Source organism: Pararhizobium sp. LjRoot238, assembly GCF_964252955.1.
In the GTDB taxonomy this organism is placed as follows: domain Bacteria; phylum Pseudomonadota; class Alphaproteobacteria; order Rhizobiales; family Rhizobiaceae; genus Pararhizobium.
Map to the genome: position 1 here is coordinate 1222501 of NZ_CAXUPP020000001.1, position 56616 is coordinate 1279116.

Below are 56616 nucleotides of genomic sequence, written 5' to 3' on the forward strand. Positions count from 1 at the left end.
ATCCGCCCGCCATTTCTTCAAGAAACTTCAGAGCGAGTTCGTCGGTCGCCAGCAGCGCCGCCGCCCTCGTTGGTGAGCGGTTTATAGTCCCAGCCCTCTTTCGAAGTCAACAGCACAATTTCAAAAAAATCACTTTTCTCATAAGTGCCTGTAATTACACAGATATTTCGCATGCTCAGCAAAAACACCCCCATTCCAACCAAAATCTACCGAATCCATCAGTTCAAATCTTGTCCATTCGGTCAAAAATCGGGAACACAGAATTTAACGGCGGATTTGGGTCATGCCTCACCCGCACAACGTCAAAAAATCCCGTCCTTTTCTCTGCCGGAAAACTCCTGCTAATCTCCCCTCACTTTGTATCACGGGAGATGGATATGTTGGTTCTGAATGAGGCCGAAACGCGCGCGGCACTGCCCTGGGGCGATCTGATCGAAGCGCTCAGAACAATGTTCCGGGACGGCTGCGAAATGCCGGTGCGGCATCACCATGATGTCGCGGTTCCCGGCGAGGATGCCGCAACCCTGCTTCTCATGCCCGCATGGCAACCCGGCAGCTATATCGGCGTGAAGATGGTTTCGGTGTTCCCGGGCAATAGCGGCCGCAATTTACCGGCGATCCACGGCAGCTACCTGCTCTCATCCGGAAAAACCGGCGAGTTGCTGGCGATCATCGACGGCGCCGAACTGACGGCGCGTCGCACCGCGGCGGCGTCGGCGCTTGCCGCCGATTATCTTGCGGCCAAGGACGCGCGCCGCATGCTGATGGTCGGCGCCGGGCGGCTGTCGTTGAACCTGATCGAGGCGCATGCGTCCGTCCGGCCCCTTTCCGAGGTGACGATCTGGGCACGGGACACGCGCAAGGCCGAGGCGACGTTGGCACAGCTTGACCTTCCCGGCGTCACCGTCTCGGTGTCCACCGATCTCGAGGCGGCTGCCCATCAGGCCGACATCATCTCCTGCGCCACCCTGTCATCCGAACCCCTCATTCGCGGCGACTGGCTGAAGGATGGCGCGCATCTCGACCTGGTCGGGGCGTTCAAGCCGAGCATGCGCGAATCCGACGACCGGGCGGTCGAGCGCGCCACTCTGTTCGTCGATACCCGCGATGGCGCCCTTTCCGAAGGCGGCGACCTGGTCCAGCCGCTGCGCGCCGGCATCATTGCGGCGGGCTCGGTCAGGGCGGATCTGGCAGAACTGACGGGAGGAAGGCATCCGGGACGCACTCAAGCCGGCGAGATCACCCTGTTCAAGTCCGTGGGTGCTGCACTCGAAGACCTTGCAGGCGCCATTCTCGCCTTCGAGCGTTCACGTCAGATCTGATTGCCGTCACCGGATCGTGATGGAGGTTGAAACCAGCCGACGTTGACGGATCACGGCCTTGGCTTACGCTTGGGCTGCGTACAACGGGGGTAATCGGGCATGATCATTTCGACGCGGCGGATGTTTACGGCAATGGTGCTGGCAGCACCGCTCGTTCTGTCGAACATCGGCATGGCAGGCGCGACCGACGCGGCAAACTGGGCACGTGTGCTCGACGAGGCGCGGGGGCAAACCGTGTACTTCAATGCCTGGGGCGGATCGGACAACATCAACGCCTATATCAGATGGGCGGGCGATCAGATGCTGTCGCGCTTCGGTGTCACCGTGGTGCAGGTCAAGCTCGACGATACGGCCAAGGCGGTCTCGACCGTGCTTGCGGAAAAATCCGCCGGGCGCAACCAGCATGGTTCAGTCGATCTGATCTGGATCAATGGCGAGAATTTTGCCGCGATGAAGCGCCAGAACCTTCTGTTCAGTCCGGACTGGGCAACCAAGCTGCCGAATTGGCGTTTGGTCGACATCGAGACCAAGCCGACGATAACAAACGATTTCACCATTCCGACCGAAGGGCTGGAAAGCCCCTGGGGCGCGGCGAAACTGGTGTTCTTTTATGACAGCGCCCGCACCGCGAAAGAAGATTTGCCCGATTCGGCGGCCGGTCTTCTGTCCTGGGCGAGGGCCTATCCGGGACGCTTCTCCTACCCGCAGCCGCCGGATTTCATCGGTTCGTCTTTCTTAAAGCAGGTGCTGAGTGAACTGATCGCCGACAAGGCCAAGCTGCAGAAGCCAACTGACGATGCGACCTTCACAGAGGATGTGGCGCCACTCTTTGCCTATCTCGACCAATTGCATCCGCTGCTCTGGCGCAAGGGCAAGGCCTTTCCGCAGAACTATCCGGACATGAAGCAGAAGCTGGCCGACGGCGAACTCGACATCATCTTCGCCTTCAACCCGGCGGAGGCATCGGCCGGGATCGCAGCCGGTGAATTGCCCGGCACGGTGCGCTCCTTCGTGTTTTCCGGCGGAACGCTCAGCAACACCCATTTCGTCGCTATTCCCTACAATGCCAATGCCAAGGCCGGCGCGCTGGTGCTTGCCAATTTCTTGCTGTCGCCGGAAGCGCAGGCACGCAAGCAGGATCCGAAAATCTGGGGCGATCCGACGGTTCTGGCATTGAGCAAGCTTTCCGAAGCGGACAGGGCAGCGTTCGCAGCACTTGCGCTCGGCATTGCGACCCTTCCGCCCGATCAACTCGGCCCTGCGCTGCCCGAACCGCATCCCGATTGGATGACACGGATCGAGGCGGAATGGATCAAGCGCTATGGGGCAGCAAACTGAGGGACGCCAAAACCGGTCGCGATATCAGGGGACTGAAATGAAGCGCCGCTTCATCCTGCCGAGCGTGATCCTTGCCATCGTCGGTTTGCCGGTTCTGGCCGGGCTCGCCGGCACGATCGGCCCGGCCTTCGGCTATCTGCCGGCGCTTGGCGGTGACGATCTCACCCTTGATCATATCGCCGCGCTCGCAACGCAGCCGCATCTCACGCGTTCCGCGCTGATCAGCCTGGCGACGGGGCTCGTCACGACGGGCATCTCTCTCGGGCTGGTCATGCTGTTTACGGCCGCCTATGCGGGAACGCCGATGTTCTCGCGGATCCAGCATCTGCTGTCACCGCTGCTTTCCGTTCCGCACGCAGCCGCCGCCTTCGGGCTTGCCTTTCTCGTCGCGCCTTCGGGGCTGGCGACGCGCCTCGTCTCGCCGGCACTGACGGGCTATGCCAGCCCGCCCGATTGGCTGGTGCCGCACGATCCGCTGGGATTGACGATGATGGCGGGGCTCGTCGCCAAGGAGATGCCGTTTCTCTTTCTCGTGGCATTGGCCGCCTTGCCGCAAGTGCCGTTGCGGGAGGCCCGGCACCTGTCGGCCAGTCTTGGCTACGGGCGCATCCGCGGTTTTCTCGTCAGCACCTGGCCGCTTGTCTACCGGCAAATCCGCCTGCCCGTTTTCGCCGTGCTTGCCTTTGCGAGTTCCGTCGTCGATGTGGCGATGATCCTCGGGCCCGATCTGCCGGCGCCCTTGCCGGTGCGCATTGCCGAATGGATGGCCGATAGCGATCTGCAGATGCGGTTTCTCGCCTCGGCCGGAGCGCTGCTCCAATTCGGGCTAACCCTGACGGCCATGGCACTCTGGCTCACCGTCGAGAAACTGGGCTCCCTTGTTCTGCGCCGTATGTCCGGATCCGGCGCTCGCCATGCCGATGACCAGGTGATCCGCGCGATCGCCTGCGCCGCCATGATGGTCTCGGCGGCGATGATCCTTCTTGGGCTTGCGGCACTGTTCGTCTGGTCGGTCGCCGGTCTCTGGCCATTTCCCGCGCTGCTGCCGCACTCCCTGACCCTGAAACCCTGGATGCGGGCCTTGCCGGAGGCCGCGGGGCCGATCATCACGACGATCGCCCTTGCCGGCAGTTCGTCCGCGCTTGCCCTGCTTTTGGCGATCGGCCTGTTATGGCGGGAGGATTTTCGCCCGGGGGGACTCCTGCAGCCGCTGCTTTACCTTCCGCTGCTCGTGCCACAACTGTGCTTCGTCTTCGGCCTGCAGATATTGGGCCTCATGCTCGGGTTCGGGTCCTCCTTCGCGCTCCTGCTGCTCGTTCATCTGATCTTCGTGCTGCCCTATGTCGTGCTCTCCCTGTCGCAGCCGTGGCAGGCTTTCGACCGGCGTTACGAAAGGGTGGCCGCCGGGCTTGGAAAGACGCCGCTCACCATCCTGCTTCGCATTCGCCTGCCGATGCTGACGCGGGCCTGCCTCACAGCCTTTGCGGTCGGCTTTGCGGTTTCCGCCGGGCTTTACCTGCCGACGCTTTTGATCGGCGCCGGGCGAATCGTGACCATCACCACCGAGGCGGTCGCCCTGTCCTCGGGTGGGGACCGGCGCATCATCGGGGTTTACGCATTGTTGCAGACCATCGTTCCCTTTGTCGGATTTCTCATTGCATCGCTGGTGCCGCACTTGCTATTCCGCGACCGGCGCGCGATGAGGATTTGAATGAAACCCGACGGCAAGACAGACGGCCTCTATCTCGATGAGATTTCCATCAGTCTGGCTGGCCGGACGCTGCTGCGCATATCGGCGACTGTCCGCCCCGGCGATATCCTGACCGTCATGGGGCCGTCCGGCTCCGGAAAATCCGCCCTGCTTGCCTATCTCGGCGGCTTTCTCGATCCGGTCTTCACCGGCAGCGGCCGCGTCCTCATCGACGGTCGCGACTTGACCGGCATTCCCGCGGAGAAACGTCAGGCCGGCATGCTTTTCCAGGATCCGCTTCTGTTTCCGCACCTGTCCGTCGGCGGCAATCTTCTCTTCGGCCTGACGGCGTCAATCCGAAAGCGTCCGCAGCGCCAGCGTATGGCGGAGCAGGCGTTAGCCGACGTGGAGCTCGGCGGCTTCTTCGACCGGGATCCCGCCACGCTGTCCGGCGGACAGAAGGCACGGGTGGCACTCCAACGTGTGATGCTATCTGCGCCGCGCTTCCTGTTGCTCGACGAGCCTTTTTCGAAACTCGATACTAGCCTTCGCGAACAGACGCGCGCCCTGATTTTTTCCAGGGCAAAATCGGCGGGACTGCCGATCATTCTCGTTACCCATGACCGCACGGATGCGGAAGCGGCTGGAGGACAGGTTGTCACCATCGGCGAGGAGACCGGTCGATGAGCGTGACGAGCACCCTGCCGGACTTGCCGGTAAAGGCTATGCTTCCGAAACTTGGGCAGGCTTTGGCGCAAGCGCCCTCGCTCGTGTTGTCCGCCCCGCCGGGTGCCGGCAAGACGACATTGGTGCCACTCTTCCTGCTGGAGCAATCCTGGCGCGGCGATGGCCGGATCATTCTGCTCGAGCCGCGGCGCCTTGCGGCCCGCGCCGCCGCCGGCCGCATGGCAAGCCTGCTTGGCGAGACGGTGGGCGAGACGGTGGGCTACCGTATGCGGCTCGACAGCCGGGTATCGGCCAAGACCCGCATCGAAGTGGTAACCGAGGGCGTCTTTGCCCGCATGCTGCTCGACGATCCGGAACTGCCCAATGTTTCGGCCGTGCTGTTCGACGAATTTCATGAGCGCTCGCTGGACGCCGATTTCGGGCTGGCGCTGGCGCTCGACGTGCAGCAGGCGCTGCGCGACGACCTGAAGCTGATCGTCATGTCGGCGACGCTGGACGTCGAGCGTGTTGCCGGGCTTCTCGGCGGCGCCCCCGTCATCGAAAGCCAGGGGCGCAGCTTTCCGGTGGATGTGCGCTATCAGGAACGACCGTCCACCGAACGGGTCGAAGATGCCGTGACGCGAACGATCATCGAAACCCACCGCCAGGAAACGGGTTCCATCCTTGCCTTTCTGCCGGGGCAGGCGGAAATCACCCGCACGGCCGAGCGGCTGGAAGGTCGGTTCGACGCGACCACCGTTGTCACGCCGCTCTTTGGCAATCTCAGCCAGAAGGAGCAGGACGCGGCGATCCGCCCGGCACCTGCGGGCACGCGCAAGATCGTGCTGGCCACCTCGATCGCCGAAACGTCCATCACCATCGACGGGGTTCGTATCGTCATCGACAGCGGGCTTCAGCGGCTGCCCGCCTTCGAGGCCTCCACCGGCATCACCCGACTGGAGACTGTCCGCGTCTCTCGCGCCTCCGCCGACCAGCGAGCGGGCCGCGCCGGACGCACGGAGCCGGGCATTGCCATCCGTCTCTGGCATCAGGGCCAGACAGCAGCGCTTCCGGCCTTCACGCCGCCGCAAATTCTCGCGAGCGACCTGTCCGGTCTCGTGCTTGATCTTGCCCATTGGGGCGTGACCGATCCAGCTGGGCTCGCCTTTCTCGACCCGCCGCCGGTAACGACATGGCAGGAGGCGAAAGCGCTGCTCATCCAACTTGGCGCGCTCGATGCCAATGGTGCGCTGACGGCGCGCGGGAAGCAGATCCGCCAGCTGGCCCTGCCGCCGCGTCTGGCCGCCATGGCCGTTTCGGCGGCAGAGGAGGGACAGGCGTATGAAGCATGTCTTCTGGCCGTTCTCCTGACCGAGCAAGGATTAGGTGGAAATGGTGTCGATCTCGAAGACCGGCTGCGTCGTTTCAAGTCCGAGCGCGGCGATCGTGCTGATGCCTCGCGCGGCCTTGCCCGGCGAATGGCAAAGGGTTTGAGTGCCGGCAAGGAGGCGAACGATGCGGTGCAGCCGGGTATCCTGCTGATGCACGCCTTTCCGGACCGGATCGCCTTGCAGCGCGGAGGGCGCGGACGTTTCGTCATGGCCAATGGCCGCGGCGCGGAACTGCCGGAAACCGAGCGACTGGCCGGCGCTTCGATGCTGGTCATTGCCGACCTCACCGGGCGTGCCGGCGGTCAACGCATTCTTGCCGCCGCCGAAATTTCCCGCGCCGATGTCGAAGCCCATATGCCGGACGCGATGATTCGCGAGGACCAGACGTTCTTCGACAAGCCAAGCCGGCAGGTCCGGGCAAGGCGGGTGACGCGCCTCGGCGCCATCGTTTTCGAGGAGACGCCGCTTCCGCGACCGCGGGGCGAACCAGCCGCTCGTGCGCTCGCCGAAGGCCTGCGCCAACTCGGTCTGGCGGTTTTGCCATTCTCCAGGGAAGCTGCGCAATTGCGCGACCGGAATTGTTTTCTTTACCGCACCATCGGTGATCCCTGGCCGGATATGTCGGACGACAGCCTGCTGGCGCGGCTGGAGGATTGGTTCGTGCCCTTTCAGGGTGAGACGCGGGGCATCGACGACATCAGCGCCGCCAGCCTTTCCGAAGGGTTGCAGTCGCTGGTGCCGCACGAGATTGCCCGCGATTTGACACGCCTCGCGCCGACCCATTTCGAAGCGCCGACCGGACAGCGCCATCCGATCCGTTACGACGGCGACGAACCGGTTCTGTCCATCCGCGTGCAGGAGCTCTTCGGATTGAAGGCTCATCCGTCGATCGGTGGCGGACGGCTGCCATTGCTTCTGGAATTGATCTCGCCCGGTCACAAGCCAATGCAGACCACGCGGGATCTGCCGGGATTCTGGGCCGGGTCCTGGAAGGATGTTCGCGCCGATATGCGCGGCCGCTATCCGAAACACCCCTGGCCGGAGGATCCGGCAAACGCGCTGCCGACGACACGGGCAAAACCACGTGGTACATGAAGCGCAGTGACCTTGACGACAGGAAACCGGATGACCGTGGCAGTAATCGAAGGCGATGAACCGACCACAAGCCGCGTGCTACGGCTGCAGACGATCGTTCGCCTGCGCTGGCTGGCGGTCGGCGGGCAATCGATCGCAGTGATCATCACCGCCTTCTGGCTGCAATTCCCTTTGCCGCTGATTGCCTGCTCCTCGCTCATCGCCTTTCTTGCCTGGGTGAACGCCTATCTGACGATCCGCTACCCGCCGACGCACCGGCTGCAGCCGCCTGCGGCCTTTGCCCTGCTCGGCATCGACCTGGCACAACTGACAGCGCTTCTCTTCATCACCGGCGGCCTTGCCAACCCCTTTGCGCCGCTCGTTTGCGTGCCGGTCATCATCTCGTCTGCCTCGCAACCCAAGTGGCACAGCGTCGCCCTGGCGGTCCTCGCCATTCTTGGAATCACCGCGCTGGCATTCACGCCCTTTCCGCTGCCGTGGTATCCGGGCGTCGTGCTTCTGGTGCCGACGATCCTGACGGCGGGCTTCTGGTTCGCCATCGTCTCGACCACGGCCTTTGCGGCTTTCTACACTTACCGCGTCTCGCTGGAGGCAAGCGAACTTTCCGAGGCGCTGACAGCAACGGAACTGGTCCTGCAGCGGGAAAAACATCTATCGCAGCTCGACGGGCTGGCAGCCGCAGCAGCGCACGAACTCGGAACACCACTTGCTACCATCAGCGTCGTCGCCAAGGAGATGGAACGTGAGCTCGGCGACGACCCCCGTTTTGGCGAGGATGTGCAACTGTTGCGCAGCCAGAGCGAACGCTGCCGCGATATCCTGCGGCGGTTGACGACCCTGTCTTCCGAAAACGAAGCACATATGCGGCATCTGCCGCTGTCGTCGCTGATCGAGGAGGTGATGGCGCCGCACCGCGAATTCGGCATCCAGATCAGCCTTGTCGAAAAAGGCGACCGCGCCAGCGAGCCCGTCGGCAACCGCAATGCCGGCATTCTCTATGGCCTCGGCAACCTCCTGGAAAACGCGGTCGACTACGCCAAAAAGGAAGTGACGGTGACTGTCGCGCATACACAGGAAATCGTCTCGGTCACCATCGAGGACGATGGCGACGGTTATGCGCCCGACATTCTGAGCCGGATCGGTGAGCCCTATGTGACCAAGCGCCAGAAGGATGACAGCGCCGGCGGGCTGGGTCTCGGGCTGTTCATCGCCAAGACGCTGCTGGAGCGCTCGGGCGCCAAACTGACCTTCGAAAACGGTGGCCCGGAAAAGCCGGGCGCGCGCGTTAGCGTCGAATGGCCGCGCATGCTGATGGACACAAAACTGTCAAAATGACTTTACGGCGTTTTGAACCGGGAATATGCGAACTTACATGGAGCGCAGGAAAAATGAGACTTGTGCCAAGGATTGCGACATGACGGAAAGAACCACCGAACAGGCAGCCGCCGCCGGTGACGGCAAGCTGGATGCCTCGCTGATCGGAGCCGACACTTCCCTGCTGATCGTCGATGACGACGCCCCCTTCCTGCGCCGCCTTGCTCGCGCCATGGAGACGCGCGGCTTTTCTGTCGATATCGCCGAATCCGTTGCCGAAGGCATCGCCAAGGCGAAGACCCGCCCGCCGAAACACGCGGTCGTCGATCTGCGTTTGGGCGACGGCAGTGGGCTGGACGTGATCGAAGCGATCCGCGCCCGGCGCGACGACACCCGCATCATCATGCTGACCGGCTATGGCAACATCGCCACCGCGGTCAACGCCGTGAAGCTCGGCGCCGTCGACTATCTCGCCAAGCCGGCCGATGCCGACGACATCTTCGCCGCCCTGGTGCAGAAGTCCGGCGAACGCGCCGAGCCGCCGGAGAACCCGATGTCGGCGGACCGCGTCCGCTGGGAACATATCCAGCGCGTCTATGAAATGTGCGAGCGCAACGTCTCCGAAACGGCCCGCCGGCTCAACATGCACCGCCGTACTTTGCAGCGCATCCTGGCGAAACGTGCGCCCAAATAAGGCGTGTTTGTCTTAGCTTTCGCTGTCGAGAGAACCGGGAACGTTTTCCCGCATATTCGGGCTGGTGTCGCCTGCGCGATCCGCCGACCATTCGGCCAGCATCAGCCGCTGAGCCGCAACGCGCGCGAAATTGAGGGATACCGACTTTCGCGTCGGGGCCGCGAGCCTGTGTTCCGGCGCATCGCGGATCATCTCCGCATCATAACCGTCCGACAGCAAAAGCCCGCACTCCTCCGGAAAGATATCGAGCGGCACGCCGCTGTGAGTCGCGAAGTAAAGCCGGTCCGAGTGCATGCGATAGTCCGGCCACTTCCGATCGACACGAAAATCCTCGATCGACGTCTTGATCTCGATAATCCAGATGTCGCCCTTCGGCGATATGGAGATCAGATCCGCCCGCCTGCCGCTCGCAAGCGTCAGTTCCGGCAACACCGCATGGCGCATTTCATGCAAGAATCGTTGCACGCCGCGGCGCACCATGAGCGCGCGCTGCGACTGCCGCCCGTCGATCAAAGGACTATCGTTGTGGATAGAGAGAATCGCCATGCATTAAACTCTGGCACAAGGCCGCTTTTGTTGCAAAAAAACACTCCGTGGGGTTTTTGAAACATCCGGCAGAAATGCTGCACGGCATTCACTTGCAATCGGGATGTTAATCGAAAATAAACCATAATCGCCGATGGTCGAGCCGACCCAGATATTCTTAACTTCATTTTAAGAGACACCCATGCGCTTCCGCAATGCAGTTCTGCTGTGCAGCCTCGCGGCCACCCTCGCTTTGGCCAGTTGCTCCACCGCACCGATCTCTCCCATCGGTGAAAAAGTCGCGACCAACCAGATTTTCTCGAATGGCTACGGTCCGGTCGAGGATCACGGCTACGCTCTGCCGGCGATCCCGATCAACAAGGTCAACGAACGCTTCCACCGTCAGATCGTCGACTATACCACGGCTGAAAGGCCCGGCACGATCATCGTCAACACGCCGAACCGTTTCCTCTATTTCGTGCTGCCCCGCGGCAAGGCCGTTCGCTACGGCATAGGTGTCGGCAAGGCGGGCTTTGCGTGGGAAGGCCGCGCCTATGTCGCCTGGAAGCAGGAATGGCCGACCTGGCATCCGCCGAAGGAAATGGCCGAGCGCAAGCCGGAAGTGGCGCAATATGTCGAGGACGGCATGGGGCCGGGACTACGCAATCCGCTCGGCGCGCGAGCGATGTACCTGTTCAACGACGAAGGCAAGGATACGCTGTTCCGTATTCACGGATCGCCGGAATGGGCATCGATCGGCACCGCCGCCTCTTCGGGCTGTATCCGAATGATCAACCAGGACATCATCGATCTCTACGCCCGCGTCCGCCCGGGCAAGAACACCCGCGTCATCGTCCAGCAGTAACCGCTGGCGCGAACAGCGCAGATGCTTTCAAATCCCCGGCCCGTCCGGGGATTTTTGATTCGGGGGGCTTTACGCGTCCCGGCGAAGCACCATACCGGCATGATAAAGAATGCCATCGACAAAATCCCCATCGGCGGTAAAGCCGGTGTCGTCGATATAGTCGATGTGGTCGCCGGTCATGACGTAACGACCCTGATAGGCGCTTTTCCGCTTGCCCCGCGCCTCGTCGTGGCGGCCGCCCGGCAACAGCTCATGGCGGATGTAGCCGTCGGCTGTGACCCATATACCGACATAGGAATGATTGTCCGTTGTCATGACTATGCCTCCTATCCACCGACGATGCCGTGCACACCGGATGGACAGGAGAATGCACGCGAAGACGCGAGCAGCGGTAGATCGATATTGCGAAGTTTTTGCCTGATCCTGCAAAATGACGAACAGCCAAGCAAATTTGAACTGGAGCTACGCCGCCTGACTTGCCTTCAACTCCAACCGGCGGCGATGCAGGACCGGTTCAGTGTAGCCGTTTGGCTGTTCGCGGCCCTTGAGGACCAGCTCGAGCGCCGCCTGGAAGGCGATGGAACCGTCGAAATTGCCGGCCATCGGCGTGTAAGCCGAATCACCTGCGTTCTGCCCATCAACGACAGACGCCATGCGCTTCATCGTCTCGACGATCTGCGTTTCGGTGACGACGCCGTGATGCAGCCAGTTGGCCATATGCTGGGCGGAAATGCGCAGGGTCGCGCGGTCTTCCATCAAGCCGATATTGTTGATGTCGGGAACCTTGGAGCAGCCGACGCCCTGGTCGATCCAGCGGACGACGTAACCGAGAATGCCCTGCGCATTATTGTCGAGTTCGCGCTGGATTTCCTCCGTCGTCCAGTTCGGCCGCGATGCGACCGGGACAGAGAGGATATCGCCGAGTTTTGCCCGCGCCCGGCTCGTCAAGCCTGCCTGAACAGCGGCGACATCGACCTTGTGATAGTGCGTTGCGTGCAGTGTCGCAGCCGTTGGCGACGGAACCCAGGCCGTGTTGGCACCGGCCTTCGGATGAGCGATCTTCTGCTCCAGCATCGCCGCCATCAGGTCGGGCATCGCCCACATGCCCTTGCCGATCTGGGCATGGCCGGACAGGCCGCATTGCAGCCCGATATCGACATTCCAGTTCTCATAGGCCGCGATCCAGGCCGCCTGCTTCATGTCGCCCTTGCGGATCATCGGGCCGGCTTCCATCGAGGTATGCATCTCGTCGCCGGTGCGATCGAGGAAACCGGTATTGATGAAGACGACGCGCTCCTTCGCTGCGCGAATGCATTCCTTCAGATTGACGGTGGTGCGGCGCTCCTCGTCCATGATGCCCATCTTCATCGTGTCGGGCGCCATGCCGAGCGCCTCTTCGACGCGGCCGAAGATTTCCGAAGCAAAGGCGACTTCTTCCGGACCGTGCATCTTCGGCTTGACGACATACATCGAGCCTTCGCGCGAATTCATCCGGCGGCCGTTCGGGCCGATATCGTAGAGCGCGATCAGACCGGTGATCATCGCATCCATGATCCCTTCCGGAACTTCGTTGCCATCTCGATCGAGAATGGCAGGGTTGCTCATCAGGTGACCGACATTGCGCACCAGCATGAGGGCGCGGCCTTTGAGCGAAATCTCCGATCCATCCGGGGCGGTAAAGCCGAAATCCGGGTTGAGCTTGCGCGTAAACGTCCTAGCCCCCTTGGTGACGTCCTCCTGAAGATCGCCCTTCATCAGGCCGAGCCAGTTGCGATAGACGACGATCTTGTCTTCCGCATCGACGGCGGCGACCGAATCCTCGCAATCCATGATCGCGGTAATGGCCGATTCGAGAATAACGTCCGAGATATGCGCCGGATCATCCTTGCCGGTCGCCGTCGAGGCATCGATAACGATCTCGATGTGCAGGTCATTCTTTTCCAGGAGCAGACGGGACGGTGACGCCGCATCGCCACGATAGCCGGCGAATTGCCCGGCATCGGCGAGTTTCGCAGCACCTGCCGCCGTCGAAATCGACAGGCTTCCGCTCGCGACCGAAAATCCGGTGACATCCTTCCAGCTTCCCCAGGCGAGCGGCGCGCTCGCGTCAAGGAAATCGCGCGACCATGTAATGACCTTCTGCCCGCGGACCGGGTTGTAACCCTTACCCTTTTCCGCACCGCCGTCTTCGCTGATTGCGTCGGTTCCGTAGAGCGCGTCATAGAGCGAGCCCCAGCGGGCATTGGCGGCGTTCAGCGCATAGCGCGCGTTCATGACCGGTACGACGAGCTGCGGCCCCGCGATTATAGCGATTTCCGGATCGACATTGCTGGTGGAAACGGAGAAATCCGGCCCTTCCGGTAGCAGATAGCCGATTTCCTTCAGGAAACTTTCATAGGCGGCCATATCGACGGGCGCACCGTTCTGCCGGTACCAGTTGTCGAGCTTCTCCTGAAGCGCGTCGCGCTTGGCCAGAAGCACGCGATTTTTCGGCGCCAGTTCATGAACGATCTGAGAAAAAGCCGAGTAGAATCGATCGGCGTCGATACCGGTGCCCGGCAATGCCTCGCTGACAAGGAATTCATGCAGGCCCGCATCGATTGCCAACCCATTCTTTTCAATCCGGCCCATCGGCAACTCCCTGAAATAACGCTCAAATCTGAGAGGCCGCAGTCTCTCACGGTTTCATTCCCTGTCAATCCAGCGAAAATGCGAAGAATTATTTCCAGAATGGAACAAATCAGTCTTGCGCGACGCGCGGACGGCCGCTGGCAACCGCCGTGAACCGTGCTTCGATGAGCCTTCGACTGCCCTCGACCTCGGGCGCATCGATATCCTCACGCATCATCATAGCCGGCTCGTCCGCGCCATTCGCCCGCGCCGAGGCCAGCGCCGCCGTTTCCGCCCGCTCCCGCGCGGATGCGAAGGCCTTGCCTTCATCCAGGAAACGGCTGCTCGGGCCCGCACCGTTGACGATGAAGATACCCTCTTCCGGCGTCGTGACAAAGACGGTCACCGAAGCCCGCACCTGGCCTACGACCGCGCCGACCGCATTGGCGACACCCGCTTCTTCCGGAATGCAGGACTCTGCGCGCAGCATTTCGGCGATAGCCGGATAATAGACCGGCGCGGAAGCGCCGAGCCCGACCAGCGGCCGGTCGAGCGAGAGGGAAAAGCCGACAATACCGCGCTCCCGCTTCAGCGCCCGATCGACGGCAAGCGACACGGCCGGGTCGATCGCCGCGCCATCCTCCGCCAGGCAGGAGGACAGAATGACTTCGGCGGACTGACGCGTCAGCCGGGCGACGATCAGTTCCGACAGTTCCTCGGCCGAGGCGGCAATCGGCTTGCCCGACCCGTCCTTGGTGCGCGCGGCAAGTTCCGCGCCCAGCCGCGCGGCCGTCACATTCCATTGCCCCTGGCGTCCGAGAACATGCATGGCGTCCGACGGCGTCAGGCCGCAGATATGCACGAGGCCGCGCGCCACCAACCGGTCCAGCGTCGCCTTCTGCGGGGTGCTCGTCAAAAGATGTTCCAACGACACCGGCACCGCGCCGATCCGCTCGTACAAGGCCTGTTCCTGCGTATGAAGACCGCTCGCCAGATGGTCCGGAAGGCCGGTGCGGACGGCGAAACGGCCGTCATGGCGGCCGACATGGGCCGTGCGCAACTGCCGTTCGAGCACGGAAATCACCGCATCCTCATGCTGGGCAGCCGCGAGGCTCAGAGGCAGGAACCGGCGCGGTCCGAGATCGATCTTCGCCTTGAGGCCGCGATCGTTGATGCGGACCTCCGAATCGCCGCCGAGGCCGAACGTGCGCATGGCGACCGCCTCGACCATGGTGCGGAAGCCACCGACAACGGCACCCTCCGCGTCGAGACGGGGGCGTCCCTGGTCAAGCACTGCGACATCCGTCGTCGTGCCGCCGATATCGGAAACGACGGCATTGTCGAGGCCGGTCAGATGCCGGGCGCCGACAAGGCTTGCGGCAGGGCCGGATAGAATAGTCTCGATCGGCCGCAACCGGGCCTCGGCAGCGGAAATCAAAGCGCCATCGCCACGCACCACCATCATCGGTACGTCGATGCCGCGCTGTTGCAAAAAGCCCTCGCAGGCGCCGACCAGCCGATCGATCATTGAGACCAGGCGAGCATTAAGCAATGTCGTCAGGGCGCGGCGCGGGCCGCCCAACTTGGAGGAGAGCTCGTGGCTGCAGGTGACCGGCAGATGCGAGACTTCGCGGATGCGGTCGCGCACCCGCTGTTCGTGAGCCGGATTCCGCACGGCGAAATAGCCGGCGATCGCGAAGGACGAAACCTCTCTCGAAAGCTGCGGCAGCGCCTCATCCAGCGCCGTCATGTCGAGCAGCGTTTCGCCGCCATGCACATTGTGGCCGCCCGGCAGGAAGATCACCGGATCGGACCCAAGAGCCTCCTGCAATCCGTCGCGCTTCAGGTCGTCCGGACCGAAACCGATCATGACGAGACCGGCGCGGCCGCCCTGGCCCTCGACCAGCGCATTGGTCGCAAGCGTTGTCGACAGCGAAACGAGGCTGATGGCGGAAGCGGGAGCTTTGGCCTGCTCCAGCACCGCCTCGACGGCGCCGGCGATGCCGACGGAGAGGTCGTGACGGGTGGTCAGCGCCTTCGCCTTGGCGACAACCCCTTTGGTCTCGCTGAAAAGAACCGCATCGGTATAGGTTCCGCCGGTGTCGATACCGAGGAGAAGATGATCAGTCAAAGCAACGTCCATTCACGCAGCGCCGGAAACCCGGCTTCAAAGCATATGGACGAGGTGATATGACATCTTTCAGCGAAAGGCCATCGCTTCGCCGACATGGGTATTTCGGCGCAGCGACAACGCGGAAAAAGAGGAGCATCGCATGACCCGTTTCTTACGCATGCTCTTTCTGGCGCTCGCGCTTGCGGGGTGCCCGGCCCTTTCCGGTCCCGTTTTTGCCCAGGATGCAGAGGACGAGGAGCAATACAAGCCGGTCCTTCCCGACGTCTCGATCTACAAGGCGATGCTCGACGCCAACAAGGTGACGGGCTGGATCCAGTTCCGCAATTACGACGACAAGCAGCTGATCTATTTCACCGCGCTGCAGACCATGCATTGCCGGCTTTCGGAAATCCGTTACTCGGTCAATTCGGATGCTCTCGACAAACGCTTCCCGCTCGGCAAATGCAATCCGCAGATCCCGTTCAACCTGCCCGAGGACAATACCAACGAGTATATCTATATCTCGCTGCCAGCCGGAGAGGCGAAAACGCTGACCATCCAGGCTGTCTGGGACGATGGTGCAGGCAGCGAGATCGTCGTCTACAAGCCGTGCGAAGGCGTCGGCGATTCCACCTGCGCGCAGATCAAGGCGATCAAGAAGCCGAAAAAACAGCTGCAGGAGCCGGTCCCGGCCGATTCACCGATCCGCGCCGTGCAATCGGAAACGCCGGGCAAGACATTTACCGAGCCGACACCCTCAACGGCAGCCCGCCCCTAGGCTGCGTCGTCAGCCGTTGCACCGGCCAGGGTTTGGTTTCTGGCGTCATATCGAACCGGAACCGCTTCATCATGACGCCGAGCGCGATCACCGCTTCCTGCAGCGCGAAGGTGGCGCCGATGCAGGTGCGCGGGCCTGCCCCGAAAGGCAGGTACTGGAACCGGTGCAGCTTGTCGCGGTTTTCCGGCAGGAAACGTTCCGGCATGAAGGCGCGCGGTTTTTCCCAATAGAGCAGATGGCGATGCAGCGTCCAGGGCATGATCAGGACCGAAATGCCCTTGGGGATATCCACACGCTCTCCTTCCGGCGAGGTCCATGAATCGGCTTTGATCGCCGCACGATTGATCGAGGGCGCCGGCGGATAGAGCCGCATCCCCTCCTCGAAGGCAGCGCGCACATGCGGCATCAGATCGAGCCAGTCCACCGGTTCGGCACCGCTCGACAGTACGCTATCGATCTCCGCCTCCATATTCTCGCGCACATGCGGAGAATTGGCGACGCAATAGAGCGTCCAGGCAAGCGCTCGTGCCGTCGTTTCGTGCCCCGCGCCGATGAAGGTCAGGATATTGTCGGATATTTCGTCGGTCGAAAGCCCGTCCGGCCGCTCCAGTTGCAGAAGCAGCGTCAGAAAGTCTTGAGGCGCCGATGCCGGATCCGAGCGTATCAGCTGCCGCCGGTGGTCCATGGTTTTCGCGACGATGCCGCGGAACTCCGCCATCACCTTGGCGCCGCCAATGCGAGTGAGCCGCGGCACCCAGGGCGGCGCAAGCAGAAGGTCCATGGGATCGACACGGCCCATGCGATGCAGCAGCCGTTCGACGCTGTCGGCAAAACCCTCGGTTTCGGCCGCGATCTGTCCGGAAAACAGCGTCTCCGAGAGGATCCAGTAGGTCAGTTCGGTCATGTCATTGGCGATATTGACGACCGATCCTGTGGCGGCCGCCTCATCATACTTCGCGACATATTCCTCGGTCTTGGCCAGCATCTGCTTGGCGAAACCTCTGGCATGACGCGGTGTGAAGACCGGCGCCATCGCCCTGCGCGACCGCTTCCACACCTCGCCCTCGGCGGTCAGCAGCCCGTCGCGCAGGATCGGCCGCAGAATGAGGCGTCGAACCTTGGACATTTCGTAGTTCGAGGCATTCTCGACCAGCACATGGCGGATCAGGTCCGGATCGTTGACGATCAGGGTGCGCTGGTTGATGAACTTGGTGTCGATCCAGGGCAGCGTATAGGAGGGCTCGCCCCACAATTCGAGCGGATTTCGCATCACCGTGCGGATAATTTGCAGACGCGACGGCGGCACCGTGCGCGGGATCGGCGCAGGCGGCTCGAAAGGTTCAGGTCTCATATCCATGGATGGCTTTCCGCGCCGCGACACATTGGCGGCTCCAACCGCCAAGCGTCGCATAAAGGTGTGGCGATTTCAGGAAAGTTAAAGCAGCGCTTTCAATTCCGCCAGCTTGTCGTTGACCAGCCAGCCATAATAATTTTCCTCGGGCCACTGCACCTCGCCGCCCTGGTTCCTGGCGGCAAGCGCTGCAGCGCGCTGGTCGGGATTGCCGACATTGTAGAGGGTCGCGGTGATACCGGGATTACCGGAAATATCCATGCCAGCGATCGACTTGTAGGCATCGATCGAATGGCGGATGGAGGCCGCCATATAGGCGAGCGACTGATCGGGATCCATGATCGCCGTGTAGACGCCGGATGCGTCGTTTTCATCCAGCCGGTCATAGCCGGAGACGCGTGAGACCATGTCGGCGAGCATCAGGGCCGTCAGCGGATTGATCTGGCCAAGGCCGAATGTCTGGCCCGCGAAGAACGGCTGGAAGAAGACGGCGCTGAAGCGATTGTTAGGATAGGACGTGCCGCCGACGGTATTGCCACGGAATTGGCTGTCCCACACGCTTTCGCGACAGCTCCAGAGCGCATAGGAGCTCTTCTTGCCCTCGCATTTGGAAAATTCCGGCCGCGACACGAATTCGGCAACACTCTCACCCTCATAGCCGAACCGGAAGCTGTCGCCGGCATAGGCGGCCGCCTTGACGTAATAGGACTGCAGCCGGTCATAGGCATCGACATTATAGGTATGCTCGCCGACGATGGCACCGATCATGTGGATCGGATCGATGCCATAGGCACGCGCCGTCGCCTTGATCTTGCTGATCAGCTTGCCGTCATTGGCAAGAAGATTGCGCACCTTCTCGTATTTCGCATCGAAGGATGTCTTGCCCGCCTTGGTGCGGCGCACGGAAGCGCCGGGAACGTTCGGCTGCTCCTGATACCGGTTGCCCTCGGGCACGACGCGCAGTCCGTCTGCCATGGCGGGGCCGGTGACGAGAATTAAGCCCGTAAGAACAAGCATATGAACGATGGCGCGCACGAGCGGTTTCCTGTGACCTGGCAAGACTGGCTTTGATGCGCGGGGACGCATGCGGCAAAATCGTGTCGGAATCATGCCCGGCACGGAGAAAGGCTTATCGCGGGCCGGCTCAGGAAACAACAAGGGCGCCCATCGGATGACAGAAGCCCTGTTCGGTTTCGCGGCGTACCGCCGTTACAGGATATAGCGCGACAGGTCCGTATTGGCGGCGAGATCGCCGACATGCGTCTTCACATATTGCGCGTCGATCTTCAGTTGCTCGCCGGACTTGTCCGGAGCCGCATAGGAGATTTCATCGAGAACCCGTTCCATCACCGTCTGCAGGCGCCGGGCGCCGATGTTCTCGACGCTCGAATTGAGCTGCACCGCGACATCGGCGAGCGCGTCGATCGCATCGTCTGTAAAGTCCAGGCTGACGCCTTCGGTTTCCAAAAGCGCCTTGTACTGGCGGATCAGGCTGACTTCCGTTTCTGTCAGGATGCGGCGGAAATCCTCCTTGGTCAGCGCCTTCAGTTCAACGCGGATCGGCAGGCGGCCCTGAAGCTCCGGAAGCAGATCGGATGGCTTCGAGACGTGGAAGGCGCCCGAGGCAATGAACAGGATATGGTCGGTCTTCACCGGGCCATACTTGGTCGCCACCGTCGTACCTTCGACGAGCGGCAAGAGGTCACGCTGCACGCCTTCGCGCGAAACACCCGCACCCACACCGCCGTCGCGGGCGGCGATCTTGTCGATCTCGTCGAGGAAGACAATGCCGTCGTTTTCCGCCGAGCGCACCGCTTCGCGCTGGATCTCCTCGTTGTCCAGAAGCTTGTCGGACTCATCGTTGATCAGAATACCGTAGGACTCCTTGACCGTTGTGCGAACCTTCTTGGTGCGCTGGCCCATGGCCTTGCCGAATATTTCCGACAGGTTGAGGACGCCGATATTGGCGCCCGGCATGCCGGGAATCTCGAACCCGCCGGGCGTCGATGTATCGGCAATATCGATGTCGATTTCCTTGTCGTCCAGCTCGTTGGCGCGCAGCTTCTTGCGGAAGCTGTCGCGGGTCGCGGGCGAGGCGGTGGCACCTACCAGTGCATCGAGCACGCGTTCCTCGGCATTCAGATGCGCCTTCGCCTTGACGTCGGCGCGCTTCTTCTCGCGCACGAGGCCGATACCGACCTCGACGAGGTCGCGGACGATCTGCTCGACATCGCGGCCGACATAGCCGACTTCCGTGAACTTCGTGGCTTCGACCTTGATGAAGGGCGCGCCGGCGAGCTTGGCAAGACGGCGGGAAATCTCCGTCTTGCCGACGCCGGTCGGGCCGATCATCAGGATGTTCTTCGGCATCACCTCATCGCGCAGTTCGTCATTGAGCTGCTGGCGGCGCCAGCGGTTGCGCAAGGCGATGGCGACAGCGCGCTTTGCATCGTGCTGGCCGATGATGAACCGGTCGAGCTCCGACACGATTTCGCGGGGTGAAAATGTGGTCATGACATCCTCTCAAATTCTGTCCGGGTCAATTCCATCAGGATTGTTCGCCCAGTGCTTTCGTTCCATTCGCCATAAGGGGTAAAGCCCGCCTTGGCATAAGCCCGAAGGGCCCGTTTATTCTCTGCATCGGGATCGATGATGATCCGTGGCGCGGTGCCGCTGAAAAGCCGGGTCGCAAAGGCCCTGATAACCGCCGGCGCTACGCCCTTGCCGGTCATCTCCGGCGGTCCGACAAAAATGTCGATGCCGGGCGTATCCGGCGTCAGGTCCTTGGCCCAGGGCTCGCTGTCATATTGCGTCGGCAGCCAGGACTGGATGTAGCCAGCGGGCTCGCCATTGACCGAAAAGACGAAACGTTCGACCTTGCCTGCCGCGCTTCCTTCGCGGATCCGTTTCAGCGCGGTATGGGGCTCATCCCACCATCGCCGGACATGTGCTTCAGAAAGCCAGCCGAACAGCATCGGCATATGGCTTTCGTCAACAGCCGTGAAGGCTATGGCCGGATCAGGCTGCATCGAGCTTTTCGATGACGATATTGCCGTTGGTATAGACGCAGATGTCACCGGCGATTTCCATGGCACGGCGGGCGATCTCCTCGGCCGACTTGTCCGAATCCATCAGCGCCCGGGCGGCCGCAAAAGCGTAGTTGCCGCCGGAGCCGATGGCGATCGTGCCATGCTCAGGCTCCAGAACATCGCCTTGGCCGGTGATCGCCAGCGTGATCGACTTGTCGGCGACCAGCATCATCGCTTCGAGATTGCGCAGATATTTGTTGGTGCGCCAGTCCTTGGCGAGCTCGACGGCGGCGCGCATCAACTGGTCCGGATACTGCTCGAGCTTGGCTTCCAGCCGCTCCAGAAGCGTGAAGGCATCGGCGGTGGCGCCGGCGAAACCGGCGATCACGTCGCCCTTGCCGAGGCGGCGGACTTTTCGCGCATTGCCCTTCATCACGGTCTGGCCGAGGCTCACCTGACCATCGCCCGCCATCACCACCTGGCCGCCCTTGCGAACGGTGATGATCGTGGTCGCATGCATGGTTCCGTAGGGATTATGTTCACTCATGAAGATACCTGTTGGGCCCGATCGCTTCGGGCATTGTGCGGGGTTGTCGGCAACTATGTAAGAGCGGTTTTGCCGATTGCAAATAGGCACGCCCGCCGCGGTACGCTCTTGATGCTTCCGGCCCTTTCGCACCCGCTAGAATCATGGCGCCGCTGCTGGATATTTCGCCCACCGCCTGATAAGGAGCGGCTCTATGACAGTTGGGAGAACCTGATGGCAGACCAGCAAGCCAAGCGCACCGGCAGCGTTTCGCGCAAGACCAACGAAACCTCGATCACCGTGTCCGTCAACATCGACGGCACCGGTACATCGCGGATTTCGACCGGCGTCGGCTTCTTCGACCATATGCTTGAGCAGCTCTCCCGCCATTCGCTGATCGACATGGACATCGTCGCCGACGGCGACCGTCATGTCGACGACCACCACACGGTAGAAGACACCGGCATCGCCATCGGCCAGGCCCTCTCCAAGGCGCTCGGCGATCGGCGCGGCATCACCCGCTACGCCTCGCTCGACCTTGCCATGGACGAAACGATGACCCGCGCCGCCGTCGATGTCTCCGGCCGTCCTTTCCTCGTCTGGAACGTCGCCTTCTCCGCGCCGAAGATCGGCACCTTCGACACAGAACTGGTGCGCGAGTTCTTCCAGGCTCTGGCGCAGCATGGCGGCATCACGCTGCATGTGCAGAACATCTACGGCGCCAACAACCATCATATCTCCGAAACCTGCTTCAAGGCCGTTGCCCGCGTGCTTCGCACGGCAACAGAAATCGATCCGCGCCAGGCAGGCCGTGTTCCATCCACCAAGGGAACGCTGGTCTGACCGGCCCAGTTTGAAAGTTGGCTGATATGGCCTCCTATCTGGTTCTGACACCACCCGCCGCCCTCAGAAACGACGAGGATGCGCGGTTCATCGCCGACAAGTTTTCCTGGATCGCCTTCCTCTTTCCGGCCGTCTGGCTGCTCTTCAAGCGGCAGTGGATCGCAGGCATTGCCGTTGCGATCCTGCAGTCGATCGTGACGTTCCTCACCTCGGAGCCGCGCGCCATGCTGGCCGGGCTGCTGATCGAACTGGCGTTGCGCCTGCTCGTGGCGCTCGAAGGCCCTGCCCTTGTCGCCAGCGGACTGGAATCCAGCGGTTGGACGCTGCAGTCGGTCGTTACTGCCGACGATCTGACCGCCGCGGAAATGATCTACGATCACGAGACGGCCACAGACGTGACGGCCTCCGGCGAGGCCGTCTGGCATCCCCCGGCGTTGCCGGCCACGACGGCAAAATCCGGCGGTGGCCGTGCGGCCTTCGGACTTTTTGAGAAATATGGAGAACGCTGATGCGCGTTGCGATCATTGACTACGGATCCGGCAATCTGCGCTCGGCAACAAAAGCCTTCGAGCGTGCCGCCCGAGAAGCCGGCATCGACGCAAAGATCGAGCTGACCGACAAGGCCGACCGCGTGGCCAGCGCCGACCGCATCGTCCTGCCCGGCGTCGGCGCCTATGCCGACTGCCGTCGCGGCCTCGACGCGGTTGACGGCATGCAGGAGGCGCTTGCGGAAGCGGTGGAAAAATCCGCCCGGCCCTTCCTCGGCATCTGCGTCGGTATGCAGCTGATGTCGTCGCGCGGGCTGGAAAAGACGACGACCCAAGGGCTAGGCTGGATCAAGGGCGATGTCGTCGAGATGGTTCCCTCCGATCCCACGCTGAAAATCCCGCAGATCGGCTGGAACACGCTGGAGCTCAAGAAGCAGCATCCGCTATTTTCCGGCATCAGGACCGGCGACGATGGACTGCATGCCTATTTCGTCCATTCCTACCATCTCGCCGTCGAAAATCCCGACGACCTGATCGCCACGACCTCCTATGGCGGCGCGGTGACGGCTTTCGTCGCCCAAGGCAACAAGGCCGGCGCGCAGTTCCATCCGGAAAAGAGCCAAACGCTCGGTCTCGCCCTCATCTCGAATTTCCTGCGCTGGAAGCCCTGACATGATCCTTTTTCCCGCCATCGACCTCAAAGACGGCCAGTGCGTGCGCCTCAAGCTCGGCGACATGGAGCAGGCGACCGTCTACAACCCCGACCCCGGCGCCCAGGCCAAGGCCTTCGAGGACCAAGGCTTCGAATGGCTGCATGTGGTCGATCTCAACGGTGCCTTTGCCGGCGAGACGGTCAACGGTACTGCTGTCGATGCGATCCTGAAAGCTACGAAAAATCCCGTGCAACTCGGCGGTGGCATCCGCACGCTCGATCATATCGAGAACTGGCTATCGCGCGGTCTTGCCCGCGTCATTCTCGGCACGGTTGCCGTGCGCGATCCGGCGCTGGTGATCGAAGCCTGCCGGAAATTCCCGGGCAAGGTCGCGGTCGGCATCGACGCCAAGGGCGGCAAGGTGGCGGTTGAGGGTTGGGCGGAAGCCTCCGAACTCGGCGTCATCGAACTGGCACAGAAATTCGAGGGCGCCGGCGTTTCGGCGATCATCTATACTGATATCGATCGCGACGGCATCCTGACCGGCATAAACTGGGCGTCGACCCTGGAGCTGGCAGACGCCGTGTCCATCCCGGTCATCGCGTCGGGCGGCCTCGCCTCAATGGACGATATCCACCGCATGGTTCAGCCCGACGCGGCAAAACTCGAAGGCGCCATTTCCGGCCGCGCGCTCTACGACGGGCGCATCGACCCGGCCGAGGCGCTGGCGCTCATTCGCAGCGCGAAAGGAAAAGCGGCATGACCCAGAAAGCCCGTGTCATCCCCTGCCTGGACGTCAAGGACATGCCGCGACGCCCGCAGCCGCGAAGCGGCGAGGACGCGCAAACCGAGAAGGAGGCCCGTCCGATGACCCTCAAAGCCCGCGTTATCCCCTGCCTGGACGTCAAGGACGGCCGTGTCGTCAAAGGTGTCAGCTTCGTCGATCTGATCGACGCCGGCGATCCCGTCGAATCGGCCAAGGCCTATGATGCCGCCGGTGCCGACGAGCTCTGCTTCCTCGACATCACCGCCTCCTCCGACAACAGGGACACCATCTTCGATGTCGTCGCCCGCACGGCCGACCATTGCTTCATGCCCCTGACGGTCGGCGGCGGCGTGCGCAGCGTTGCCGATATCCGCAAGCTGCTTTTGGCCGGGGCCGACAAGGTGTCGATCAACTCGGCCGCGGTGAAGAGCCCGGATTTCGTCGCCGAGGCGGCCGACAAGTTCGGCAACCAATGCATCGTCGTCTCGATCGATTCCAAGAAGGTGTCGCAGCCCGGCGAGGAAGACCGCTGGGAAATCTTCACCCATGGCGGTCGCCAGGCGACCGGCATTGACGCCGTCGCCTTTGCCGAAAAGGTGGTAGAGCGTGGTGCCGGTGAACTCCTTCTGACATCCATGGATCGTGACGGTCAAAAGACCGGCTACGATATCGCATTGACCCGTACGATCGCTGACCGGGTGTCGGTTCCGGTTATCGCCTCGGGCGGTGTCGGTAATCTCGATCATCTGGTCGAAGGCATTCGCGACGGTCACGCGACGGCGGTGCTTGCCGCCTCGATCTTCCATTTCGGCACCTATAGCATCGGCGAGGCCAAGCGCTATATGGCGGAGCATGGCATTGCCATGCGGCTCGATTGAGCGACAGGACAGAACAGATGAGCGACTTCACCCTTTCAAGTCTCGAGGCGATCGTCGCTGATCGTGCCAGAGCGTCACCGGAGGAATCCTGGACGGCGAAACTCGTCGCCCATGGTCAGGCGAGGGCAGCCAAGAAACTGGGCGAGGAAGCGGTTGAGACGGTGATCGCCGCGATCAGCAATGATCGCGCCAATCTCGTCGCCGAGAGTGCCGATCTCCTCTATCATCTGATGGTCGTATTGAAAATTGCTGATATTCCGTTGCAGGATGTGATGAGCGAGCTCGAACGGCGCACCAGCCAGTCGGGTCTCCAGGAAAAGGCAAGCCGGTAGACAATTCATGACCATCGCGGCAAAAGACATCGAACCGGCCGACATTCCGGATCATTTCGGCAACAAGGATTATTCGCCCTACCGCTTCTTCTCGGCGGAGGAATGGTCGCGCTTCCGCGCCGACACGCCCTTGACGCTGACAGCCGACGAGGTGCAGCGGTTGCGATCGCTCAACGACCCCGTCGATCTCGATGAAGTTCGGCGCATCTACCTGTCGCTGTCGCGGCTCCTGTCGGCGCATGTCGAATCCTCGCAGATGCTGTTTGCCCAACGCCAGCGCTTCCTCAGCATGTCGGGCGAGGCAAAGACGCCCTTCGTCATCGGCATCGCCGGTTCGGTCGCCGTCGGAAAATCGACGACAGCCCGTATTCTCGCCGAGCTCCTGTCGCGCTGGCCATCGAGCCCGAAGGTCGATCTGGTGACGACCGACGGTTTCCTCTATCCCAATGCTGCGCTGCTGCGGGAAAACATGATGGATCGCAAGGGCTTTCCCGAGAGCTACGATATCGGTGCGCTCCTGCGCTTCCTCTCGGCGATCAAGGCCGGCCAGCCGAACGTCAAGGCGCCGACCTATTCGCACCTGACCTATGACGTGCTGCCCGATCAGTTCCAGATCGTCGACCGCCCGGATATCCTCATCTTCGAGGGCATCAACGTGCTGCAATCGCGCAACCTGCCGGCCGACGGCAAGATCGTGCCGATGGTCTCGGACTTCTTCGATTTCTCGATCTATATCGACGCCGAGGAAAGCCTGATCCACGCTTGGTACGTCAACCGCTTCATGCAGCTGCGCCAGACAGCCTTCCGCAACCCTGATTCCTTTTTCAAGCGCTATTCACAGGTGAGCGAGGAGGAAGCGCTGACGATCGCCGAAGGGCTCTGGCACAACATCAACTTGAAAAACCTTCGCCAGAACATCCTGCCGACGCGGCCGCGCGCCGACCTGATCCTGCAGAAGGGTCCAAACCACCTCACCGAGACGGTGGCGCTGCGCAAACTCTAAGCTCAGACGGCGACACGGCGGAGCGTCAGGTTGATGCGGCCGCCGTTTTTCAGAAGCGTCGAGGTGTTGGGATAGATCTTGTCCACGCCGTGAAAGGCAAGACGCCCCTCCCCGCCGAGCACGACCACATCGCCGCTCGACAGATTGAAAGAGAGCGTCCGGTCGTTGCGCTCGCGCCCGCCCACGCGAAACAGGCAGCTATCCCCGAGTGAAATCGACACGACCGGCGTCTCCAGATCCTGCTCGTCGCGATCCTGATGCAAGCCCATGCGGGCATCCTCGGTATAGAAATTGACAAGACAGGCCTGCGGCTCCTTGGGCGACCCGGAAACGGCGCGCCAGATATCGAGAAGCGCATCCGGCATGGCCGGCCAGGATTTGCCGGTGACGGGGTGCTCTGGCTGGTAGCGATAACCGCGTTCCCTGTCCGTCACCCAGCCGAGCGGGCCGCAATTGGTCATGCGCACGGACATCGGCTTTCCGGTCTTCGGCATCGCCGGCACGAAAAGCGGAGCCTCCGCGACGATGGCGCGAATGCTCTCCACCAGAGCTTCCTGCTTTTCGCGGTCGAGAAAGCCGGGGATATGGCGAATACCCTGGGGAAGAACCCGCATCGAAACACCTATTGCTGCAGCCTAACAGAGTGCAGTGACGGACAAAAACAAGGTCTGCGTGAAAAACCTCATTCGCTTTCAGGACGGCCGCGCATCTTCTTGACTTCGCCGCGCCCGGTCTTTTCCTTCAGGCGGCGCTCGATCGAGCCCTTCGTCGGCCTGGTCTTTCGCCGCGGCGGTGGCGGCGGCTCGGCAGCCTTGAGGATAAGCTCCTTTAACCGTTCGCGCGCATCCTCGCGATTGCGCTCCTGGCTGCGGAAACGGCTCGCCTCGATCATCAGAACGCCGTCCTTTGACACCTTGCGGCCAGCGAGCTTGATGGCATTTTCGCGCACCCGCTCCGGCAGAGCCGGCGAGGCCTTGATTCCGTAGAACAACTGGACGGCCGTCGAGACCTTGTTGACGTTCTGTCCACCCGGACCGCCAGCCAACACGAATTGCTCCGTCAACTCCCAGCCGGCGATGACGATATTGTCGTTGATGTAAAGCGGATCGCTGGCCATGATGGTCTTCCTTCCACCGCTCTATCTCACAGGATGGCGAACTTGAAAACGCATGAACCGCCATGACAAAGAAAACCCGGCCTTCTCAAGCCGGGTTTCACGTGAATCATAGCCTGCGATTTATACTGACTGTCTTCTTTACTCCGCAGCGAGCTTCGCGCCGGGCGCAGCGTCACGGACGCTGCCGTCGACATGGTTTTCGAACTTGGCGAAATTGGCAACGAACATGTCCACCAGCTTGCGGGCCTGCGCGTCATAGGCGGCACCGTCGCTCCAGGTCGAGCGCGGATCGAGAATCTTGCTATCGACGCCGAGAACAGCCACGGGCACGGCGAAACCGAAATTGCTGTCCGTGCGGAACTCCGCCGATGCCAAAGAACCGTCGAGTGCCGCTGCGAGCAGAGCACGCGTTGCCTTGATCGGCATGCGGCTGCCGGTGCCATAGGCGCCGCCGGTCCAGCCGGTGTTGACCAGCCAGCAATTGACGCCGTGTTCGGCAATCAGCGTTTTCAAGAGGTTGCCGTACTCGGACGGATGGCGCGGCATGAAGGGCGCGCCGAAGCAGGTCGAGAAGGTTGCTTCCGGCTCGGTAACCCCCTTTTCCGTTCCGGCCACCTTGGCGGTATAGCCGGAAAGGAAGTGGTACATGGCCTGGTCCGGCGTCATACGGGCGATCGGCGGCATGACGCCGAAGGCGTCGGCCGTCAGCATGATGATCGTGCCGGGATGGCCCGCGGTTCCGGTCTTGCTGGCATTCGGAATGAAGTCGAGCGGATAGGCGCAGCGCGTGTTTTCCGTCAGCGAGCCGTCGTTAAAGTCGGGCAGGCGGCTGTCATCGAGCACGACGTTTTCAAGTACGGTCCCGAACCGGCGCGTCGTCTCGAAAATCTCGGGCTCGGCTTCAGCCGACAGACGGATGGTCTTGGCATAGCAGCCGCCTTCGAAGTTGAAGATACCGTCCTTGCCCCAGCCGTGTTCGTCGTCGCCGATCAGCGTGCGATTCGGATCGGCCGACAGCGTCGTCTTGCCGGTACCCGAAAGGCCGAAGAAGACGGCCGCATCGCCATCCGGTCCGACATTGGCGGAGCAATGCATCGGCATCACGCGCTTGGCCGGCAGCAGGTAGTTGAGCATGGTGAAGACCGACTTCTTCACCTCGCCGGCATAGGACGTGCCGCCGATCAGGATGATGCCCTTGGTGAAGTTGCAGGCAATCACGGTTTCGCTACGGCAACCATGGCGGGCAGGGTCGCCCTTGAAACCAGGCAAATCGATAATCGTCAGCTTCGGCGTGAAGGTGGCAAGCGCCGCTTTCTCCGGACGGATCAGCAGGTTGCGGATGAACAGCGAATGCCAGGCGAATTCTGTAACGACACGCGTCGGCAGGGCGTTTTCCGCATCGGCGCCGCCGATCAGGTCCTGAACATAGAGCGACTTGCCCTTGGCATGGTCGAGCATGTCCTGATGCAGGATCTCGAAGTGCTCGGGCGACATCGCATTGTTGTTATCCCACCAGATTTCATCCGCCGTATTGGCATCGCGAACGACGAATTTATCCTTCGGAGAACGGCCCGTGTGCTGTCCCGTCAGGGCACGCACAGCACCATGAGCAGTCAGCTGCGCTTCGCTGCGGCGCAGGATTTCCTCATAGAGTTCAGCGGTGCCAAAGTTATACCGAACCATGTCCAGGTTGGTGAAACCGATTGATTCCAGCCCAAGGGATGGGTTGCGAATGCCGAGTTCCTTCATGGTTCAGCTTTCCTCCGTGGTTTGCCTATAGAACGTTGAATGTTAGTGACCATAAAAGGGGCAGCGAGAAAAGACAAGGTTGCTGTCTCAAAATATCTAATAATTTCAGTATATTAATCGATTTAAAGGAATTTATTGCTTTTTTAATCGGTTGAATCGTCGCTTTTCGAGCGACCTTTTTTCGACCAAATTGCGCTTGCCGTGCCTGCCGCATTGCTTTTGCTTTTAACTTCGCCACAATTTGTTCCACCTTTATACTCAAGAAACGCGTCGTACCGCAGCACGGACCCGGACAACCGGGCTTGCCTCGGAGGCGTAGTGAAATGGTGGAGCCCTATACGATGCAGACGATTGCACTTGTCGATGACGACCGCAACATCCTGACCTCGGTGTCGATTGCGTTGGAAGCCGAAGGATACAAGGTCGAAACCTATACCGACGGTGCCTCGGCCCTCGACGGCCTGCTTGCCCGGCCGCCGCAGCTGGCCATCTTCGACATCAAGATGCCGCGCATGGACGGCATGGAGCTTCTGCGCCGCCTGCGCCAGAAGTCGGACATTCCGGTGATCTTCCTCACCTCCAAGGACGAGGAGATCGACGAGCTGTTCGGCCTGAAGATGGGTGCCGACGATTTCATCACCAAGCCCTTCTCGCAGCGACTGCTGGTTGAGCGCGTCAAGGCGATCCTGCGCCGCTCTGCCAACCGGGAGGCCGCGGCTACGGCGAATTCCGGTGGCGCGGCCAAGACCGCCGCCGATGTGCAGGCACGTTCGCTGGAACGCGGCCAGCTGTCGATGGATCAGGAGCGCCACACCTGCACCTGGAAGAACGAGCCGGTGACCCTGACCGTCACCGAATTCCTCATCCTGCATTCGCTGGCGCAGCGCCCCGGCGTCGTGAAGAGCCGCGATTCGCTGATGGACGCCGCCTATGACGAGCAGGTCTATGTCGACGACCGCACGATCGACAGCCACATCAAACGGCTGCGCAAGAAATTCAAGATGGTCGACAACGACTTCGACATGATCGAGACGCTCTACGGCGTCGGCTATCGCTTCCGCGAATCGGCCTGACGGACGCTGAAGACGATACGGCCGCCGCGCAGGCGATGTGTGCGGCACGGCCACACTGGCATGGCTTGTCACGGAACTGTATGATACGGCTCCGCGCCGGAGCGAACCGCAATCGGTTTTCGCCGATAACAGCTATATCTGCCATTGATATGCAGGAGCCGCGCGAGCGGGAGTTGAAGGCTTGGTCGAAGTCTTGCGAAACATCGATATGGAAGACAGCGACGCGAGGACCGCGTCCGGCCGGAAGTGGGCGCATCCCTTCACGCTGATTCGCCGCATCTTCGGCAACGCCGTGTTTTCGAGCCTGACGCGCCGTATCCTGTTTTTCAATCTCGTCGCGCTCGTCGTCCTGGTCGGCGGCATCATGTATCTGAACCAGTTCCGGGAGGGACTGATCGATGCCCGCGTCGAAAGCTTGTTGACGCAAGGCGAGATCATTGCCGGCGCCATCGCGGCCTCGGCTTCGGTCGATACCAACTCGATCACCATCGATCCGGAAAAGCTGCTGGAACTGCAGGCCGGACAGAGCATCACGCCGCTGCCGAGCGACGAGGATCTCGAATTTCCGATCAATCAGGAACGTGTGGCACCGGTTCTGAGGCGTTTGATCTCGCCGACCCGCACCCGCGCCCGCCTGTTCGACGCCGATGCCGACCTGCTCTTGGATTCACGCCACCTCTATACCGGCGGACAGGTGCTGCGTTTCGACCTGCCGCCGATCGAGCCGGAATCGGTGACGTGGTCCGAGCGGCTGAATTCGTGGTTCAACCGCGTCCTGCAGCCCGGTAACCTGCCGCTCTACAAGGAACCGCCAGGCGGCAACGGCGCCATCTATCCGGAGGTCATGAACGCGCTGACCGGCGTTCGCGGCGCCGTCGTGCGCGTCACCGAAAAGGGCGAGCTGATCGTCTCTGTCGCGGTTCCAGTCCAGCGGTTCCGCGCCGTTCTCGGCGTTCTTCTCCTCTCGACGCAGGCTGGCGATATCGACAAGATCGTTCATGCCGAGCGGCTGGCCATCATCCGCGTCTTTGGTGTCGCGGCCCTGGTCAACGTCATCCTCTCCTTGCTTCTGTCGAGCACGATCGCCAACCCTCTGCGGCGCCTGTCTGCCGCCGCCATTCGCGTGCGGCGGGGCGGTGCCAAGGAGCGCGAGGAAATCCCGGATTTCTCATCCCGCCAGGACGAAATCGGCAACCTCTCCGTGGCCCTTCGCGAAATGACGACGGCGCTCTACGACCGTATCGCCGCGATCGAGAATTTTGCGGCGGATGTGAGCCACGAATTGAAAAACCCGCTGACATCGCTGCGCAGCGCAGTCGAAACCCTGCCGCTCGCCCGCACGGACGATTCGAAGAAGCGGCTGATGGATGTCATCCAGCATGACGTGCGCCGCCTGGATCGCCTGATCAGCGACATTTCGGACGCCTCGCGGCTCGATGCCGAGCTTGCCCGCAGCGACGCCAAGGCCATCGATCTGGAGAAACTGGTCGGCGATCTCGTCGATATTTCCCGGCAGATTCGCGGCGGCAAGAAAGCGGCGCAACTCAGCTTCGTCGTCGAGCGCAAGGACAATCCGAAGGCCCGCTTCGATGTCGCCGGTTACGAGCTGCGGATCGGCCAGATCATCACCAACCTCATCGAAAACGCCCGCTCCTTCGTGCCCGGGGAAGGTGGCCGCATCATTCTGCGCCTGACACGAACCCGGACCCGCTGCCTCATCTATGTCGAGGACAACGGCCCTGGCATCCAGGCGGAAGACATCGACCGTATCTTCGAACGCTTCTATACCGATCGGCCGGAGGGCGAGGATTTCGGCCAGAATTCGGGTCTTGGACTGTCGATCTCCCGCCAGATCGCGGAAGCCCATGGCGGCTCTCTGAAAGCCGAGAATATGACGGATGCGAGCGGCAAGGTCACCGGCGCGCGCTTCATCCTGTCGTTGCCGGTCGAGACCAACGCATGACGGACGAGGCGGTCAATATTCACGCGACCGCCATCGTGCTCGGGACCTACGGTTTCCTGTTCGTCGGCCCCTCCGGCGCAGGCAAGACCGCCCTGGCGCTCTCCTGTCTGGCGGCCGCGAGAGAGAGCGGATTGTTTGGCGCCCTGGTATCGGATGATCAGGTGCTGATCTCGGTTCGAAACGGCAGGATTATCGCGCGGCGACCTGCCTCCATCGCCGGGTTGGCGGAGGTCCGCGGCGCCGGCATCGTTCAGGTGGAGACGATACCCGCGGCTGTGATGGATTTCGCCGTTCAGCCCGTCAAACCGCCGTTTGAACCGCGCCTGCCGCCTGAAAACGCGGTGTTTGCGCTTCCGTTAGGCAATTTTTTGCCACTGCTACGGCTTCCCTTCGGAGAAGGGTTGAATTCCTTCGAAATTTTGCGGCTTATTTTGCCTCAAAACGCCAATTTTCAAGGACGATGATGCCCTCAAAAGCAGCAGTTCTGGATTTTTAACTTGCACTTCGCCTTTTCCTTGCCAAGATGGCCGCCCCAAAGGTGGACGAAATTGCTGCATTGCGATATCTGACCATCGAAGATTAGCAGATGCAGTTGGAGCGGAGACACCATGATCGGACTTGTGCTTGTCACACACGGCAAGCTGGCTGAAGAGTTTCGTCATGCGCTGGAGCATGTCGTTGGTCCGCAAAAGTCGATCGAGACTGTCTGCATCGGCCCCGAGGATGACATGGATCAACGCCGCCAGGATATCCTGGAAGCGGTTCTCTCGGCCGATGAAGGCAATGGCGTCATCATTCTGACGGATATGTTCGGCGGAACGCCGTCCAATCTGGCGATCTCGGTGATGCAGAGCGGCACCGTCGAGGTCATTGCCGGCGTCAACCTTCCCATGCTGATCAAGCTCGCCGGCGTCCGGGGCGAAAGCGATATGGACAAGGCGCTCGTCGAAGCATCCGAAGCAGGCAGAAAGTATATCAATGTCGCAAGCCGTGTCCTCAGTGGCAAATAGCGAAGTGGCCTCAGTGGCGCTTTCCCGCGAACTGCTGATCATCAACAAGCGAGGGCTGCATGCCCGCGCCTCTGCCAAGTTCGTCCAGACGGTGGAAGGCTACGACGCCGAGATCCAGGTCTCGAAAGACGGCATGACCGTCGGCGGCACCTCGATCATGGGCCTGATGATGCTTGCCGCCAGCACTGGCTGTTCCATCTCCGTCATCGCCAGCGGCCGCCAGGCCCAGGAAGCGCTCGACGCCCTCGACGCGCTGGTGGCCGACAAGTTCGGCGAAGAAATCTGAGCTTTCTTCTCAATTCGAGACGATCCGGTTCCCGGTCAGTCCGGAACCCGGATCGCCTGGGGACATAAAGACATAAAGACATAAAGACATAAAGACTTCTTTATGTCCTGTTGCTCCCTTCCATGAATCCTGCTAGGTGAGAAACAAACTTCTCGGCTCCTTGCCGGAAGCGCGAATTTTAGTGCGCCCTGCCCGGATCATAAACACATCAGGTCCCGGTGCATGGCCTCAAGCCCGGAGAGCTTCATGAGCACGACGAACGACTATCTGGTTGCGGATATCGGCCTTGCCGATTTCGGCCGCAAGGAGATCACCATTGCCGAGACCGAAATGCCGGGCCTGATGGCCTGCCGCGAGGAATTCGGTTCGAAGAAGCCGCTGAAGGGTGCGCGCATCACCGGTTCGCTGCACATGACCATCCAGACGGCGGTGCTGATCGAAACGCTGGTCGCGCTCGGTGCCGAAGTCCGTTGGGCGTCGTGCAACATCTTCTCCACCCAGGACCATGCTGCAGCAGCAATTGCCGCCAGCGGCGTTCCGGTCTTCGCCGTCAAGGGCGAGACGCTGGAGGACTACTGGACCTACACCGACAAGATCTTCCAGTGGGCCGATGGCGGCATCTCCAACATGATCCTCGATGATGGCGGCGACGCCACCATGTACATCCTGCTTGGCGCCCGCGCCGAAGCCGGCGAGGACGTGCTGTCAAACCCGACCTCGGAAGAAGAGGAAATCCTCGTCGCCCAGATCAAGAAGCGCCTTGCCGCCTCCCCGGGCTGGTTCACCAGGCAGCGCGACGCGATCAAGGGCGTGACCGAAGAAACCACGACCGGCGTCAACCGTCTCTACCAGCTGCATGCCAAGGGCCTCTTGCCCTTCCCGGCAATCAACGTCAACGATTCGGTCACCAAGTCGAAATTCGACAACAAGTATGGCTGCAAGGAATCGCTGGTCGACGGCATTCGCCGCGGCACCGACGTGATGATGGCCGGCAAGGTCGCCGTCGTCTGCGGCTATGGCGACGTCGGCAAGGGTTCGGCTGCCTCGCTGTCGGGCGCCGGCGCCCGCGTCAAGGTTACGGAAGTCGACCCGATCTGCGCCCTGCAGGCTGCCATGGACGGTTATGAAGTGGTACAGCTCGAAGATGTCGTCTCGACCGCCGATATCTTCATCACCACGACCGGCAACAAGGACGTCATCCGCATGGACCACATGCGCGAGATGAAGGACATGGCGATCGTCGGCAATATCGGCCACTTCGACAACGAGATCCAGGTTTCGGCGTTGCGCAACCTGAAATGGACCAACGTCAAGCCGCAGGTCGACCTGATCGAATTCCCGAAGGGCAACCGGATGATCCTTCTCTCGGAAGGCCGCCTGCTCAATCTCGGCAACGCCACTGGCCATCCGTCCTTCGTCATGTCGGCGTCGTTCACCAACCAGGTCTTGGCCCAGATCGAGCTCTTCACCAAGGGCGAACAGTACGACAAGAAGGTCCACATCCTGCCCAAGCACCTCGACGAGAAGGTCGCCCGCCTTCACCTCGGCAAGCTCGGCGTCAAGCTGACGGAACTTTCGGAAGAACAGGCCAACTATATCGGCGTAAAGCCGCAGGGTCCGTTCAAGGCTGAACACTACCGGTACTGATCCTTACCCGGATAATCCACAACATATAGGGGCCGCGCTCTTGACAGAAGAGCGCGGCCTCTTTTTTTGCCTCGCCCTTTCCGACGATTCGCCGAAGGCGTATGTTTTTGGGACAATGATTCGTGACAAAGATGCGGTACAGACGCGTCGCGAATGGGATGTCTTGTCGTTTATGCGGCAAACAGACGGAGACATGCCGGACTGCAATCGAAATTGAACGAGGCCTGCCGTTGGCAGGATTTCGATTTAGCACTACGTAGCGATTTGCAACCGGACGACTGCATAATTCCTTAAATCGGAGTCGATTTAAGGAATTATGCAGCAGATCAAAAGCGACCTTTGCGCGTCTGAACAGACGCGCGGCGCTGCAAGACCTTGCACGGGCTCCGCCGAAAGGTCGGGGCACGCTTCAAGGTGTTGAATACACATAAGATCGTCCGTGATTCGGGTTTTTCGGATCATGGCATCATATGTGATGAAAACGGGGAAGCATGCCATGGAAACAGGTCCTTCGAAACGCGCCGGCGGCCGGATTCCGTCCTTGCTGCGCCGGTTCATGGCGGGTTCCGCGCTTGCGGTCTGCGCCGGCCCTGCCCTTGCGGCGGCTGAAGAGGTCACCACGGCAAGCGTTTTCCATTCTTCCGAAGTCGTCACTTTTTCCGTCCTGATCGGGGTGATTTCGGCGGCAATGATTTCCGCCATATGGCTGATCCGCCAGCGCGGCAATATCGAAACGGACAACCGCGAACTGAACGCGGCACTGGCCGACGCCAATCACAAGATTTCGCGCTTTCAGGCGCTGATCGCCGACAAGAACCGCCGTATCGTCGTCTGGGAAGGCCTCTCGAACAAGCCGGAGTTCTTGGGACAACTGCCTGTCGAAACGGGCGCTCCGCAGGATGACCGCGATTTCCTCGCCTTCGGCCGCTGGATCAAATCCCAGTCTGCGTCCGAGCTCGAAAAGGCCATCGAGCTTTTGCGCTCCAGCGCCCAGAGCTTCGATCTCATCGTTGAAACCACCCGCGGCGAAATCATCGAGACGCAGGGCCGCGTCTCCGGTGGCCGGGCTTTCGTCCGCTTCGTCGCGCTCAACAATTTGCGCGCCGAGCTTGCCGAGATGAAACTGGAGCGGGACCGCCTGCACGGATCGCTGGCGAGCCTTCAGACGCTGCTCGATGCGATCGATCTGCCGGTCTGGCAGCGCGGTGCCGACGGCGCGCTCCTTTGGGTCAACGAAGCCTATGCGGAGGCGGTCGAGGCCGCCGAGCCGGGGGCCGCTGTGAAGGAAAACCGGGAGCTTCTGGCGACGGTGGCGCGTGAAAAGATCCGTGCGCTCAGCAGCTATGATTCAGCCTATCGCGAAAAAGTCTCCACCGTGGTCCGGGGGAACCGGACATTCTTCGACGTGGTCGATGCCAGGAGCCCGGCCGGATCGGCTGGCATGGCGATCAACGTCTCGGATGTCGAGGCTGTTCGTGAGGAACTGAATCGTACCCTGAAAAGCCACGCCGAGACGCTCGATCACTTGGCCACGCCGGTTGCCATCTTCGATGGCAGCCAGCGCCTGCAATTCTACAACCAGGCCTTCCAGAGGCTCTGGGATCTCGACATGGGCTTCCTGGAACGCAAGCCGGGCAATGGCGAGATTCTCGACCGTCTGCGCGCTGCCGCAAAGCTGCCCGAGCAATTGAACTGGAAGCAGTGGAAGGAAAATGCGCTCGCCGTCTATCAGGCGCTCGACACGCAATCCGACCTCTGGCACCTGCCGAACGGCCAGACGCTGCGCGTTTTCGCAACGGCCCGTCCCCAAGGCGGCGCGACCTGGGTGTTCGAGAACCTGACGGAAAAGGTCGATCTCGAAACCCGCTACAACACGCTGGTCCAGGTCCAGGGCGAGACCATCGACCATCTGTCCGAAGGCGTCGCGGTGTTCGGGCCGGACGGGCGCATCAAGCTGTCCAACCCTGCCTTCCGCGCGCTTTGGGGCGTCACGGAGGCGGAAGCCAAGCCCGGCACGCACATCCGCGCCATCGAGCAGGTCTGCGCGCCGTCCTACGACCAGCCGGACGGCTGGAAGCGGTTCTCGCACCTCATTACCAGCTTCGACGACGAGCGGCCGTCCTGCCAGGGCATCCTCGAACTGCGCACCGGGCTCATTCTGGATTTTGCCGTCATCCCGCTGCCCAACGCGCAGACCATGCTGACCTTCGTCAACATCACCGACAGCGTGCGTGTCGAGCGGGCGTTGACCGAAAAGAACGAAGCGCTGCGGATGGCCGATCATCTGAAGAACGACTTCGTCCAGCACGTCTCCTACGAGCTGCGCTCGCCGCTGACGAACATCATCGGTTTTGCCGATCTTTTGAAGACGCCCGCCTTCGGCACCCTGACAGAGCGGCAGGCAGAATATGTCGATCACATCTCGACCTCGTCCTCGTTGCTGCTGACGATCGTCAACGATATTCTCGATCTCGCCACCGTCGATGCCGGGATCGTCGAGCTCGACCTGTCGGAAATCAACCTGACCGACTTCCTCGACGAAGTTTCCCTTCAGATGGCCGATCGGCTGCAGGAAAGCGCCGTGACACTGCAGATCGATACGCCCGATATGCTCGGCCTGTTCATAGCCGACCACCAGCGGCTGAAGCAGATCCTCATCAAGCTCCTGACCAATGCCGCCAATTTCGCGCCCGACGGCAGCACCGTCAGCCTGAGATGCCGCCGCGACGGCAGCGATTTCGTCTTCAGCGTCAGCGACAACGGTCCCGGCATCCCGCAGGACGTTCTCGATACCGTGTTCAACCGGTTCGAAAGCCATGGGACACGCGGCGGCGCCGGTCTTGGCCTTTCCATCGTCGAGAGCTTCGTCAGCCTGCACCATGGCAAAGTGTCGATCCGCAGCCATGAAGGCGAGGGAACGGAAGTGACCTGCCGCATCCCCTCCGGTGACCTCCCGAAATTCGCAGCGGCGGAATGATGCAGGACATCGCACTTTTCCTGAAAGACGAGGCCGCGACCATTCAACTCGGCGAAGACCTGGCGCTGGCCTTGAAGCCAGGCGACTGCCTGGCGCTCTCCGGCGATCTCGGCGCCGGCAAATCGACGCTCGCCCGCGCCTTCCTGCGCGCCATGGCCGACGACGAGGCGCTCGAGGTGCCGAGCCCGACCTTCACCCTGGTGCAAAGCTACGACCTGCGCATTGCCGTTTCGCATTTCGACCTCTACCGGCTGGCAGATGTGTCAGAACTGGACGAACTCGGCCTCGACGAAGCACTCTCAGACGGCATCTGCCTGGTGGAATGGCCGGAAAACGCGCTGGCGGCACTGCCGAAAACCCGACTGACCGCTACCTTTTCCCACCTCGATGATGGCCGTCACGTTACCATATCCGGCGACACGGTGGCCTTGGCACGGATCGAGCGCAGCCTTGCAATCCGTTCCTTCCTGCAAGACTGCGGGTATGGACAGGCAAAGCGCCGGCATCTCAGCGGCGATGCGTCGGCACGCGCCTATGAGCGGACTCTGATCGAGGGGCAACCACTGCGAATTCTGATGGATGCGGCCCGCCACAAGCCGGGGCCGATCCTGCAGGACGGCAAATATTACCAGCAACTGGCGCATCTTGCCGAAGACGTCATTCCATTCGTCGCCATTGCCCGCGACATCAGGGACAAAGGATTTTGCGCGCCCGAAGTTTACAAACGAGATCTCGACACCGGCATCCTTCTGATCGAAAATCTCGGCAGTGAGGGCATCCTCGATGCGGACGGACAGCCGGTCGCTGAACGTTATCTCGAAAGTGTTCGCGTCCTCGCGCATCTGCACGCGCAGCCGGTAACACGCGACATACCCCTGTCCGATACCGTTACCCACCACATCCCCGATTTCGATCGTACGGCAATGGAGATCGAAACCAGCCTATTGATCGACTGGTATCTTCCGTGGAAGCGCGGCGAGAAGGCTTCCGATGCCGAGCGCGCCGAATATTTCGCAGTCTGGGATAGACTGATCGATCTTCTTGGCACGTCGGAAAAGAAGCTGCTGCTACGGGATTTCCATTCGCCGAACATCATCTGGCGCGATCAGCGCTCCGGCTTCGACCGTGTCGGCATCATCGATTTCCAGGACGCGATGATCGGCCCGACGGCCTATGACGTGGCATCCATCACACAGGATGCACGGGTGACCATCGCGCCTGAGTTGTGCGAACAGATGCTCTCGCTCTACTGCTCGGAACGCCACACTCTCGGCGATTTCGACGAGGCAGCGTTCCGGCGCGACTGGCATCTGATGTCGGCGCAGCGCAACTGCAAGCTCGCCGGCATCTGGGTCCGGCTGATGCAGCGCGACGGCAAGCCGTTCTACATGAAGCACATGCCGCGGACATTCTCCTATCTTCAGGTGGCGCTCGAACATGAAGCGCTCGCGCCCTTGCGCGATTGGTGCATAAAGGCTGGAATCCTTTAAAGCGCCGCGCGTCAAACTTGACGCACAAAAGTCGCTATAACACTTTGAACCCCCGAATCACCGGCTGACGTTCAGTGGATCAAGTGCTGCCTATGCCCATCAAGAATGCCATGGTGCTCGCCGCGGGGCTTGGCACCCGCCTGCGGCCCATTACCGATACCATACCGAAACCGCTCGTGCGCATCGCCGGCAGGCCGATGATCGACTATGTGCTCGATGCGATAGAAGGCGCGGGGGTCGAGACGGCGGCGGTCAACGTCCACCATTTCGCCGACCAGATAGAAGCGCATCTGAAGGACAGACGCCGGCCAAGGATCGTCATTTCGGACGAGCGGGCCGCGTTGATGAGCTCCGGCGGCGGTCTTGCCAGGGGATTGAAACTGCTCGACGACGGCCCTGTCCTGGTGATGAACGCCGATCTCTTCTGGATCGGCGAAAAGCCGGACGCGCCGTCAAATCTTGAGCGGCTTGCTTCCTTCTTCGACCCTGAAACGATGGACATGGCGCTCCTCTGCGTCCGCAACGAGGATACCACCGGCCACAACGGCAAACTGGATTTCTCGCTTGATCCGCAGGGCCGGCTCTCGCGTTACAGGGAGGGCATGGAAAACCCCGTCGTCTATGCGGGCGCGATCGCCATGCACAGCAGGCTCTTTGCTGATGCGCCGGAAGGGGCTTTCAACCTCAACATCTATTTCGACAAGGCGATTGCCAGGAACAGGCTGTTCGGCATCCTTCTCGAAGGTCACTGGCTGACCGTGGGCACGCCGGAAGCAATCGGCGAGGCCGAGGAGGCGATCCGGCGCTTCCAGACGGGAGCATGAGGACGTGGCGGAAACAGTTTCCAACGTTTTCACCATCCCGCCCGGTCTTCCCTTCCTGAAGACGCTGGTCGAAAAACTGTGCTCCGGCGAACTTGTGCCCGGTTTCCGTTATGCCGAGGCCGATCCGCTTGCCCTTGCCGGCATCACGATCTTCGTGCCGACCCGCCGCTCGGCGCGCGTCTTGCGTTCGGAACTGGTCGATTGCCTCGGCGGCCGCTCGGCGATCCTGCCGATGATCCGGGCCTTGGGGGAAACCGACGACGACAGCGGGTTCTTCGATGCGGAAATCCCGGCGATCCTCGATCTGGCGCCGCCTTTGCCGAATACCGCCCGGCTGATCGAGCTTGGCCGCCTCATCCTCGCCTGGCGCAACCAGCTTCCGAAGGCCGTGGTCGATGTGCACGCGGAAAGCCCGCTGATAGCGCCAGCAAGCCCCGCCGACGCGATCTGGCTCGCCCGCAATCTCTCCGAGATCATCGACGCGATGGAAACCGAGGAGCTGGATTGGAAGGCGCTCGACAATCTCGATGCAAACGATCATGCGCTGTGGTGGCAGCTGACGCTCGAGTTCCTCAAGATCGCCCGCACCTACTGGCCGGCGCGGCTGGAGGAGCTCAAGCAATCCTCGCCCGCACGCCACCGCAACGCCATCCTCGAAGCCGAGACGCAGCGCATCGCCGACGGAAAAGTCACCGGGCCGATCATCATCGCCGGGTCGACCGGCTCCATCCCCGCGACGGCCAAGCTGATCGCCGCGGCGCAGAAGCTGCCGAACGGCACCATCGTGCTGCCCGGCCTCGACCGGACGATGAGCAATGCGGAATGGATGATGATCGCGCCGGAAACGGCGAAGCTGACCGGTGATCCGGCCAGCCGCAGCCATCCGCAATACGGCTTCTCCCGCCTGCTGAACCGCATGGGCATCGGCCGCCATGATGTCGCGTCGCTCGGCACAGCGGCATCGGATCTCGATTATCGCGCGGAGATCATGTCCCACGCCCTCTTGCCGGTTCAGGCAACGAGCGGCTGGACAGCCCTTCGCGGCGCCGTCGATCAGGACCAGCTTACGGACGCCTTTACGGATGCAGCGCTGATCGAGACGGCCAACGAACGCGAGGAGGCGACGGCGATCGCTATCGCCCTTCGGCTTGCCCTGCACGGCAGCGAGGAAAGCCAGGCCGCGCTGATCACGCCCGACCGCGACCTTGCCCGCCGGGTGGCGGCCGAACTTTTGCGTTTTGGCATCGAGGCCGACGATTCGGCCGGTACACCGCTTTCGGCCACCGGCCCCGGCAGCCTGACGCGGCTGCTTCTCGAAGCCGCTCTGCGGCCCGGCGATCCGGTCTCGATCACCGCCCTGTTGAAGCATCCGCTGGCGCGATTCGGCCTGCCCACGGATGTCATGAACGCAACGGCAGAGACACTGGAGCTGATGGCGCTGCGCGGCGGCACCGGCAGCGCCGATATTTCCGAACTGGAGGTCCTTCTTGACGAGGCGCTCCAGCGCGAAGGGAACAAAAAACATCTGCCGGAATGGCGCAGCCGGATCGACGAGGCAGCGATCGAGCGGGCCCGCGATCTTGCCCGGCGCATTGCCGCCGCTGTGGAACCTCTGGCCGGAACGCTGGTGCGCCATCACAGAACCGGCCGTGGTCTGACCGCAGCCTTGACGCTTGCCGAATGGGCAGAAAAAACCGGCGCAGCGCTGGAAGCAGCCACCGTCGACGAACGCGGCAGTCTTGCCGGTCTCTGGTCGGGTGAAGCCGGAGAAGCCCTGGCGACACTTTTGCGCTCCGTCATCGATACCGACGGTCAGATGACCGCCGACGGACCCCAATGGAGCGACATCATGGAGGCGCTATCGGCGAGCGAGGCGATCAAGCCGCGCTCCATGCGCCATCCCCGCGTGTTCATCTTCGGCGCACTGGAATCTCGTCTGCAGAGCGTCGATCTCGTCGTTCTCGGCGGCATGAACGAAGGCACCTGGCCCGGGCAGACCGCCAACGATCCCTTCCTGTCGCGCACCATGAAAACGTCCATCGGCCTGGAGCCGCCGGAGCGGCGCATCGGCCAGTTGGCGCACGATTTCCAGATGGCTTGCGGCACGCGCAAGCTCATCCTGACCCGGGCGATGCGCAAGGGTGCTACGCCGACCGTCGCCTCGCGCTGGCTGCAACGGCTTCTCGCCGTCGGCGGCCGCGATTTCGCGGCAAGGCTTCGCGAGAACGGCAAGGATTACCATCATTGGGCAGGCATGCTCGACCAGGGCGTTACGCAACCACTGGCGAACCGCCCGGAGCCGAGACCTTCGCCGGAGCAGCAGCCGCGCAGCTATTCCTTCAGCGAGGTCGCCCGCCTGCGGCGCGATCCCTATGCTGTCTACGCCAAACGAATCCTGCGCCTGCAGCCGATCGATCCCTTCAACCGCGATCCGGGTGCGGCCGAGCGCGGCACGCTCTATCACAAGATCGTCGAACGCTTCGTCCGCGCCGATCTCGATCCCGCGTCGCCGGTAGCGGCGCAGGAAATGAGCCGGCTGATCAACGAGGCCTTCAACGAGCAGGCACTGCCCGCCCATATCGACGTCGTCTGGCGACCGCGCTTTGCCGCTGTCGGCAAGGCTTTCATCGAGTGGGAAATCGCTCGCCACGCCGATATCCGGAAATCCTACACGGAGCTCTATGCCTCGATGGAGATCGGCGTCGAGGACATCAAGCTGACCGGCATCGCCGACCGCATCGACATTCTCGGCGACGGCAGAGCCGTTCTGATCGACTACAAGACCGGTTCGAGCCCCTCGATCAACGAGGCGCGTGCGCTGCTTGATCCGCAGCTGGCGCTGGAGGCCGCCGCTCTCAAGGCCGGCGCCTTCAAGCACGCGGGAGCACGGCATCCCCAATCGCTCGTCTATGTCCGCCTGAAACCCGGCGAACGATTTAAACCTGAGGAAGTCAACAACGAACACGCCAAGGCGCGCGCCAATGTCGAGACCAAATCCGCCGAGCAACTGGCCGAGGAATCGCTCAAGGAACTGGCGGGGCTCCTCACCGCCCTGATGAACGGCAAATATGGCTTTGCCTCACGCGTGATTGTGCAGAAAGAGCGCGACTACGGCGGCGAGTATGATCATCTTGCCCGCGTCGCCGAATGGGCGACGGCGGAAGGCGAGGAGGATGCCAATGAGGGATGACGATTTCGGCCCTCTCGAGCCCTCGCCTCAAGGCTGGCTCGACTGGACATCCTCCAAGCAGGCGCTCGCTTCCGATCCGGCCCGCTCGGCCTGGGTGTCGGCCAATGCCGGCTCGGGCAAGACGCACGTGCTGACGCAGCGCGTTATCCGGCTTCTCTTATCCGGCTGCCGGCCGTCTGCCATTCTCTGCCTGACCTATACCAAGGCTGCCGCGTCGGAAATGTCCAACCGGGTCTTCGAACGATTGGCCGAATGGGTGACGCTCGACGACGAGGCGCTGGATGACCGGATTACGGCGATCGAGGGCGAGCGGCCGGATCTGCCGAAACGCCAGGAAGCGCGGCGCCTGTTTGCCCGCGCACTGGAAACGCCGGGCGGGCTGAAGATCCAGACGATCCACGCCTTCTGCGAAGCGCTGCTGCATCAGTTTCCGCTCGAAGCCAATGTTGCCGGGCATTTCTCGGTACTGGACGACCGTGCTTCCGCGACGCTTCTTGCTGATGCCCGCCGCGCGCATCTGACGGCTACGGCAAGCGAGGACGACCGCGAACTGACGGAAGCCTTTGCGACCGTTCTCGATCTCGCCGACGATACCGGGCTCGAGAAGCTGCTGACGGCAATCGTCGCCAACCGCACCGCCATTCAGGCATTCCTGGAGGAAGCCAACCGCAAGGGCGGTATCGATCCGGCACTTCGTTCGGCGCTTAGTCTCGCGCCCGGCGAAACGTCGGAGGCGGCGATAGCCGGATTCTGGCCCTTGCCAGGTCTCAACGGTGTGGCACTGGAGCGCTTTATCGGCATCGCACTTGCCACCGGCGGCACAAAGGTTACGGAATTCGCCGACGGTCTTCGCGCCGTCGCCAAGCTCGCCGATCCCTTGCAACGCTTCAACATGCTGCGGGACTTGTTCTACACCCAGAACGGCAAGATCAAGGCCGATTCCGCCTTTATCTCCAAGCCGATCCGCGACCAAGCACCGGATCTGGAGCCTCTTGTCCTCGCCGCCCGCGATCACATTGCCGCGTCCATGGATCGTCTCAACCTCGTCGCCATGTTCGAGGCGACGAAGGCGGCACTCACCCTCGCCGACCGGCTGAACGGCGATTACGAGGACATCAAGAAAAGCCGCAGCCAGCTGGATTTCGACGACCTGCTCAACCGCACGGCGGCGCTGCTTTCGCGCGGCGATGTCAGCCGCTGGGTCCACTACAAGCTCGATCAGGGCATCGACCACATTCTGGTCGACGAGGCGCAGGATACGAGCCCGGTGCAGTGGACCGTCATCCAGTCGCTGGCGGAGGATTTCTTCTCCGGCGAAACGGCGCGTGGTGGTAACCGTACGATGTTCGCCGTCGGCGACGAGAAGCAATCGATCTACTCGTTTCAGGGTGCCCGGCCCGAACGTTTTTCCGACGAGAGCATCGAGACGGAGCGGCGCGTACGCGACAGTGGCAAGGCCTTCAGCCCGATCCGGCTGCAGCTCTCCTTCCGCTCGACCGAGGATGTGCTGTCGGCCGTCGATACCGTATTTGAAAATCCCCTGCACGCGCGAGGCCTCAGCGCCCGGCAGGATGCGGTCGTGCACGCCTCCAACCGTATCGGTCACCCCGGTCTGGTCGAAGTCTGGGACGCAATCGCGCCCGCAGACAGCATCCAGGAGGAGGACTGGACCGCAGCCTTCGACGCAACACCAGAAGATGCGCCGGCTAACATTCTTGCCCAACGTATCGCCGCCGTGCTCGCCAACTGGATCGGCAAGGAAACGGTGATCGAAAAAGGTGTCAAGCGGCCGATGCAGCCGGGCGATGTCATCGTTCTCGTGCGCAAGCGCGATGCCTTCGTCAACGCTCTCACCCGGGCTTTGAAAACGCGCCGCAACATTCCCGTTGCCGGAGCCGACCGGCTGGTTCTTACCAACCACATCGCCGTGCAGGACCTGATGGCGCTTGGACGCTTCGTGCTCTTGCCGCAGGACGACCTTTCGCTCGCCGCCATCCTCAAAAGCCCGCTGTTCAATCTGAGCGAGGACGACGTCAGGGATCTCGCGGTCTCCCGCCCGCTGTCGGTCAGCGTCTGGCAACGCCTGCAGGAATTCGGCGCCGACGAGGGGGGGCGCTACAATGGCGCCCTGCAAAAGCTGCAGCGATACAGGGCATTGTCGCGCACTCTGCCTGTTCATGATTTCTACGCCCGTATCCTCGGTCATGACGGCGGCCGCGCCGCTTTCCTCGGCCGGCTCGGAACCGAAGTCAGCGATATCCTCGATGAATTCCTGACTTTTGCGCTCGATCACGAGAAAAACGGGCTGCCGGGCCTGCAGGCCTTCATTTCCGGTCTCGAGATGGAAGCGCCGACGGTCAAGCGCGAGCAGGACAAGGAGCGCAACGAAGTGCGCATCATGACCGTGCATGCCGCCAAGGGATTGGAGGCGCCGGTGGTGTTCCTGGTCGATGGCGGCGGCAGGGCTTTCAATTCGCAGCATGTCTCCGGCCTGCGCCTGATCCAGCCCGGCGATCACAGCGCGGCAGTGCCGCTTCCTGTCTGGCGGCCGCCGCGGGCGGCGTCCAACACATTGATCGACGCGGACACCGCCCGGCTAAAGACCGCCGCCGAAGAGGAATATCGCCGGCTTCTTTATGTCGGCATGACGCGGGCGGCGGACCGGTTGATCGTCTGTGGCTATCAGGGCAAACGGGCCAATCCCGAAAGCTGGCATGCCATGGTCACGACAAGCCTGTCCGGAGACGAGCGCGGTCGCAGCACGCCCAGGACATTTGCAGCGGGCAATCAGGAGTGGACCGGCTATTCGTGGCAGGCTTCCTCCGCCGCTCGCGACCTGAAGACGCAGGACACTGTCAAGGAAGCCGCAAATGCCCGCCCGGCAGGCCTGCCCGCCTCTCTTCTGCAGCCCTTGCCGCCGCAACGGCACCTGCCGCGCCCGTTAAGCCCTTCCGGCGCGGGTGTCATCATTGACGAGGACGATGGCGCCGCCATCGTCGGATCGGCGTTGTTCTCGCAAAAAGCCGGCGCCAACAGGTCGCTGCTACGGGGTGCGATCCTGCACCGCTTCCTGCAGGTGTTGCCGTCTGTCGCGCCCAAGGAGCGGCACGCCGCCGCCGAGCGCTACCTGGCTCGCTCCGTGCCCCGCTGGTCTGCAAGCGAGCGGCAAGCGTTGACGGCTTCGGTACTGAGCGTGATCGAGCATCCGGAACTCGCCGCGCTGTTTTCCGAGACGAGCCGCGCGGAAGTGTCCGTGATGAGCACGTTGCAGCTCGGGACGCGCGAGTTTGCCGTTTCCGGCCGCATCGACCGGCTTGCAGTCTCCGGCAAGACGGCCATTCTCGCCGATTTCAAGACCAACCGGGAGGTTCCCGCTTCGCCGGACGGTGTGCCCTTCGTCTACCGGGCGCAGCTGGCGATCTACCGCGCGCTTCTCGCGCCGCTCTATCCCGATCATGCCTTCCAATGCGTGCTGATCTACACCGAAGGCCCGGCGGTGCTGACTTTGCCGCAGGAGATGCTGGACAGGAGCCTTGTGGAGCTCTCGAAGAAGTGAGATACCGAATATTGAAAAAGATGCGTTCCGCTATCACATCTTGCCCAACCGTTCGAAGAACGCCGATTTCGAAACAAGGAGCAGCCTATGGCTACCGTAAAAGTCGATACCTCCAATTTTCAGGATGAAGTGCTGAATGCCGCCGAGCCGGTCATCGTGGATTTCTGGGCCGAATGGTGCGGCCCCTGCAAGATGATCGCCCCGAGCCTTGAAGAAATCTCCAACGAACTTGCCGGCAAGGTGAAGGTCGCCAAGGTCAACATCGACGAGAACCCGGAAATCGCCGCCCAGTACGGCGTGCGCTCCATTCCGACGCTCGCCATGTTCAAGGCCGGCGAAGTCTCCGACATCAAGGTCGGCGCTGCTCCGAAGACCGCGCTGTCGTCCTGGATTTCCAACGCAGCCGCATAAGTCCTGATTTTGGAATGCAACTGAAAAAGCCCGGTCTCCCGGGCTTTTTTGTTTGTTGTGCCGCAGGCGGTTTCCGCGCAGCTCCGGTCATACGCCGCAGCGCGGTATATCCAACAGCGGGACATGAGGCGCGGCAGTTTTTGGCAGCAGACCCGTCAGGCGTGGATCGTCGTGGACCTCGACCATCAGGGCGTAGGGCCTAAATCCCGATCGCTGGTAAAATGCAAAGGCATCGGGATGATCGAAGTTGCAAGTGTGGAGCCAGAAGCGATCGATCGGCCGCGTCCAGGCTTTGGCGATCGCATTGTTCATGAGAAAGCGCCCGGCGCCTTTGCCGATCGCATCCCTGACCAGACCGAAGAATACAAGCTCGCATTCACCCGGCGCACGAAAGTCGAGTTCCAGAAGGCCGATGTGCCGTGCCCCATCCTGCAGCGCATACACTTCCACGGAGGGATCGGAGAGAATCGCCCGAACAGCGTCATCGTCCATCTCAAGGCGCGACACCCACATCCAGTCCTCACCGACCAGCCGAAACAGCCGTCGGTAGTCTTCGAGATCCAGTGAGGTCAGGCGCACCAGAGTGAGGGACCCGTCCGCAATAGCGGCCTTCTCCGGTTGCTCGCGCATCTCCAGGAAAGTGACCGCGTTGACAATCTTGCCCGGCGGGACCGGCGAATAGCCCATCGGCAATTCAGGATTCGTGTTCATTCGGTAGCCTTGTTCAACATAGGCGATCAGACTTCGCGGCTATGTGAAATCTGTTTGAGCCTTTGCACTCGACGCACTGGTACTTTGAGATCGTCCTTGAGGCTGCCGCCACGCAACGGAATTTTCTCGTCTGAAATTATCTCGGCGGCGTGCCGTTGTCGGCGAGCACATCGCCAACCAGATAGAGCGACCCACCGATCAGGATGCGCGGCGATGCCGGATCGTTCGAAAACATCTCTGTGATGGTCGCCAGCGCCTCGGCCACCGTCTCGAGCGGTGTCGCCTCGAAGCCGGCCACGCCCGCGTCGTCGGCGAGTGCCACCGCGTCGATCCCGGCATCCGATCCGCGGACCGGCACGGTAAAGACCTGTTCGGCCAGCCCCTTGAAGGCCTTGAAATAACCGACGGGGTCCTTGGTGTTGATCATCCCGATGATCAGGAACAGCGGACGAGGGTCGCGTTCCTCAAAATTGGCCATGGTTTCGGCGATGACTTGTCCCGCGCCCGGATTATGTCCGCCATCGACCCAGATTTCCGCGCGCTTCGGCGCAAGGGAAACGAGCTTGCCATCAGTCAGGCGCTGGAGCCGACCCGGCCATTCGACAGTCGTTAGTCCCGTTTCGATGGCGCCCTCGATCAGATCGAACCCGGCAGCCTTGACGGCGCGGATAGCGGCGGCGGCATTGGCGTGCTGATGGCGGCCCGGCAGGCGTGGCAGCGGCAGGTCCTCAAGCCCGAACTCGTCCTGGTAGATCAACCGGCCGAATTCCTCATGCGCCATGAAATCCTGTCCATAGACGGAAACCGGGCATTTCAGTCGCTCGGCCGTCGACACCAGTAGATCGCGCGCGGTGTCTTCCTCCTGATGGCCGATCACCACCGGGCAGCCGTGCTTCATGATCCCGGCCTTCTCCGCCGCGATCAGTTCGACCCGGTCGCCGAGATAGGACTGGTGATCGAGCGAGATTGGCATGATGACGGAAACGGCCGGGGTCTTGATGACATTGGTGGCATCGAAGCGGCCGCCGAGGCCGACCTCGATGATCGCCACATCTGCCGGATGTTCGGCAAAGAGCAGGAAGGTGACGGCCGTCAGGATCTCGAAAACGGTGATCTTCTGCCCGCCATTCGCCACCGCGACGCGGCGAACAGCGTCCGCCAGGACGGCGTCGCTGACCAGCGAGCCGCGCCCGCCCTTTTTGCCGATGCGGTAGCGTTCATGCCAGTTGACGAGGTGTGGCGACGTATGGACATGGACGCTGAGGCCGGCGGCTTCCAGGATGGCCCGCGAAAAGGCGGTGACGGAACCCTTGCCGTTGGTGCCGGCGACATGAATGATCGGCGGCAGCCTGTCCTGCGGATTGCCGAGCGTGTCGAGCAGCCGCGTGATCCTATCGAGGGACAGATCGAAGCCCTTTGGATGCAGGGCCAGCAGCTTGTCGATCTCCTGCCCTGCCTCGCTGACATGCGCTGTCGTCATCACCGCTCCTGCAAACCGCCGTTGGAGCGCTGCACGCTATCGAGCGAGCCGAGAACGCTACAATCTCAATTTTTCAACATTCCGCCTGCGCTCAGGGTGAACACAGGGCGCCCTTAAACGCTGGCCGCGGCCGCAATCGGCAGGGCGGCCAGCGGCGTGCTGCCATTCAGCTTGGCAGCATCCGCCGGCTTCTTCATCAGGATTTTCAGGACGCGGGCGAGCGTTGTCGGGATATCGTGGCGCTTGACCACCATATCGACCATGCCATGCTCCATCAGATATTCCGATGTCTGGAAGCCCTCGGGCAGCTTCTCGCGGATGGTCTGTTCGATCACCCGTTTGCCGGCAAAGCAGATTTCCGCGCCCGGTTCCGCAAGGTGCAGGTCACCCAGCATCGCATAGGAGGCGGTAACGCCGCCGGTGGTCGGGTTCGTCAGCACGACGATGTAGGGAAGACCCGCTTCCTTCAGCATCTGGACCGCAACCGTGGTGCGCGGCAGCTGCATCAGCGACAGGATGCCTTCCTGCATGCGCGCGCCGCCCGATGCCGGGAAGATCACCAGCGGGCACTTTTCGGCAATCGCCTTTTCGAAGGCCTTGATGATCGCTTCGCCGGCCGCCATGCCGAGCGAACCGCCCATGAAATTGAATTCATGCACGACACCGACGAGCTTGACGCCCTGGACGCGGCCGACACCAGCAACGATCGTGTCTTCCAGATCCGTCTTGACGCGGCTGTCACGCAGGCGGTCGACATACTTCTTGGAATCGCGGAACTTCAGCGGGTCCTGCGCCACCTTGGGCTGCGGCAGGGCCTCATAGACGCCGTCGTCGAACAGGTCCTTCAACCGTGCCTTAGCCGGCATCTTCATATGGAAGCCGGAGGCGGGAATGACCCATTTGTTCTCTTCGAGATCGCGGTGGAACACCATCTCGCCGGTTTCCGGGCACTTGATCCAGAGATTTTCCGGAACTTCCCGGCGGCCGAGCATCGAGTTGATCTTCGGTCGAACGTAATTTGTGATCCAGTTCAAATCCAAACTCCTGAATATTTAAAACCGGTCCTGCCCCATAATGTGGGCAATTATTCGGCCGCTACAAGTCGTGCGGAGCGAACGCCGGCGGAAAGGCCACGCACCAGGGCTTCCACGCCCGGCACCGTCGCCCCTGTCGATTTCCCGTCTTCGGTCAGGCTGGATGCCACCTGATTGACGATGGCGGTGCCGACGACCACCCCGTCAGCCGACGCGCCGATCGCGCGTGCATGTTCGGCCGTCTTGACGCCGAAGCCGACGCAGACCGGCAGTTTCGTATGGCTCTTGATCCGCTGTACGGCGCCGCCGACCACGGACGGATCCGGCAGAGCCGACCCGGTGATACCGTTCATCGATACATAATAAACGAAACCAGAGGTGTTTTCGAGAACCTTCGGCAACCGCTTATCGTCGGTGGTCGGGGTCGCCAGCCGGATGAAGTTGATGTCCTTCTTCAGCGCCGGGATGCACAACTCGTCATCCATTTCCGGCGGCAGGTCGACGACGATCAAGCCGTCGATGCCCGCTTCCAGCGCATCGTCGAGGAAGCGCTCGACGCCGTAGATGTAGATCGGGTTGTAGTAACCCATCATGACGATCGGCGTATGCTGGTCGTCCGCGCGGAAACGGCGGGCGATTTCCAGCGTCTTTTTGAGCGTCTGTCCGCTCTTCAGCGCACGCTGGCCGGCCAACTGGATCGCCGGGCCATCGGCCATCGGATCGGAAAAGGGCATGCCGAGCTCGATGATGTCGGACCCCGCCGAAGGCAGGGCTTTCATGATCGCCAGCGACGTCTCGAAATCCGGGTCTCCGCCCATGAAATAGGTGACGAGCGCAGGGCGGCCTTCGGCTGAAAGATCGGCAAATCGTTTGTCCATGCGTGCGGTCATGCTCTTACAGCCCCATTCCGAGTAACTTGCCGACGGTGAAGATATCCTTGTCGCCGCGGCCGGAGAGGTTCATCAGGATGATCTCGTCCTTGCCCATCTTCGGCGCGCGCTTGATGACTTCGGCGATCGCGTGGCTCGGCTCCAGCGCCGGAATGATGCCTTCGAGGCGCGTCAGCACCTGGAATGCCTCCAGCGCCTCATGGTCCATGATCGGCACATATTCGACGCGGCCGACATCGGCGAGCCAGGAATGTTCCGGTCCGATGCCGGGATAGTCGAGGCCGGCCGAAATGGAGTGGCCTTCCTTGATTTGCCCGTCACCGTCCTGCAGCAGATAGGTGCGGTTGCCGTGAAGCACGCCCGGCGACCCGGCCGTGATCGAGGCGCAATGCTCGTCGCCGTCCAGCCCCTTGCCGCCGGCTTCGACGCCGACCATCTTGACGGATTCGTCGTCGAGGAACGGATGGAAGATGCCGATGGCGTTCGATCCGCCGCCGACGGCTGCGACGACCAGATCAGGCAGGCGGCCTTCGGCCTCCAGCATCTGTTCGCGCGCTTCCGTGCCGATCACCGACTGGAAGTCGCGCACGAGTTCCGGATAGGGATGCGGGCCAGCCGCCGTGCCGATCAGGTAATAGGTGCTGTCTACATTGGTGACCCAGTCGCGCAGGGCTTCGTTCATCGCGTCTTTCAGCGTACCCGAGCCCGCCGTTACCGGCTTCACTTCGGCGCCGAGCAGTTTCATGCGGAACACGTTCGGCGCCTGGCGCTCCACGTCGGTCGCGCCCATATAGACGACGCATGGAAGGCCGAAGCGCGCCGCGACCGTTGCCGAAGCGACGCCATGCTGGCCAGCGCCGGTTTCGGCGATGATGCGGGTCTTGCCCATGCGCTTGGCAAGCAGGATCTGGCCGATGCAATTGTTGATCTTATGCGAGCCGGTGTGGTTGAGCTCCTCGCGCTTAAAATAGATCTTGGCACCGCCGAGATGCTCGGTCAGGCGCTCGGCGAAATAAAGCGGGCTCGGCCGGCCGATATAGTGGGCGCCGAGATGCTTGAGTTCCGCCTGGAATTCCGGATCGGTCTTGGCCTTGTTCCACTCATCCTGCAGGTCGAGGATCAGCGGCATTAGGGTTTCGGCAACGAAGCGGCCGCCGAAAATGCCGAAGCGACCTTCCTCATCAGGACCCGATCGAAACGAATTCAGTTTTGGCGTCTCGTTCACTTGTTTCTCCCTGCCAATACTCTATCTCCGGCGATCGCCGTTTCCGCGCGCAGAACGGCATCGAAAAACTCTTCCATGCGCTTCAGATCCTTGACGCCCGGCGCGCTTTCGACGCCGGACGAGAGATCGACCGCCTTGGCGCCCGTGAGCGCCAGCGCCTCGCCGATATTGTCCGCATTCAAACCACCGGAAAGCATGTAATCGACGCGTTCGTCAAGCGCATCGAGCAGCCGCCAGTCGAAAGACACAGCGTTGCCGCCCGGCAGCTCCGAGCCTTTCGGCGGCTTTGCATCGAACAGGAAGCGGTCGGCGATGCCGATATAGGGCTCGATCCGCTTCAGATCGTCGGCTTCGCGGATGGACAACACCTTCATCACGGGCAGTCCATAGACGGCCTTGACTGTCAGGACACGCTCCGGGCTTTCATTGCCGTGAAGCTGCAGCATATCCGGCGACAGCGCCGAGACGATCTCATCAAGCAGATCGCTATCCGCGTCGACCGTCACTGCCACGATCTTCGCCTTGCCGCGAATGCGATCAGCCAAGCGGCCGGCATCATCCGGCTCGATATTGCGCGGGCTCTTCGGGAAGAAGATGAACCCCGTATGGCGCGCGCCGAGCGCCACGGCCCGATCCACGGCTTCGACGGTCTTCAGTCCGCAAATTTTCACTTCCGTTTTCATGCACAGCGACCTGACATGAAATGCCGCGCGAGTCGAGCCTGAAACCGACAAATACGGGCTTTCGAGCCCATCGGCGTGACAGCATTCCAATGCAATGATATCATATATTGATATATAGCAGGTGGCCAATGAGAACCTTGATTGATATTACCGAGCGGCAGGTTCAAGCGCTCGAAGACATCGCGAAGGCTGAAAAACTGTCGCGTGCGGCCGTCATCCGTGCCGCGATTGATGATTATGTTCTGCGTCATCGCCGGGCCGAAGGTGATAATGCTTTCGGGCTTTGGGGTGAGCACGCAGTAGACGGGCTGGAATATCAGGAAAAGGTTCGCAGCGAGTGGTGAAGGCGCTGTTCGATACCAACATCCTGATCGACTATCTCAATGGCATTCCGCAGGCGCGCGATGAACTGGCCCTTTATGAAGAGCGGGCGATCAGCATCATTTCATGGATGGAAGTCATGGTCGGCGCACGGGAAGCCGTCGAACCGGCGACGCGCGCTTTTCTCGCCAGCTTCACCCTAATCGGACTGACGGAACCTGTCGCCGATCGCGCCGTCACGCGACTCCGGACTCGGCGGATCAAGTTGCCGGACGCCATTATCGAAGCGTCCGCCGAGGTGCATCATATGCTGCTCATCACGAGGAACACCAAGGATTTTGAGGCTGATTCCCCGTTTATCCGTGTGCCATATACGCTTTAGGCCGTTGCACGACGGTCCTCGCCTTCTATATCAAAAGGGAAAATCGGAGAAACCCATGCGTCTTTTGCTTGCTCTCATCCTGCCATGGCTTCAATTTTTCACCATCGGTCGGCCGGTCGCGGGGATCATCTGTCTGATCCTGCAGATCACGCTGATTGGCTGGGTTCCGGCTGCGATCTGGTCGGTCTATGCGCTCAGCCAATACAAGACGGATGAGAAGATCAGGGAAGCTCTGGGAAACCGGCGCTGAGGGTCGATCAATCGAAATCGATCGCGTGCAGCATGGTGCCGTTGCGCTTCAGCCAGCGCTTGGCATCTTCCATGGCCGGGCAGAGTTCTTCGCAAAGATCCCAGAAATCCGGTCCGTGGTTCATCTCGCGCAAATGCGCCACCTCGTGTGCCGCCAAATAGTCGATCACCTTCGGCGGCGCCATGACGATGCGCCAGGAGAAGCTTAGGCTCCCATCGGCGGCGCAGGAGCCCCAGCGGCTGCGCGTGTCCTTGAAACTCAGTGATTTGACCTTGCGGCCAACCATGCGGGCATGGATCGATACCAGATGTTCCAGATCCTTGCGGGCTTCCTTCTTCAGGAAATCGGCGATCCGGCGGCGCAAGTGCTCTTCTGCGCCGCTGACCCGAAGCACCGGCTCGTCATCAACGACCACGGCCTCGGTCAATCCGCGCAGCTTGCCGCTCCGCTCGATCCGGTGGGCAACACCGCGCAGCAGGATAGTGCCGCCCTCTTCAAGCACGCTCTCGCCGGAAAAACGAGCGAGCTTGGTCATCAGCCAACCCTGGTGACGATCGAGGAATGCGTTCACCTCCCGCTCGGGCAGCCCGGCCGGGATCGTCATCTTCAAGGCCCGGCCGCCCGGCTCGATCCGCAGCGTCATCCGCGTGGCGCGGGCATTCTGCCGGATGGTCAGCGGCATGACCTTGCCCGCAACGTCGATGGTCCGCTGCACGGGTGGTGGCGGGGACTTGGGTTGGCGCGACTTTCGAAGCAAGGAGAACATGAAGACCGTAGTAACCGATTCGTTTGAAGGACGCATGATCCGCAGGGGCTGGGCGGGCTCCTACCAAAAAGAAAAACCGGCACCCGAGGAGGATGCCGGTTTTGTCGTCTGGCTGACCGCTGCGATCAATGGCCCGGGAAGCCCGGCACAGAGCCGGAACCGCCGGAATTGCGTTCGCGCATGAAGCGGTCGAATTCTTCCTGGTCCTTGGCGCGGCGCAGCTCGCGAACATAGTCATCGAACTGCTGGCGCATTTCATCGAGCTTGCGGCGTTCTTCATCGAGGCGGGCAAGTTCTGCTTCGCGCCAATCGTCAAAGGCGACGTTGCCGGTGCGGAATTGCGGACCGCAGAAGCCACGGCCGCCGCCACGCTTGAACGACGAGAAGACGCCGTCGACGGTCGAATTGGCGTCCTTCTTGAAGGATTTCAGCCTTTCGCCGAACAGGATATAGGCAAGCATGGCAAGACCAAGCGGCCAGAAAACCACGAAACCGAGCACCATCATGGCAATGGTCGCGGGCGTCCAGTCCGGACGGATCAATGCAGATTGGTTCATGTTCAGAAGTCCTCGCTAAAAGTGGGCCTCTCCTTCGGGCCCGCTTATAACGAGATGGGAAGAGGCCTGCCGCTCTGCAAGACAAGCCTTCGCAGATTCCGGCAAACCCCTGACAATATCGACCGAAATCGATATAACCGAGCTCAGGCGGTCTTTCCGCCCTTGATCACCCGCGGCATCGACGGTTTGGCGCTGCGGGTATGCTCGCGCTGGAACGCGGTGATGCGCGGCGCAATCTCGCGACGGAACCGCGATCCGTTGAAGACGCCGTAGTGGCCGACATCCGGCTGCATGTAATGCATGCGCATGTTGTCGGGGATATTCGTGCAAATTGTCTGCGCCGCCTTGGTCTGGCCGACGCCGGAAATATCGTCGTTCTCACCCTCGACCGTGAGCAGGGCGACCTTGCGGATCGCGGTCGTGTCGACGCGGCGGTCGCGATGCATCATTTCGCCCTTCGGAAGGGCATGGCGCATGAAGACGGTCTCGACCGTCTGCAGATAGAATTCCGCCGTCAGATCCATAACGGCCATATATTCATCGTAGAAGTCACGGTGCTTTTCGGCGGCGTCGCCGTCGTTCTTGACAAGATGGGCGAAGAACTCCTTCGTCGCGGTCAGGTGGCGGTCCATATTCATCGACATGAAGCCGGAAAGCTGCAGGAAGCCGGGATAGACCGGACGCATGAAGCCCGGCTGCGGAAACGGCACCGGCATGATGACATTGTCGCGGAACCACTTGATCGGCTTGTTCT

Annotated in this window: 52 protein-coding genes (1 of these 52 only partly in view); 31 read left to right on the forward strand and 21 right to left on the reverse strand. The window is 61.7% G+C overall.

Annotated features, from left to right (window positions below; all coding sequences use genetic code 11):
* Nucleotides 1-377: 377 nt before the first annotated feature.
* From ACSQ3F_RS06140 to ACSQ3F_RS06170, 7 genes are all read left to right on the forward strand, one after another.
* Nucleotides 378-1322, forward strand: a complete 945-nt coding sequence (locus ACSQ3F_RS06140; protein ID WP_436099404.1) for an ornithine cyclodeaminase family protein — start codon at nt 378-380, stop codon at nt 1320-1322.
* 99 nt (nt 1323-1421) lie between these two features.
* The gene (locus ACSQ3F_RS06145; RefSeq protein ID WP_436099405.1) at nt 1422-2660 is read left to right on the forward strand and encodes an ABC transporter substrate-binding protein; all 1239 of its coding nucleotides are present in this window, start codon (nt 1422-1424) and stop codon (nt 2658-2660) included.
* A 37-nt stretch (nt 2661-2697) separates the two neighbouring features.
* A complete protein-coding gene (locus tag ACSQ3F_RS06150) occupies nt 2698-4371 on the forward strand; it encodes an ABC transporter permease (protein WP_436099406.1) in 1674 nt (557 codons plus the stop codon).
* The gene (locus tag ACSQ3F_RS06155) at nt 4372-5037 is read left to right on the forward strand and encodes an ATP-binding cassette domain-containing protein (RefSeq protein WP_436099407.1); all 666 of its coding nucleotides are present in this window, start codon (nt 4372-4374) and stop codon (nt 5035-5037) included. It begins immediately after the preceding gene.
* Complete coding sequence (hrpB, locus tag ACSQ3F_RS06160; protein ID WP_436099408.1) at nt 5034-7502, forward strand: ATP-dependent helicase HrpB; 2469 nt, start codon at nt 5034-5036, stop codon at nt 7500-7502. Before ACSQ3F_RS06155 ends, hrpB begins: the two co-directional genes overlap by 4 nt.
* A 30-nt stretch (nt 7503-7532) precedes the next feature.
* Nucleotides 7533-8837: an ActS/PrrB/RegB family redox-sensitive histidine kinase gene (locus ACSQ3F_RS06165; RefSeq protein WP_436099409.1), complete on the forward strand. Its 1305-nt coding sequence runs from the start codon at nt 7533-7535 to the stop codon at nt 8835-8837.
* A 79-nt stretch (nt 8838-8916) separates the two neighbouring features.
* The gene (locus tag ACSQ3F_RS06170; RefSeq protein ID WP_037128473.1) at nt 8917-9510 is read left to right on the forward strand and encodes an ActR/PrrA/RegA family redox response regulator transcription factor; all 594 of its coding nucleotides are present in this window, start codon (nt 8917-8919) and stop codon (nt 9508-9510) included.
* Nucleotides 9511-9522: 12 nt separating this feature from the next.
* Here the strand turns inward: ACSQ3F_RS06170 and ACSQ3F_RS06175 are convergent, their stop codons facing one another.
* Nucleotides 9523-10056, reverse strand: a complete 534-nt coding sequence (locus ACSQ3F_RS06175; RefSeq protein WP_436099410.1) for an MmcB family DNA repair protein — start codon at nt 10054-10056, stop codon at nt 9523-9525.
* Nucleotides 10057-10237: 181 nt separating this feature from the next.
* Here ACSQ3F_RS06175 and ACSQ3F_RS06180 point away from each other — a divergent pair, with 181 nt between their 5' ends.
* Entirely contained in the window at nt 10238-10900 is a 663-nt protein-coding gene (locus ACSQ3F_RS06180; protein ID WP_436099411.1) for a L,D-transpeptidase, read from the forward strand.
* 69 nt (nt 10901-10969) lie between these two features.
* Here ACSQ3F_RS06180 and ACSQ3F_RS06185 read toward each other — a convergent pair whose 3' ends face one another.
* From ACSQ3F_RS06185 to ACSQ3F_RS06195, 3 genes are all read right to left on the reverse strand, one after another.
* Nucleotides 10970-11215: an Atu4866 domain-containing protein gene (locus ACSQ3F_RS06185; RefSeq protein WP_436099412.1), complete on the reverse strand. Its 246-nt coding sequence runs from the start codon at nt 11213-11215 to the stop codon at nt 10970-10972.
* 147 nt (nt 11216-11362) lie between these two features.
* Entirely contained in the window at nt 11363-13531 is a 2169-nt protein-coding gene (locus tag ACSQ3F_RS06190; RefSeq protein ID WP_436099413.1) for a malate synthase G, read from the reverse strand.
* A gap of 109 nt (nt 13532-13640) precedes the next feature.
* Entirely contained in the window at nt 13641-15641 is a 2001-nt protein-coding gene (locus ACSQ3F_RS06195; RefSeq protein WP_436099414.1) for a hydantoinase/oxoprolinase N-terminal domain-containing protein, read from the reverse strand.
* 142 nt (nt 15642-15783) lie between these two features.
* On the opposite strand from ACSQ3F_RS06195, the gene ACSQ3F_RS06200 reads away from it, so the two are divergent.
* Nucleotides 15784-16401 carry a hypothetical protein gene (locus ACSQ3F_RS06200; protein WP_436099415.1) on the forward strand — a complete coding sequence of 206 codons (618 nt, stop codon included), beginning with the start codon at nt 15784-15786 and terminating at the stop codon, nt 16399-16401.
* Here the strand turns inward: ACSQ3F_RS06200 and ACSQ3F_RS06205 are convergent.
* From ACSQ3F_RS06205 to hslV, 5 genes are all read right to left on the reverse strand, one after another.
* The gene (locus ACSQ3F_RS06205; protein WP_436099416.1) at nt 16364-17758 is read right to left on the reverse strand and encodes a cytochrome P450; all 1395 of its coding nucleotides are present in this window, start codon (nt 17756-17758) and stop codon (nt 16364-16366) included. The two genes, ACSQ3F_RS06200 and ACSQ3F_RS06205, sit on opposite strands and share 38 nt — an antisense overlap.
* Before the next feature lie 78 nt (nt 17759-17836).
* Nucleotides 17837-18769: a DUF1402 family protein gene (locus tag ACSQ3F_RS06210; protein ID WP_436102054.1), complete on the reverse strand. Its 933-nt coding sequence runs from the start codon at nt 18767-18769 to the stop codon at nt 17837-17839.
* A gap of 192 nt (nt 18770-18961) precedes the next feature.
* A complete protein-coding gene (gene hslU, locus ACSQ3F_RS06215; RefSeq protein ID WP_436099417.1) occupies nt 18962-20266 on the reverse strand; it encodes an ATP-dependent protease ATPase subunit HslU in 1305 nt (434 codons plus the stop codon).
* Nucleotides 20263-20781, reverse strand: a complete 519-nt coding sequence (locus tag ACSQ3F_RS06220) for a GNAT family N-acetyltransferase (RefSeq protein WP_436099418.1) — start codon at nt 20779-20781, stop codon at nt 20263-20265. The genes hslU and ACSQ3F_RS06220 overlap by 4 nt, the downstream gene beginning before the upstream one ends.
* Nucleotides 20771-21328: an ATP-dependent protease subunit HslV gene (gene hslV, locus ACSQ3F_RS06225; protein ID WP_436099419.1), complete on the reverse strand. Its 558-nt coding sequence runs from the start codon at nt 21326-21328 to the stop codon at nt 20771-20773. The genes ACSQ3F_RS06220 and hslV overlap by 11 nt, the downstream gene beginning before the upstream one ends.
* A gap of 213 nt (nt 21329-21541) precedes the next feature.
* Here hslV and hisB point away from each other — a divergent pair, with 213 nt between their 5' ends.
* The 7 genes from hisB (at nt 21542) to coaA (ending at nt 26270) form a co-directional block, all read left to right on the forward strand.
* Nucleotides 21542-22150, forward strand: coding sequence for an imidazoleglycerol-phosphate dehydratase HisB (gene hisB / locus ACSQ3F_RS06230; protein WP_436099420.1), 609 nt, complete (start codon nt 21542-21544; stop codon nt 22148-22150).
* Between the two features lie 26 nt (nt 22151-22176).
* A complete protein-coding gene (locus ACSQ3F_RS06235; RefSeq protein WP_436099421.1) occupies nt 22177-22659 on the forward strand; it encodes a DUF2628 domain-containing protein in 483 nt (160 codons plus the stop codon).
* The gene (gene hisH / locus ACSQ3F_RS06240; RefSeq protein WP_436099422.1) at nt 22659-23309 is read left to right on the forward strand and encodes an imidazole glycerol phosphate synthase subunit HisH; all 651 of its coding nucleotides are present in this window, start codon (nt 22659-22661) and stop codon (nt 23307-23309) included. Before ACSQ3F_RS06235 ends, hisH begins: the two co-directional genes overlap by 1 nt.
* Nucleotide 23310: 1 nt before the next feature.
* Nucleotides 23311-24054 carry a 1-(5-phosphoribosyl)-5-[(5-phosphoribosylamino)methylideneamino]imidazole-4-carboxamide isomerase gene (hisA, locus tag ACSQ3F_RS06245; RefSeq protein WP_436099423.1) on the forward strand — a complete coding sequence of 248 codons (744 nt, stop codon included), beginning with the start codon at nt 23311-23313 and terminating at the stop codon, nt 24052-24054.
* Between the two features lie 104 nt (nt 24055-24158).
* Nucleotides 24159-24935 carry an imidazole glycerol phosphate synthase subunit HisF gene (gene hisF, locus ACSQ3F_RS06250; protein WP_436102055.1) on the forward strand — a complete coding sequence of 259 codons (777 nt, stop codon included), beginning with the start codon at nt 24159-24161 and terminating at the stop codon, nt 24933-24935.
* A gap of 17 nt (nt 24936-24952) precedes the next feature.
* Entirely contained in the window at nt 24953-25267 is a 315-nt protein-coding gene (locus ACSQ3F_RS06255; protein ID WP_436099424.1) for a phosphoribosyl-ATP diphosphatase, read from the forward strand.
* Nucleotides 25268-25274: 7 nt separating this feature from the next.
* A complete protein-coding gene (coaA, locus tag ACSQ3F_RS06260) occupies nt 25275-26270 on the forward strand; it encodes a type I pantothenate kinase (RefSeq protein WP_436099425.1) in 996 nt (331 codons plus the stop codon).
* Nucleotides 26271-26272: 2 nt separating this feature from the next.
* On the opposite strand, the gene ACSQ3F_RS06265 is transcribed toward coaA, so the two are convergent.
* From ACSQ3F_RS06265 to ACSQ3F_RS06275, 3 genes are all read right to left on the reverse strand, one after another.
* Nucleotides 26273-26884, reverse strand: a complete 612-nt coding sequence (locus ACSQ3F_RS06265; RefSeq protein ID WP_436099426.1) for an alpha-ketoglutarate-dependent dioxygenase AlkB family protein — start codon at nt 26882-26884, stop codon at nt 26273-26275.
* A gap of 68 nt (nt 26885-26952) precedes the next feature.
* Nucleotides 26953-27387: an alternative ribosome rescue aminoacyl-tRNA hydrolase ArfB gene (gene arfB / locus ACSQ3F_RS06270; RefSeq protein ID WP_436099427.1), complete on the reverse strand. Its 435-nt coding sequence runs from the start codon at nt 27385-27387 to the stop codon at nt 26953-26955.
* 138 nt (nt 27388-27525) lie between these two features.
* Complete coding sequence (locus ACSQ3F_RS06275; protein ID WP_436099428.1) at nt 27526-29136, reverse strand: phosphoenolpyruvate carboxykinase; 1611 nt, start codon at nt 29134-29136, stop codon at nt 27526-27528.
* A 341-nt stretch (nt 29137-29477) separates the two neighbouring features.
* Here ACSQ3F_RS06275 and ACSQ3F_RS06280 point away from each other — a divergent pair, with 341 nt between their 5' ends.
* The 12 genes from ACSQ3F_RS06280 to trxA all read left to right on the forward strand — a co-directional run bounded on the left by ACSQ3F_RS06280 (nt 29478) and on the right by trxA (nt 47563).
* Complete coding sequence (locus tag ACSQ3F_RS06280; protein ID WP_436102056.1) at nt 29478-30209, forward strand: response regulator transcription factor; 732 nt, start codon at nt 29478-29480, stop codon at nt 30207-30209.
* A gap of 208 nt (nt 30210-30417) precedes the next feature.
* Complete coding sequence (locus tag ACSQ3F_RS06285; RefSeq protein WP_436102057.1) at nt 30418-32172, forward strand: stimulus-sensing domain-containing protein; 1755 nt, start codon at nt 30418-30420, stop codon at nt 32170-32172.
* Nucleotides 32169-32636: an HPr kinase/phosphorylase gene (locus ACSQ3F_RS06290; RefSeq protein ID WP_436099429.1), complete on the forward strand. Its 468-nt coding sequence runs from the start codon at nt 32169-32171 to the stop codon at nt 32634-32636. Before ACSQ3F_RS06285 ends, ACSQ3F_RS06290 begins: the two co-directional genes overlap by 4 nt.
* A 144-nt stretch (nt 32637-32780) precedes the next feature.
* Nucleotides 32781-33182, forward strand: a complete 402-nt coding sequence (locus ACSQ3F_RS06295; protein WP_018327133.1) for a PTS sugar transporter subunit IIA — start codon at nt 32781-32783, stop codon at nt 33180-33182.
* On the forward strand, nt 33151-33468 hold the full coding sequence (locus ACSQ3F_RS06300; protein ID WP_436099430.1) for an HPr family phosphocarrier protein: 318 nt from the start codon (nt 33151-33153) through the stop codon (nt 33466-33468). Before ACSQ3F_RS06295 ends, ACSQ3F_RS06300 begins: the two co-directional genes overlap by 32 nt.
* Nucleotides 33469-33714: 246 nt before the next feature.
* The gene (ahcY, locus tag ACSQ3F_RS06305; RefSeq protein ID WP_436099431.1) at nt 33715-35115 is read left to right on the forward strand and encodes an adenosylhomocysteinase; all 1401 of its coding nucleotides are present in this window, start codon (nt 33715-33717) and stop codon (nt 35113-35115) included.
* Nucleotides 35116-35611: 496 nt separating this feature from the next.
* The gene (locus tag ACSQ3F_RS06310; RefSeq protein ID WP_436099432.1) at nt 35612-38092 is read left to right on the forward strand and encodes an ATP-binding protein; all 2481 of its coding nucleotides are present in this window, start codon (nt 35612-35614) and stop codon (nt 38090-38092) included.
* The gene (tsaE, locus tag ACSQ3F_RS06315; RefSeq protein WP_436102058.1) at nt 38092-39582 is read left to right on the forward strand and encodes a tRNA (adenosine(37)-N6)-threonylcarbamoyltransferase complex ATPase subunit type 1 TsaE; all 1491 of its coding nucleotides are present in this window, start codon (nt 38092-38094) and stop codon (nt 39580-39582) included. Before ACSQ3F_RS06310 ends, tsaE begins: the two co-directional genes overlap by 1 nt.
* A gap of 92 nt (nt 39583-39674) precedes the next feature.
* Complete coding sequence (locus ACSQ3F_RS06320; protein ID WP_436099433.1) at nt 39675-40406, forward strand: nucleotidyltransferase family protein; 732 nt, start codon at nt 39675-39677, stop codon at nt 40404-40406.
* A 4-nt stretch (nt 40407-40410) separates the two neighbouring features.
* Nucleotides 40411-43596: a double-strand break repair protein AddB gene (addB, locus tag ACSQ3F_RS06325; RefSeq protein ID WP_436099434.1), complete on the forward strand. Its 3186-nt coding sequence runs from the start codon at nt 40411-40413 to the stop codon at nt 43594-43596.
* Nucleotides 43586-47152, forward strand: coding sequence for a double-strand break repair helicase AddA (addA, locus tag ACSQ3F_RS06330; protein WP_436099435.1), 3567 nt, complete (start codon nt 43586-43588; stop codon nt 47150-47152). The genes addB and addA overlap by 11 nt, the downstream gene beginning before the upstream one ends.
* Nucleotides 47153-47239: 87 nt before the next feature.
* A complete protein-coding gene (trxA, locus tag ACSQ3F_RS06335) occupies nt 47240-47563 on the forward strand; it encodes a thioredoxin (RefSeq protein ID WP_349436520.1) in 324 nt (107 codons plus the stop codon).
* An 87-nt stretch (nt 47564-47650) separates the two neighbouring features.
* On the opposite strand, the gene ACSQ3F_RS06340 is transcribed toward trxA, so the two are convergent.
* The 6 genes from ACSQ3F_RS06340 to ACSQ3F_RS06365 form a co-directional block, all read right to left on the reverse strand.
* A complete protein-coding gene (locus ACSQ3F_RS06340; RefSeq protein WP_436099436.1) occupies nt 47651-48250 on the reverse strand; it encodes a GNAT family N-acetyltransferase in 600 nt (199 codons plus the stop codon).
* A 160-nt stretch (nt 48251-48410) separates the two neighbouring features.
* Nucleotides 48411-49754, reverse strand: coding sequence for a bifunctional folylpolyglutamate synthase/dihydrofolate synthase (locus ACSQ3F_RS06345; protein ID WP_436099437.1), 1344 nt, complete (start codon nt 49752-49754; stop codon nt 48411-48413).
* 113 nt (nt 49755-49867) lie between these two features.
* On the reverse strand, nt 49868-50788 hold the full coding sequence (gene accD, locus ACSQ3F_RS06350) for an acetyl-CoA carboxylase, carboxyltransferase subunit beta (RefSeq protein WP_436099438.1): 921 nt from the start codon (nt 50786-50788) through the stop codon (nt 49868-49870).
* 50 nt (nt 50789-50838) lie between these two features.
* On the reverse strand, nt 50839-51678 hold the full coding sequence (gene trpA, locus ACSQ3F_RS06355) for a tryptophan synthase subunit alpha (RefSeq protein WP_436099439.1): 840 nt from the start codon (nt 51676-51678) through the stop codon (nt 50839-50841).
* Nucleotides 51679-51682: 4 nt separating this feature from the next.
* Entirely contained in the window at nt 51683-52903 is a 1221-nt protein-coding gene (gene trpB, locus ACSQ3F_RS06360; protein WP_436099440.1) for a tryptophan synthase subunit beta, read from the reverse strand.
* The gene (locus tag ACSQ3F_RS06365) at nt 52900-53586 is read right to left on the reverse strand and encodes a phosphoribosylanthranilate isomerase (RefSeq protein ID WP_436099441.1); all 687 of its coding nucleotides are present in this window, start codon (nt 53584-53586) and stop codon (nt 52900-52902) included. The genes trpB and ACSQ3F_RS06365 overlap by 4 nt, the downstream gene beginning before the upstream one ends.
* A gap of 128 nt (nt 53587-53714) precedes the next feature.
* Here ACSQ3F_RS06365 and ACSQ3F_RS06370 point away from each other — a divergent pair, with 128 nt between their 5' ends.
* Genes ACSQ3F_RS06370 through ACSQ3F_RS06380 form a run of 3 tightly spaced genes read left to right on the forward strand, consistent with a single transcriptional unit; the run spans nt 53715 to nt 54539 of the window.
* Entirely contained in the window at nt 53715-53930 is a 216-nt protein-coding gene (locus tag ACSQ3F_RS06370; RefSeq protein ID WP_436099442.1) for a ribbon-helix-helix protein, CopG family, read from the forward strand.
* Nucleotides 53924-54289: a type II toxin-antitoxin system VapC family toxin gene (locus ACSQ3F_RS06375; protein WP_436099443.1), complete on the forward strand. Its 366-nt coding sequence runs from the start codon at nt 53924-53926 to the stop codon at nt 54287-54289. The genes ACSQ3F_RS06370 and ACSQ3F_RS06375 overlap by 7 nt, the downstream gene beginning before the upstream one ends.
* A gap of 55 nt (nt 54290-54344) precedes the next feature.
* Nucleotides 54345-54539: a YqaE/Pmp3 family membrane protein gene (locus ACSQ3F_RS06380; RefSeq protein WP_436099444.1), complete on the forward strand. Its 195-nt coding sequence runs from the start codon at nt 54345-54347 to the stop codon at nt 54537-54539.
* A 7-nt stretch (nt 54540-54546) separates the two neighbouring features.
* On the opposite strand, the gene ACSQ3F_RS06385 is transcribed toward ACSQ3F_RS06380, so the two are convergent.
* The 3 genes from ACSQ3F_RS06385 to phaZ form a co-directional block, all read right to left on the reverse strand.
* On the reverse strand, nt 54547-55305 hold the full coding sequence (locus ACSQ3F_RS06385; RefSeq protein ID WP_436099445.1) for a M48 family metallopeptidase: 759 nt from the start codon (nt 55303-55305) through the stop codon (nt 54547-54549).
* Nucleotides 55306-55430: 125 nt separating this feature from the next.
* Complete coding sequence (locus ACSQ3F_RS06390) at nt 55431-55862, reverse strand: DUF2852 domain-containing protein (protein WP_436099446.1); 432 nt, start codon at nt 55860-55862, stop codon at nt 55431-55433.
* A gap of 143 nt (nt 55863-56005) precedes the next feature.
* On the reverse strand, nt 56006-56616 hold the end of the coding sequence (gene phaZ, locus ACSQ3F_RS06395; protein WP_436099447.1) for a polyhydroxyalkanoate depolymerase. Its footprint extends 667 nt past the window's final position; only the last 611 of its 1278 coding nucleotides appear in the window; its start codon lies off the right edge, out of view — the gene reads right to left on this strand; it ends in the stop codon at nt 56006-56008.

What these genes read in the sequence shown, in the direction of transcription:
- trpA (WP_436099439.1), bottom strand. Translation starts at nt 51,678, where the DNA reads ATGACCGCACGCATGGACAAACGATTTGCCGATCTTTCAGCCGAAGGC.
- ACSQ3F_RS06155 (WP_436099407.1), top strand. Translation starts at nt 4,372, where the DNA reads ATGAAACCCGACGGCAAGACAGACGGCCTCTATCTCGATGAGATTTCC.
- ACSQ3F_RS06180 (WP_436099411.1), top strand. Translation starts at nt 10,238, where the DNA reads ATGCGCTTCCGCAATGCAGTTCTGCTGTGCAGCCTCGCGGCCACCCTC.
- ACSQ3F_RS06235 (WP_436099421.1), top strand. Translation starts at nt 22,177, where the DNA reads ATGGCCTCCTATCTGGTTCTGACACCACCCGCCGCCCTCAGAAACGAC.
- ACSQ3F_RS06200 (WP_436099415.1), top strand. Translation starts at nt 15,784, where the DNA reads ATGACCCGTTTCTTACGCATGCTCTTTCTGGCGCTCGCGCTTGCGGGG.
- ACSQ3F_RS06385 (WP_436099445.1), bottom strand. Translation starts at nt 55,305, where the DNA reads ATGTTCTCCTTGCTTCGAAAGTCGCGCCAACCCAAGTCCCCGCCACCA.
- ACSQ3F_RS06275 (WP_436099428.1), bottom strand. Translation starts at nt 29,136, where the DNA reads ATGAAGGAACTCGGCATTCGCAACCCATCCCTTGGGCTGGAATCAATC.
- ACSQ3F_RS06370 (WP_436099442.1), top strand. Translation starts at nt 53,715, where the DNA reads ATGAGAACCTTGATTGATATTACCGAGCGGCAGGTTCAAGCGCTCGAA.
- hisF (WP_436102055.1), top strand. Translation starts at nt 24,159, where the DNA reads ATGACCCTCAAAGCCCGCGTTATCCCCTGCCTGGACGTCAAGGACGGC.
- ACSQ3F_RS06380 (WP_436099444.1), top strand. Translation starts at nt 54,345, where the DNA reads ATGCGTCTTTTGCTTGCTCTCATCCTGCCATGGCTTCAATTTTTCACC.
- addA (WP_436099435.1), top strand. Translation starts at nt 43,586, where the DNA reads ATGAGGGATGACGATTTCGGCCCTCTCGAGCCCTCGCCTCAAGGCTGG.
- ACSQ3F_RS06145 (WP_436099405.1), top strand. Translation starts at nt 1,422, where the DNA reads ATGATCATTTCGACGCGGCGGATGTTTACGGCAATGGTGCTGGCAGCA.
- ACSQ3F_RS06320 (WP_436099433.1), top strand. Translation starts at nt 39,675, where the DNA reads ATGCCCATCAAGAATGCCATGGTGCTCGCCGCGGGGCTTGGCACCCGC.
- ACSQ3F_RS06290 (WP_436099429.1), top strand. Translation starts at nt 32,169, where the DNA reads ATGACGGACGAGGCGGTCAATATTCACGCGACCGCCATCGTGCTCGGG.
- hisH (WP_436099422.1), top strand. Translation starts at nt 22,659, where the DNA reads ATGCGCGTTGCGATCATTGACTACGGATCCGGCAATCTGCGCTCGGCA.
- ACSQ3F_RS06170 (WP_037128473.1), top strand. Translation starts at nt 8,917, where the DNA reads ATGACGGAAAGAACCACCGAACAGGCAGCCGCCGCCGGTGACGGCAAG.
- ACSQ3F_RS06185 (WP_436099412.1), bottom strand. Translation starts at nt 11,215, where the DNA reads ATGACAACGGACAATCATTCCTATGTCGGTATATGGGTCACAGCCGAC.
- ACSQ3F_RS06345 (WP_436099437.1), bottom strand. Translation starts at nt 49,754, where the DNA reads ATGACGACAGCGCATGTCAGCGAGGCAGGGCAGGAGATCGACAAGCTG.
- ACSQ3F_RS06165 (WP_436099409.1), top strand. Translation starts at nt 7,533, where the DNA reads ATGACCGTGGCAGTAATCGAAGGCGATGAACCGACCACAAGCCGCGTG.
- ACSQ3F_RS06285 (WP_436102057.1), top strand. Translation starts at nt 30,418, where the DNA reads ATGGAAGACAGCGACGCGAGGACCGCGTCCGGCCGGAAGTGGGCGCAT.
- hslU (WP_436099417.1), bottom strand. Translation starts at nt 20,266, where the DNA reads ATGACCACATTTTCACCCCGCGAAATCGTGTCGGAGCTCGACCGGTTC.
- ACSQ3F_RS06365 (WP_436099441.1), bottom strand. Translation starts at nt 53,586, where the DNA reads ATGAAAACGGAAGTGAAAATTTGCGGACTGAAGACCGTCGAAGCCGTG.
- tsaE (WP_436102058.1), top strand. Translation starts at nt 38,092, where the DNA reads ATGCAGGACATCGCACTTTTCCTGAAAGACGAGGCCGCGACCATTCAA.
- ahcY (WP_436099431.1), top strand. Translation starts at nt 33,715, where the DNA reads ATGAGCACGACGAACGACTATCTGGTTGCGGATATCGGCCTTGCCGAT.
- ACSQ3F_RS06300 (WP_436099430.1), top strand. Translation starts at nt 33,151, where the DNA reads ATGTCGCAAGCCGTGTCCTCAGTGGCAAATAGCGAAGTGGCCTCAGTG.
- ACSQ3F_RS06140 (WP_436099404.1), top strand. Translation starts at nt 378, where the DNA reads ATGTTGGTTCTGAATGAGGCCGAAACGCGCGCGGCACTGCCCTGGGGC.
- hslV (WP_436099419.1), bottom strand. Translation starts at nt 21,328, where the DNA reads ATGAGTGAACATAATCCCTACGGAACCATGCATGCGACCACGATCATC.
- ACSQ3F_RS06255 (WP_436099424.1), top strand. Translation starts at nt 24,953, where the DNA reads ATGAGCGACTTCACCCTTTCAAGTCTCGAGGCGATCGTCGCTGATCGT.
- ACSQ3F_RS06220 (WP_436099418.1), bottom strand. Translation starts at nt 20,781, where the DNA reads ATGCAGCCTGATCCGGCCATAGCCTTCACGGCTGTTGACGAAAGCCAT.
- hrpB (WP_436099408.1), top strand. Translation starts at nt 5,034, where the DNA reads ATGAGCGTGACGAGCACCCTGCCGGACTTGCCGGTAAAGGCTATGCTT.
- hisB (WP_436099420.1), top strand. Translation starts at nt 21,542, where the DNA reads ATGGCAGACCAGCAAGCCAAGCGCACCGGCAGCGTTTCGCGCAAGACC.
- ACSQ3F_RS06280 (WP_436102056.1), top strand. Translation starts at nt 29,478, where the DNA reads ATGCAGACGATTGCACTTGTCGATGACGACCGCAACATCCTGACCTCG.
- ACSQ3F_RS06205 (WP_436099416.1), bottom strand. Translation starts at nt 17,758, where the DNA reads ATGGATATGAGACCTGAACCTTTCGAGCCGCCTGCGCCGATCCCGCGC.
- hisA (WP_436099423.1), top strand. Translation starts at nt 23,311, where the DNA reads ATGATCCTTTTTCCCGCCATCGACCTCAAAGACGGCCAGTGCGTGCGC.
- ACSQ3F_RS06265 (WP_436099426.1), bottom strand. Translation starts at nt 26,884, where the DNA reads ATGCGGGTTCTTCCCCAGGGTATTCGCCATATCCCCGGCTTTCTCGAC.
- ACSQ3F_RS06190 (WP_436099413.1), bottom strand. Translation starts at nt 13,531, where the DNA reads ATGGGCCGGATTGAAAAGAATGGGTTGGCAATCGATGCGGGCCTGCAT.
- coaA (WP_436099425.1), top strand. Translation starts at nt 25,275, where the DNA reads ATGACCATCGCGGCAAAAGACATCGAACCGGCCGACATTCCGGATCAT.
- ACSQ3F_RS06340 (WP_436099436.1), bottom strand. Translation starts at nt 48,250, where the DNA reads ATGGGCTATTCGCCGGTCCCGCCGGGCAAGATTGTCAACGCGGTCACT.
- ACSQ3F_RS06390 (WP_436099446.1), bottom strand. Translation starts at nt 55,862, where the DNA reads ATGAACCAATCTGCATTGATCCGTCCGGACTGGACGCCCGCGACCATT.
- ACSQ3F_RS06175 (WP_436099410.1), bottom strand. Translation starts at nt 10,056, where the DNA reads ATGGCGATTCTCTCTATCCACAACGATAGTCCTTTGATCGACGGGCGG.
- ACSQ3F_RS06310 (WP_436099432.1), top strand. Translation starts at nt 35,612, where the DNA reads ATGGAAACAGGTCCTTCGAAACGCGCCGGCGGCCGGATTCCGTCCTTG.
- ACSQ3F_RS06150 (WP_436099406.1), top strand. Translation starts at nt 2,698, where the DNA reads ATGAAGCGCCGCTTCATCCTGCCGAGCGTGATCCTTGCCATCGTCGGT.
- ACSQ3F_RS06210 (WP_436102054.1), bottom strand. Translation starts at nt 18,769, where the DNA reads ATGCTTGTTCTTACGGGCTTAATTCTCGTCACCGGCCCCGCCATGGCA.
- trxA (WP_349436520.1), top strand. Translation starts at nt 47,240, where the DNA reads ATGGCTACCGTAAAAGTCGATACCTCCAATTTTCAGGATGAAGTGCTG.
- ACSQ3F_RS06295 (WP_018327133.1), top strand. Translation starts at nt 32,781, where the DNA reads ATGATCGGACTTGTGCTTGTCACACACGGCAAGCTGGCTGAAGAGTTT.
- arfB (WP_436099427.1), bottom strand. Translation starts at nt 27,387, where the DNA reads ATGGCCAGCGATCCGCTTTACATCAACGACAATATCGTCATCGCCGGC.